The 57671-nt window shown below is 47.9% G+C and carries 49 protein-coding genes, 4 tRNA genes and 1 pseudogene (2 of these 54 running past the window's edge); 15 read left to right on the forward strand and 39 right to left on the reverse strand.

What is annotated here, in order from left to right; translation table 11 throughout:
* The 14 genes and pseudogenes from thrS to ACO5JD_RS02380 form a co-directional block, all read right to left on the reverse strand.
* Positions 1-1628, reverse strand: partial view of a threonine--tRNA ligase gene (thrS, locus tag ACO5JD_RS02315; protein ID WP_021625418.1) — the 5' portion only. Its footprint begins 133 nt before the window's first position; 1628 of the gene's 1761 nt are visible here — the first part of the coding sequence; it begins with the start codon at positions 1626-1628; its stop codon lies off the left edge, out of view.
* Positions 1629-1965: 337 nt separating this feature from the next.
* Positions 1966-2397: a double zinc ribbon domain-containing protein gene (locus ACO5JD_RS02320; RefSeq protein ID WP_021625419.1), complete on the reverse strand. Its 432-nt coding sequence runs from the start codon at positions 2395-2397 to the stop codon at positions 1966-1968.
* Between the two features lie 115 nt (positions 2398-2512).
* The gene (locus tag ACO5JD_RS02325) at positions 2513-3949 is read right to left on the reverse strand and encodes a bifunctional folylpolyglutamate synthase/dihydrofolate synthase (protein ID WP_484987284.1); all 1437 of its coding nucleotides are present in this window, start codon (positions 3947-3949) and stop codon (positions 2513-2515) included.
* A gap of 9 nt (positions 3950-3958) precedes the next feature.
* On the reverse strand, positions 3959-4576 hold the full coding sequence (gene folE, locus ACO5JD_RS02330) for a GTP cyclohydrolase I FolE (protein WP_021625421.1): 618 nt from the start codon (positions 4574-4576) through the stop codon (positions 3959-3961).
* Positions 4577-5431 carry a bifunctional 5,10-methylenetetrahydrofolate dehydrogenase/5,10-methenyltetrahydrofolate cyclohydrolase gene (locus tag ACO5JD_RS02335; RefSeq protein ID WP_021625422.1) on the reverse strand — a complete coding sequence of 285 codons (855 nt, stop codon included), beginning with the start codon at positions 5429-5431 and terminating at the stop codon, positions 4577-4579.
* Positions 5432-5433: 2 nt separating this feature from the next.
* Positions 5434-6060: a cyclodeaminase/cyclohydrolase family protein gene (locus tag ACO5JD_RS02340; protein WP_484987286.1), complete on the reverse strand. Its 627-nt coding sequence runs from the start codon at positions 6058-6060 to the stop codon at positions 5434-5436.
* Between the two features lie 63 nt (positions 6061-6123).
* On the reverse strand, positions 6124-7788 hold the full coding sequence (locus ACO5JD_RS02345) for a formate--tetrahydrofolate ligase (RefSeq protein ID WP_484987288.1): 1665 nt from the start codon (positions 7786-7788) through the stop codon (positions 6124-6126).
* Between the two features lie 190 nt (positions 7789-7978).
* Positions 7979-8332, reverse strand: coding sequence for a hypothetical protein (locus ACO5JD_RS02350; protein WP_484987290.1), 354 nt, complete (start codon positions 8330-8332; stop codon positions 7979-7981).
* A 703-nt stretch (positions 8333-9035) separates the two neighbouring features.
* Positions 9036-9176 carry a hypothetical protein gene (locus ACO5JD_RS02355; RefSeq protein WP_021625427.1) on the reverse strand — a complete coding sequence of 47 codons (141 nt, stop codon included), beginning with the start codon at positions 9174-9176 and terminating at the stop codon, positions 9036-9038.
* 226 nt (positions 9177-9402) lie between these two features.
* Positions 9403-10020 carry a 5-formyltetrahydrofolate cyclo-ligase gene (locus ACO5JD_RS02360; protein ID WP_021625428.1) on the reverse strand — a complete coding sequence of 206 codons (618 nt, stop codon included), beginning with the start codon at positions 10018-10020 and terminating at the stop codon, positions 9403-9405.
* A gap of 15 nt (positions 10021-10035) precedes the next feature.
* Positions 10036-10725 (reverse strand): 4'-phosphopantetheinyl transferase family protein, encoded by a 690-nt coding sequence (locus ACO5JD_RS02365; RefSeq protein WP_021625429.1) that lies wholly within the window; start codon positions 10723-10725, stop codon positions 10036-10038.
* Between the two features lies 1 nt (position 10726).
* Positions 10727-12439 (reverse strand): gluzincin family metallopeptidase, encoded by a 1713-nt coding sequence (locus ACO5JD_RS02370; protein WP_484987292.1) that lies wholly within the window; start codon positions 12437-12439, stop codon positions 10727-10729.
* Positions 12440-12441: 2 nt separating this feature from the next.
* Positions 12442-12747 (reverse strand): annotated as a pseudogene (locus ACO5JD_RS02375) (peptide chain release factor-like protein); the annotation flags it as partial.
* A gap of 111 nt (positions 12748-12858) precedes the next feature.
* Positions 12859-14067 (reverse strand): MalY/PatB family protein, encoded by a 1209-nt coding sequence (locus ACO5JD_RS02380; protein ID WP_035438079.1) that lies wholly within the window; start codon positions 14065-14067, stop codon positions 12859-12861.
* 137 nt (positions 14068-14204) lie between these two features.
* Between ACO5JD_RS02380 and ACO5JD_RS02385 the strand changes: the two genes are divergently transcribed.
* Entirely contained in the window at positions 14205-15116 is a 912-nt protein-coding gene (locus ACO5JD_RS02385) for an aldose 1-epimerase family protein (RefSeq protein ID WP_021625433.1), read from the forward strand.
* Between the two features lie 58 nt (positions 15117-15174).
* Here the strand turns inward: ACO5JD_RS02385 and ACO5JD_RS02390 are convergent, their stop codons facing one another.
* The 9 genes from ACO5JD_RS02390 to ACO5JD_RS02430 all read right to left on the reverse strand — a co-directional run bounded on the left by ACO5JD_RS02390 (position 15175) and on the right by ACO5JD_RS02430 (position 24415).
* The gene (locus tag ACO5JD_RS02390; protein WP_021625434.1) at positions 15175-17886 is read right to left on the reverse strand and encodes a valine--tRNA ligase; all 2712 of its coding nucleotides are present in this window, start codon (positions 17884-17886) and stop codon (positions 15175-15177) included.
* Positions 17887-17961: 75 nt separating this feature from the next.
* The gene (gene clpX, locus ACO5JD_RS02395) at positions 17962-19338 is read right to left on the reverse strand and encodes an ATP-dependent Clp protease ATP-binding subunit ClpX (protein ID WP_084170281.1); all 1377 of its coding nucleotides are present in this window, start codon (positions 19336-19338) and stop codon (positions 17962-17964) included.
* Between the two features lie 20 nt (positions 19339-19358).
* Positions 19359-19967, reverse strand: coding sequence for an ATP-dependent Clp protease proteolytic subunit (locus tag ACO5JD_RS02400; RefSeq protein ID WP_035438083.1), 609 nt, complete (start codon positions 19965-19967; stop codon positions 19359-19361).
* Positions 19968-20105: 138 nt separating this feature from the next.
* Complete coding sequence (tig, locus tag ACO5JD_RS02405; RefSeq protein WP_021625437.1) at positions 20106-21449, reverse strand: trigger factor; 1344 nt, start codon at positions 21447-21449, stop codon at positions 20106-20108.
* A gap of 65 nt (positions 21450-21514) precedes the next feature.
* Positions 21515-21599 (reverse strand) — tRNA-Leu (locus ACO5JD_RS02410).
* A 129-nt stretch (positions 21600-21728) separates the two neighbouring features.
* On the reverse strand, positions 21729-21950 hold the full coding sequence (locus ACO5JD_RS02415; RefSeq protein WP_484987294.1) for a hypothetical protein: 222 nt from the start codon (positions 21948-21950) through the stop codon (positions 21729-21731).
* 36 nt (positions 21951-21986) lie between these two features.
* The gene (locus ACO5JD_RS02420) at positions 21987-22466 is read right to left on the reverse strand and encodes a hypothetical protein (RefSeq protein ID WP_484987296.1); all 480 of its coding nucleotides are present in this window, start codon (positions 22464-22466) and stop codon (positions 21987-21989) included.
* Between the two features lie 138 nt (positions 22467-22604).
* Complete coding sequence (gene gdhA, locus ACO5JD_RS02425; protein WP_484987298.1) at positions 22605-23966, reverse strand: NADP-specific glutamate dehydrogenase; 1362 nt, start codon at positions 23964-23966, stop codon at positions 22605-22607.
* A gap of 372 nt (positions 23967-24338) precedes the next feature.
* A tRNA-Pro gene (locus ACO5JD_RS02430) sits at positions 24339-24415 on the reverse strand.
* 202 nt (positions 24416-24617) lie between these two features.
* Between ACO5JD_RS02430 and ACO5JD_RS02435 the strand changes: the two genes are divergently transcribed.
* Both ACO5JD_RS02435 and ACO5JD_RS02440 read left to right on the forward strand, forming a co-directional pair.
* Positions 24618-24693, forward strand: a tRNA-Gly gene (locus ACO5JD_RS02435).
* Between the two features lie 397 nt (positions 24694-25090).
* Positions 25091-26062, forward strand: a complete 972-nt coding sequence (locus ACO5JD_RS02440) for a diacylglycerol/lipid kinase family protein (RefSeq protein WP_021625441.1) — start codon at positions 25091-25093, stop codon at positions 26060-26062.
* 231 nt (positions 26063-26293) lie between these two features.
* Here the strand turns inward: ACO5JD_RS02440 and ACO5JD_RS02445 are convergent, their stop codons facing one another.
* Positions 26294-26947, reverse strand: a complete 654-nt coding sequence (locus ACO5JD_RS02445; RefSeq protein ID WP_021625442.1) for a GntR family transcriptional regulator — start codon at positions 26945-26947, stop codon at positions 26294-26296.
* A gap of 215 nt (positions 26948-27162) precedes the next feature.
* Here ACO5JD_RS02445 and ACO5JD_RS02450 point away from each other — a divergent pair, with 215 nt between their 5' ends.
* Together ACO5JD_RS02450 and ACO5JD_RS02455 are read left to right on the forward strand one after the other, a co-directional pair.
* Complete coding sequence (locus ACO5JD_RS02450) at positions 27163-27939, forward strand: dimethylarginine dimethylaminohydrolase family protein (RefSeq protein WP_035438091.1); 777 nt, start codon at positions 27163-27165, stop codon at positions 27937-27939.
* A gap of 83 nt (positions 27940-28022) precedes the next feature.
* The gene (locus tag ACO5JD_RS02455; RefSeq protein WP_051317753.1) at positions 28023-29525 is read left to right on the forward strand and encodes a basic amino acid/polyamine antiporter; all 1503 of its coding nucleotides are present in this window, start codon (positions 28023-28025) and stop codon (positions 29523-29525) included.
* A gap of 294 nt (positions 29526-29819) precedes the next feature.
* On the opposite strand, the gene ptsP is transcribed toward ACO5JD_RS02455, so the two are convergent.
* Complete coding sequence (gene ptsP / locus ACO5JD_RS02460; protein WP_035438092.1) at positions 29820-31526, reverse strand: phosphoenolpyruvate--protein phosphotransferase; 1707 nt, start codon at positions 31524-31526, stop codon at positions 29820-29822.
* A gap of 104 nt (positions 31527-31630) precedes the next feature.
* Positions 31631-32566 (reverse strand): 1-phosphofructokinase, encoded by a 936-nt coding sequence (gene pfkB, locus ACO5JD_RS02465; protein WP_484987300.1) that lies wholly within the window; start codon positions 32564-32566, stop codon positions 31631-31633.
* Positions 32567-32891: 325 nt separating this feature from the next.
* Between pfkB and ACO5JD_RS02470 the strand changes: the two genes are divergently transcribed.
* Positions 32892-34829, forward strand: coding sequence for a DUF4012 domain-containing protein (locus ACO5JD_RS02470; protein ID WP_021625448.1), 1938 nt, complete (start codon positions 32892-32894; stop codon positions 34827-34829).
* Between the two features lie 25 nt (positions 34830-34854).
* Here the strand turns inward: ACO5JD_RS02470 and ACO5JD_RS02475 are convergent.
* Together ACO5JD_RS02475 and ACO5JD_RS02480 are read right to left on the reverse strand one after the other, a co-directional pair.
* Positions 34855-34930, reverse strand: a tRNA-Arg gene (locus ACO5JD_RS02475).
* Positions 34931-35047: 117 nt separating this feature from the next.
* Positions 35048-36388: an ADP-ribosylglycohydrolase family protein gene (locus ACO5JD_RS02480; protein WP_484987302.1), complete on the reverse strand. Its 1341-nt coding sequence runs from the start codon at positions 36386-36388 to the stop codon at positions 35048-35050.
* Positions 36389-36499: 111 nt separating this feature from the next.
* Here ACO5JD_RS02480 and ACO5JD_RS02485 point away from each other — a divergent pair, with 111 nt between their 5' ends.
* From ACO5JD_RS02485 to ACO5JD_RS02505, 5 genes are all read left to right on the forward strand, one after another.
* On the forward strand, positions 36500-37792 hold the full coding sequence (locus tag ACO5JD_RS02485; RefSeq protein WP_021625450.1) for an O-acetylhomoserine aminocarboxypropyltransferase/cysteine synthase family protein: 1293 nt from the start codon (positions 36500-36502) through the stop codon (positions 37790-37792).
* Between the two features lie 76 nt (positions 37793-37868).
* Complete coding sequence (locus tag ACO5JD_RS02490; protein ID WP_021625451.1) at positions 37869-39059, forward strand: NAD(P)-dependent malic enzyme; 1191 nt, start codon at positions 37869-37871, stop codon at positions 39057-39059.
* A gap of 78 nt (positions 39060-39137) precedes the next feature.
* Positions 39138-40259, forward strand: coding sequence for an Ldh family oxidoreductase (locus tag ACO5JD_RS02495; RefSeq protein WP_021625452.1), 1122 nt, complete (start codon positions 39138-39140; stop codon positions 40257-40259).
* Positions 40260-40622 carry a DUF488 domain-containing protein gene (locus ACO5JD_RS02500; RefSeq protein ID WP_021625453.1) on the forward strand — a complete coding sequence of 121 codons (363 nt, stop codon included), beginning with the start codon at positions 40260-40262 and terminating at the stop codon, positions 40620-40622.
* A gap of 34 nt (positions 40623-40656) precedes the next feature.
* A complete protein-coding gene (locus tag ACO5JD_RS02505; protein ID WP_021625454.1) occupies positions 40657-41934 on the forward strand; it encodes a glutamate-5-semialdehyde dehydrogenase in 1278 nt (425 codons plus the stop codon).
* A gap of 46 nt (positions 41935-41980) precedes the next feature.
* Here ACO5JD_RS02505 and ACO5JD_RS02510 read toward each other — a convergent pair whose 3' ends face one another.
* Together ACO5JD_RS02510 and ACO5JD_RS02515 are read right to left on the reverse strand one after the other, a co-directional pair.
* Complete coding sequence (locus tag ACO5JD_RS02510; protein ID WP_021625455.1) at positions 41981-42982, reverse strand: asparaginase; 1002 nt, start codon at positions 42980-42982, stop codon at positions 41981-41983.
* A complete protein-coding gene (locus tag ACO5JD_RS02515; RefSeq protein ID WP_051317754.1) occupies positions 42979-43503 on the reverse strand; it encodes a DUF1836 domain-containing protein in 525 nt (174 codons plus the stop codon). Before ACO5JD_RS02515 ends, ACO5JD_RS02510 begins: the two co-directional genes overlap by 4 nt.
* Positions 43504-43673: 170 nt before the next feature.
* Between ACO5JD_RS02515 and trhA the strand changes: the two genes are divergently transcribed.
* On the forward strand, positions 43674-44330 hold the full coding sequence (gene trhA, locus ACO5JD_RS02520) for a PAQR family membrane homeostasis protein TrhA (RefSeq protein WP_021625457.1): 657 nt from the start codon (positions 43674-43676) through the stop codon (positions 44328-44330).
* 113 nt (positions 44331-44443) lie between these two features.
* Positions 44444-45130, forward strand: a complete 687-nt coding sequence (locus ACO5JD_RS02525) for a YoaK family protein (RefSeq protein WP_035438096.1) — start codon at positions 44444-44446, stop codon at positions 45128-45130.
* A 51-nt stretch (positions 45131-45181) separates the two neighbouring features.
* Here the strand turns inward: ACO5JD_RS02525 and ACO5JD_RS02530 are convergent, their stop codons facing one another.
* From ACO5JD_RS02530 to ACO5JD_RS02550, 5 genes are all read right to left on the reverse strand, one after another.
* Positions 45182-45475 carry a barstar family protein gene (locus ACO5JD_RS02530; protein WP_484987304.1) on the reverse strand — a complete coding sequence of 98 codons (294 nt, stop codon included), beginning with the start codon at positions 45473-45475 and terminating at the stop codon, positions 45182-45184.
* On the reverse strand, positions 45468-45986 hold the full coding sequence (locus ACO5JD_RS02535; RefSeq protein ID WP_484987306.1) for a ribonuclease domain-containing protein: 519 nt from the start codon (positions 45984-45986) through the stop codon (positions 45468-45470). Before ACO5JD_RS02535 ends, ACO5JD_RS02530 begins: the two co-directional genes overlap by 8 nt.
* Before the next feature lie 31 nt (positions 45987-46017).
* Complete coding sequence (locus ACO5JD_RS02540; RefSeq protein ID WP_484987308.1) at positions 46018-46821, reverse strand: hypothetical protein; 804 nt, start codon at positions 46819-46821, stop codon at positions 46018-46020.
* Positions 46814-48262 (reverse strand): hypothetical protein, encoded by a 1449-nt coding sequence (locus ACO5JD_RS02545; protein ID WP_484987310.1) that lies wholly within the window; start codon positions 48260-48262, stop codon positions 46814-46816. The genes ACO5JD_RS02540 and ACO5JD_RS02545 overlap by 8 nt, the downstream gene beginning before the upstream one ends.
* Positions 48263-48337: 75 nt before the next feature.
* A complete protein-coding gene (locus tag ACO5JD_RS02550; protein WP_484987312.1) occupies positions 48338-49543 on the reverse strand; it encodes an NADP-dependent isocitrate dehydrogenase in 1206 nt (401 codons plus the stop codon).
* A 136-nt stretch (positions 49544-49679) separates the two neighbouring features.
* Here ACO5JD_RS02550 and ACO5JD_RS02555 point away from each other — a divergent pair, with 136 nt between their 5' ends.
* Both ACO5JD_RS02555 and ACO5JD_RS02560 read left to right on the forward strand, forming a co-directional pair.
* Positions 49680-50645 carry a DMT family transporter gene (locus ACO5JD_RS02555; RefSeq protein WP_484987314.1) on the forward strand — a complete coding sequence of 322 codons (966 nt, stop codon included), beginning with the start codon at positions 49680-49682 and terminating at the stop codon, positions 50643-50645.
* Complete coding sequence (locus ACO5JD_RS02560) at positions 50646-52763, forward strand: HelD family protein (RefSeq protein ID WP_484987316.1); 2118 nt, start codon at positions 50646-50648, stop codon at positions 52761-52763.
* 994 nt (positions 52764-53757) lie between these two features.
* On the opposite strand, the gene ACO5JD_RS02565 is transcribed toward ACO5JD_RS02560, so the two are convergent.
* The 4 genes from ACO5JD_RS02565 to ACO5JD_RS02580 all read right to left on the reverse strand — a co-directional run.
* Positions 53758-54261: a flavin reductase family protein gene (locus tag ACO5JD_RS02565; RefSeq protein ID WP_021626737.1), complete on the reverse strand. Its 504-nt coding sequence runs from the start codon at positions 54259-54261 to the stop codon at positions 53758-53760.
* A 242-nt stretch (positions 54262-54503) separates the two neighbouring features.
* The gene (locus tag ACO5JD_RS02570) at positions 54504-55193 is read right to left on the reverse strand and encodes a queuosine precursor transporter (RefSeq protein ID WP_484987318.1); all 690 of its coding nucleotides are present in this window, start codon (positions 55191-55193) and stop codon (positions 54504-54506) included.
* 146 nt (positions 55194-55339) lie between these two features.
* Positions 55340-57334: a DUF2207 family protein gene (locus tag ACO5JD_RS02575; protein ID WP_484987320.1), complete on the reverse strand. Its 1995-nt coding sequence runs from the start codon at positions 57332-57334 to the stop codon at positions 55340-55342.
* Between the two features lie 2 nt (positions 57335-57336).
* Positions 57337-57671, reverse strand: partial view of a LemA family protein gene (locus tag ACO5JD_RS02580; RefSeq protein WP_021626740.1) — the 3' portion only. It continues 217 nt past the right edge of the window; the window shows 335 of its 552 coding nt (coding positions 218-552); its start codon lies off the right edge, out of view — the gene reads right to left on this strand; it ends in the stop codon at positions 57337-57339.

Here is a 57671-nt window from a genome sequence, read left to right on the forward strand (position 1 = left end):
TAAGGCACGCGATCGATACCACGCGCTTCACGAATCTTGTAACCGATCTTCTCATCGCGGTCATCAACCTTGACGCGGATACGGGCATCGCGAAGTACGTCGGCAACCTTGTGAGCATAATCACGGGTTTTTTCAGAGACGGGCAAAATCTTGACTTGGCAAGGAGAGAGCCACGTGGGGAACTTGCCAGCATACTGCTCGGTTAACATGCCAATAAAACGCTCAAAACTACCAAAACCTGCACGATGAATCATGATGGGACGCTGCTTGCTGCCATCGGCATCGGTGTATTCCAACTCAAAGTTCTGCGGAAGTTGGAAGTCAAGCTGGATGGTACCGCACTGCCACTCACGGCCCAAACAATCCTCCAAATGGAAATCAATCTTAGGTCCATAGAAAGCACCATCACCGGGGTTGAGCTTGTAGTCAACACCAAGCTTCTCAAGGGCATCCTTAAGACCCGCCTCAGCACGCTCCCAATCTTCATCAGAACCCATTGAGTCGGCAGGACGGGTAGAAAGTTCAACACGATACGGGAAGCCAAACTGCTCGTAATAAGCAGTAATCAGATGTGCCGTATCGGTAACCTGCTCGGTAATTTGATCAGGACGAATGAAGAGATGAGCATCATCCTGCGTAAAGGAGCGGACACGGAAAAGACCATGGAGTGCGCCACGGAGCTCATGACGGTGGTCAAGTCCTGCTTCTGCAAGTTTGAGAGGCAAATCACGATAGCTGCGAGGTTTGCTCTTGTAAATTAGGCAGGCACCAGGGCAGTTCATTGGCTTGACGGCAAAATCCTCATCATCAATTTTGGTGGTATACATATTGTCTTTGTAATGATCCCAGTGACCTGAGGTCTCCCACAGCTTACGGGACAAAATAATCGGTGTTTGAACCTCGTCATAACCGTGACTCATCTGCATCTCATGCCAATAATCCATGAGGGAATTCTTAAGTAGCATGCCGTTGGGAAGCCAGAAAGGAAAACCTGGACCCTCGTCTGCCATCATAAAGAGTTCCATCTCGGCGCCAATCTTACGATGGTCGCGCTTCTTGGCCTCTTCAATGCGACGCTCATGCTCTGCAAGCTCTTCTTTATTACGAAAAGCAGTACCGCTAATACGAGTAAGCATCTTGTTGTTGGCATCAGCTTTCCAATATGCACCAGAAACAGCGGTAAGCTTAAACGCCTTGAGTCCTTTGGTATACATGAGATGAGGACCAACACACATATCAATATAGTCGCCCTGCTGATAGAAGGTGATATGTGCATCCTCAGGCAAATCACCAATATGCTCGACCTTGTACTTCTCACCACGTTCCTGCATCAGCTCAATGGCCTCGGCACGAGGTAGTTCAAAGGTCGAAATCTTTTCATTTGCCTTGGTAATTGCACGCATCTGCGCCTCAATGGCAGGCAAATCATCTTCGGAAATTTTGGCATCACCAAGGTCAATATCGTAATAAAAACCATTCTCATTGGCAGGACCATAGCCAAAGTGAGCTTGGGGATAGAGCGACTTTACAGCTTCTGCCAGGATATGTGCTGCCGTATGGCGGATAACGTGGAGCTCCTCCTCAGCGGGAATCTCATCCACATGACCATCGTTAAAAAGAACCTTCATGGAAAACCTCTCCCTGCAAATAAAAGTCAGCAATACCAAGGCGCATGCCCGCGACCACGAGGCCGTATCAAGAGGCAGGCGCCTAGATAGTTGGCGTGCGCATGGTTTTTTCAAGAGGCTTCATCGAGTTGTTTTTCATCGTGAGGCTATACCCCCAAAGATGCCACATGCTTCTTGCCTCCCGGCTAAACGGCATACACAGACTGTCTTACTTTACAACACTCTTTGTTAATGGGATAGATTTCACTCCACTCTCCCGCAGATAAGACGCTTTTCGGTAAAGATACACACAAAAACACCCGCCGAAGCGGGTGTCAGATTTGCGAGATATGTGCTGCTATTGGATATGCGTACGGCAGTAAGGACACACCTTCCAGTCAGCATTCAAAGGACGGTGGCAAGTCGGGCAGACATTGCGCACCTGTGTGTTGCAGATAGGGCAGACAACAAAGTCACGGTCAATAGGTGCGCCGCACTTAGGGCAAATACCATAGTGGGACAGCTGATGCTCACGCAAAGCAATATCCAAGTCCTGCTCTTCGCGATCTACCAGATAGCTGGATGGACGAAGGATGACGTAGGCCAAAAGACCTACCACAGGAATGACCGAAATAATGGCCCACAACCACCAAGGCTCGGCTCCACGACGTTGCGCATCACGGATGACATAAACAATCGAAAGGATGTAAAGCATCACGATGCAAGCAACAAGTAGGTACAAAACCATGCGAACTTCGGGCGTGATAATTTGATTCATAAGCTCAGACATAACTACAGCAGCCTTTCAACGGCGTTAGTTGCTCGAATCATGATAGCAAAAGGTGTCCATTTAGACAGGCACAACAACAATTGCTGGCCTAGTTGTACAAGATAGGCATATGAAATTAATGCTTAGGCGGCACAGGATGACCAAGTAGAGCCGCAATCTCCCCTGCCAGTGTGATAGTGCCACAGCAAACGCAGTCTCGATGAGCATCAGCAAGCGCCTTGAGCGCTTCTGCTGTTGTGGGATAGATAGCGCTCACTTTTTTTCCTGCCCGCTCAAAGCTTGCAGCAAGTTCAGTTGCTGGCAGTGCACGCGGAGAATCTGTCTGCGTACAATAAATCTCAGGGAATTCAGGGACGAGTAGGCGCATAACTTCTTGGTAATTCTTATCAGCAAAAATCGCACAAAGCAGAGCAGGACGTTTGGAGACATCCGGTTCGATAGTTTGTATTGCTGAAATAAACGCAGCGATGGACTGAGGATTATGACTTGCATCTACCAGTACCAGCGGCTCTGTTCGGTAGACATCAAAGCGCCCTGGCGTTGGGCAGGTTACAACCGAATCAAAAAGTTTATCTTCATCCAGAGCACGGTCAAGGTAGTCTTCGGCAAGCTGCACCGCACAGCAGATATTTGCCGCTTGATAGTCAGGTTTGAGTGCAGAAATATCCTGATAACTCGCCCGCGTACTCGTAATATCCATCACCATTGAGCCACCCACACGCTCAGCATGCCGAGAAATGCGATAGCTTGCATGAGGCAGCATCTTATGTGCTGCAGGAGTGCCAGGATGCAAAAGGCCCATCGCATCTGAGAGCAAATCGGGGCGCACTAAGCTGGGTATAACGTTTTGTGCCTGACACTGCGAAAGAAAAACATCTTCAACGCTAGCGGGAGTCGCTGTCCCCACACCGAGCACACAGCTACGACCGTTCTTAATAATGGCAGCTTTTTCTGCAGCAATCTTTTCGAGGGTATCACCCAGCACTGCCATATGATCCAGACCGATACCCGTAATTGCACAGTTAGTGATGTTGCCATAGGCAGAGGTAGCATCCCATCTACCACCCATGCCGCATTCCAGTACCACCACATCAACATCCGCTTCGGCAAAAACAACCGCTGCGGCTACCGTAATGAGGTCAAACTCCGTAATGTCATATGGACGCTCCCCCGCCCGTATACGACGCTCATTAACACGCATACCTGCCTGAGTTGCCGCCGAAAGACCATGTGCGAAGCTCTCCTTTGGCACTGCATGCCCGCCAATTTCCATACGGTCGGTATAGCTCGTAAGACCTGGTGAGGTATACAAAGCGCAGGTAAGACCTTCGCCCGTAAGAATTGTTGCGGTATAGCGTGCGGTGCTGGTTTTGCCATTAGTGCCAGCAATTTGCAAAGCATCAAAGCATAAATCAGGATTTCCCAGCTCAGCAAGCATATCGATAACGGTTTCGAGCATGGGTTGAATACCAAAATGTAGCGCCTGATGCAGTTGATCAAGCGCTTGCCCATAATCCCAGTTCAAAACCTTAAAAGGAAGAGAATAGGCCATGACCACCCCTTAATGGCTAACACCCAAAAGGCGCAGCGCTTCGATACGAGTTTTTTCGTTTTGCTTAAAACAACCACGGACCGAGGAGGTTACTGTCACGGCACCCGCGGCACGAATACCCCTCATGGTCATACAGGTATGCTCTGCTTCGATAACTACCATCACGCCTAAGGGATTGAGCTCGGCTACCATTGCATCAGCCACTTCTGCCGTCAAGCGTTCTTGTACCTGAGGACGTGCGGCAAAACCTGCCACACAGCGAGCAATCTTGGAAAGGCCTGTAATGCGACCTGCGCGCGGAATATAAGCAACATGTGCCTTACCAATAAAAGGCAATAAATGATGCTCACACATGGAATGAAAAGGGATATCCCGCACGATAACCATTTCTTCGTTATGGTCTTCTTGGAACTGCTTGCGCAGGTAGCGGGCAGGATCATCAGATAGGCCACCAAAAAGCTCTTCGCAGGCACGCGCCACACGATCAGGAGTGCCCTGCAAGCCCTCACGATTAGGATCTTCACCTATCGCACAGAGCAGTTCGCGGATGGCAGCTTCAGCACGAGGACGATCAATCTTGCCTGTAGTCTGCCCTGCCATCTGCGTATAGGTTTGTTCGTCAGCCATCTAGGCTACCGTCCTCTCAGCTGCTTCAACCACATGCTGCGCCAACACTGCTGTCGTCACAGAACCAACCCCACCTGGTACAGGAGTAATTGCCGCAACAAGAGATTCAACAGCTTCAAAGTCTACGTCACCAACAAGTTGTGCTGCATCAGCATCCCAATTGATACCAACATCGACAACAATCTGATCCTCGTGCACAAAAGCAGCTCCGATGGTTTTTGCATGACCTGCGGCAACCACCAAAATATCTGCGGCACGGCAATGCTCAGCTAGATTGCGTGTCTTTGTATGACACATCGTCACTGTTGCATTTTTCGCCTGGAGCATCACAGATACTGGTTTACCAATCACAAGAGAACGCCCAACAACGCAAACATCCGCTCCACAAAGCTCATAGCCGTAATACTCAAGCAAGCGCACAACTGCTTCTGCTGTACAAGGTGGAAAACCTTTAGGACGCGCGGCAAAGGTGCCAGCAAGTGAGCCCATGGTAATGCAATCAATATCTTTGGCTGAATCAAGAGACTCACAAACGCTAGTCTCATCCAAATGGGCAGGCAACGGACGAAACATCAAGCAGCCATGGAGATCGTTGCGCTTATTTACCTCATGGATTACGTCAAGCAGCGCTTCTTGGCTGCAGTCATCAGGCAGTACGAACTTGCGAACACCCAGCCCTATCTTCTCAGCACGTTTAAGAATTCCACGCTCATAGGAGAGATCATCCGCGCGCTCACCTACACGCACGATTGCTAAAGTAGGCGTAATGCCCTGCTCTTTGAGCATCATGGTGCGCGCCTGGAGCTTCTCTGTCAGTGCAGCAGCAACAGGCGCACCTTTTAATAGCTTTGCCATTTTTACCTCTTTAGTTGGTCAAATATCTTTCGAGCAACTAAGTTACCGCGCTCGGGGTAAACATCCAATAGTGCTTTTGCATCGGCCTCAGCAGCAATTGCCCAACCACTTGAACGAAATGGCTTGGTATTCACAAAGACATTAATAGCCGCACTCTGCATGGCAGCGACAGCTAAATAAGCGCCGCATGCGACATCAGAAAGCAACATGCGTGAGCCCTTCTTCCCCATCTCGTCTAAAAGGTCAATGATCTGGGCACATACCTGCATCATCTCAAGGGGGGCTTTACAAGCATTTTGAGTAGCTGTCTCGAGGATTGTTGTACGCTGAGGATCTTCTTTGGGAATTGCGTAGGCACATGAGAGCGGCTCAAAAGCAATAGCGTCAGCATCAACGAGGTCAAGCAATTTTTCGCGAAGCTCGTCGGCGTCCACAAGCATACGTTGGATGTCTGTCTCTACCTCGGCATAGCGCTTTTTGCCTGTGGTGAAATTGCCCACCATCGAGCAGAGTGCAGCCGCAAGTGCACCTACCAGAGCTGCTGCTCCCCCGCCTCCAGGCACCGCCTGTTTTGAAGCTAATGCCATCGCAAAATCACGACAGCTAAGCTTGCTCAGTTGTTCTGTCATGAAGCCCACCCCAAATTGAGAGAAAAAGAGTGCAGATTGGAAACTTCTGCACTCTTCATACGTTTAGAACAAACCAACGATGTTGCCATTTTCATCAACATCGATATTTTCTGCTGCAGGATGTTTGGGCAAACCTGGCATGGTCATAATGTCACCTGTAAGTGCCACAATAAAGCCTGCACCTGCAGATACTTTGACATTACGCACGGTAATGCGGAAATTCTTGGGCGCACCAAGTTTGGTCTGATCGTCACTAAAGGAATATTGGGTCTTTGCCATACACACGGGCATATTGCTAAAGCCCTGGTCCTCAAGCTGCTTGATCTGCTTTTCTGCGGCTGTTGTAAAGTCCACACCATCGGCATGATAGACGCGACGGGCAATAGCATCGATAGAATCTTGGATACTGCCCAGCTCATAGCTAAAGTGGAAATCCGAAGGCTCGTTGCAGAGACGCACAACCTCACGCGCAAGAGCCTCGCCGCCTTTGCCACCCTGCGCCCAGACTTCAGAGAGCGCAACGTTAACACCCAATTCCTTGCACTTTGCTTCGACGAGATCAAGCTCGGCCTTGGTGTCCGTCGGGAAGGCATTGATAGCAACGACTACGGGCAGCCCGTAAACGTTTTTCATGTTGTCAACGTGTTGCAGAAGATTAGGAAGACCCGCCTCAAGGGCCTCGAGATTCTCACTGTTGAGATCGGCTTTTGCGACCCCACCGTGATGCTTGAGCGCACGAACTGTAGCGACAACCACACAGGCATCAGGTGAAAGATCCGCCAAGCGACACTTGATATCACAGAACTTCTCAGCACCAAGATCAGCACCAAAGCCAGCTTCGGTGACAACATAGTCGCCCAGCTGCATTGCCGTAGTTGTAGCGGATACCGAATTGCAGCCATGTGCAATATTGGCAAAGGGACCACCATGGACAAACGCAGGATTGTGCTCAAGTGTTTGCACAAGATTCGGACTGATAGCATCCTTGAGCAATGCAGTCATCGCGCCTTCTGCCTTAAGCTGATGTGCGCATACCGGCTTGCGGTCATAGGTGTAGGCAACCACGATGCGACCGAGGCGCTCTTTTAGATCCGACAGACTTGTTGCCAAGCAGAACACAGCCATTACCTCTGAGGCAACCGTAATATCAAATCCATCTTGGCGCGGCATACCATTGGCAACACCGCCCATGCCATCAACAATCTGACGGAGCTGTCGGTCATTCATATCCATCGCGCGTTTCCATACGATACGGCGAGGATCGATGTTCAACTCGTTGCCTTGCTTGATGTGATTATCCAGCATGGCCGCCAAAAGATTGTTAGCGTTTTCGATAGCGTGGAAGTCACCAGTAAAATGCAAATTGATGTTTTCCATGGGGATGACCTGGGCATAGCCACCACCAGCAGCGCCACCCTTAACGCCAAAAACAGGGCCTAACGAAGGCTCACGCAAGGCAAGGACTGTGTTGTAACCTAGGCGATTCATCGCATCAGCAAGACCAACCGAAGTTGTCGTTTTGCCCTCACCAGCAGGCGTGGGATTAATAGCGGTCACTAGGATGAGCTTGGCCTTCTTAGGCTTGTCTGCCAACTTGGTAACATCAACTTTGGCCATAAAGTGACCGTAGGGAATGAGCTCATCATCGGTCAAACCCAACTTTGCAGCAATCTCTTTGATAGGTTTGATTTCTGCTTCTTGGGCAATCTCAATATCGGACTTGGCCATAGTTGCAAACTCCCCTTCTTGTGATGTCTGCAGAGCAATCAGAGCACATATCGGAAAACAAAAGCAGAACTATTGCAGAAGATAAACTACTTCATTGCAAAAGTTCTGCTTGTATTCTATATGGTAAGCGCGAGACATTTTGGGCTTGCAGATAATCTTGGTCTGCTTTAGCAGCATAAACTACCCAAAACTAACCATTAACTACATACATTTGACCATCCAAAACAGGTGTCTTTAGCTGAGACCTGCTTGCCAATTTCATTAAAGTCGGATCGAGAATAACTGCAAGCTGAGATCCGTGTTCTGCCGCGTGATCTACAAGTCGTCTAAAGTGCTCGGTATCGGCATTTTCAGCGCCCATCTCTATCACTGCTTCGAGCCATGCTTTTTCTTCATCGCTGGGAGTAAGAACTGCAATGTGCGCCAATGCAAGCGGACCCTTTATCTGTTTGGTACGCATCACCTCAGGTGAACCAAGGATAAGAACTGACTTAAGTTTGCGGCTGAGCAGGTTATCGCGTAATGCCTGTACATCTATGGGCATGGGAGTTCTCCTATACTTATACTTGTCAATCAAAATATATCGTGAAAGCTGCCAGTGAAAACGCAGCTCATCTGGATACTACCCCGCTTCTCGACAAAATTACTAATGCCAATGTTAAAGCAAACCGTCCGTAAACGATTCAATAGCGTCCGCATTGCTTACCTTTCTACCCCAGCTCATGGCTTGCATGCGGGTGCTTTATGAACCCGTTGCATCTCCTTTTATGCAGACGGTTCAAAACCGTACCTTATACGCCCCAACCGCTGGTAAAAATTTCCGCAAGGGCGCATATTGAACCCGATGTGGGTAAAAGGGAGCTTTATGAACCGCCTGCGAGCAAAAAGGGTGCTTCTTGAACCCATTGTGGCCACTTTTCCGCAGACGGTTCAAAAGCGTACCAAACCGTCGAAGAATGCCCAGGTAAAAAATGGCGCGAGGGCGCATATTGAACCCGATGCGGACAAAAGGATGCATATTGAACCCGATGCGGGCTGAAAGGTGCTTATTGAACCCGATGCGGGCTGAAAGGTGCTTATTGAACCCGATGCGGGTAAAAGAGTGCTTCCTGAACCACCTGCAAGGAACAACTGAAACAGCATCTAGGTAGCACAGCGTATGGGGGCATAAAAACGAGACGACACCATGGGTGTGCCGTCTCGCAAATGGGGTCCCAATGAGATTTAAATTGTGTTACTACTAAAACTTATGCCTTCCAGACATCTCCTGCATAAGGAACATAGTGATAGTCTGGCTGATCTGCGTTTTCAGATGCCGTGCTACAAGGAACTGCAGAAAGAACGAGTCCACCAATAACCAAAGCAAAAATAAAAGCGATGACTGCCATATGAACCACCCTTCTCCGTCGCCGCTGTAACATTCTCGTAACTTATATACCCACTATAACACGCTGTTTTACCTGCTATTACACTTTTTCTACTGTTTCTTTTAGTAATTCACACAAATATGTTTTGTTATCTTAGTAATTATTTGGAATCACGAAATACAGCGCTCGCCCTTTTTGCAAAGAAGCAGTACGGCTTGAACTTGCACCTAAGTTAATGGGACAGCTACTAAGCGTTTACCCTTATGGTTCGCTGCTCACTTACAACAAGTTCTACGGGTTGATCATGAATATCAATAACGCCTAAATCCGCCAAACTATCTCGCATCTGAATTTCACGACAAAGACCAACAGAATAACCCGCAAAACTTGCTAGCAAGCTGTCATAAAAGCCACCGCCATAACCCATGCGATAGCCTGCAAGATCAAAGCTCAATCCAGGCACAACTGCCAAAGACGGAATACCAAATACATCTTCATCAGACAGACGAATTAAATTCTTTGGATCCGCCAAAGGCTCTAGCACGCCAAACTTGCTTTTTTCTAACTGATTGAAATCTTGAATACGATACCAGTCCATCAGACGGGTATGAGGGATAACGCGAGGAACCGCGACTGTCTTTCCTGCCTGCCACGCAAGTTCGATAAGTTCGCGAGTATCGACCTCTTCATTGACCGAAAGGTAGGTCAAAATCAAAACAGAATTGCACCATTCAGGTGTCGCTACCACATTTTTGGCGATAACCATATCAATACGGGCACGCTCATCAGTAGACAAGCCTTTGCGTAGCTGGATGAACTGCTTTCTCAGCTCTTTTTTTTGCGCCATAATCTCGTTGCTGTCCATACGTACCCCTTAAAGCTATGCCTTGAACTTGCACACCCACGCGTCTGCATCAAATTCATGCAAGCGTAGCTGTGCGCACTTTGCTGTCGCCACACAAATTACCGATGCTGAATAGTTGAGATAGGCAAGCTGCCATTCATTCATCCACGGTAAATAAATAGACGAATCCACGCCGAAACCCGTACCCTGCGCTTTGAGCACTGCTTCGATACGAGCCCATTGGCGTGCAAAATTTACAGGATCTGATGCCAATTTACGTAGCTGCGCGCTCGGCTCATCGCCCTTTTTATGAGGTATACCAAGTGTCCGCCCCAAGGCAAGTAAAGCCCGGTCAGAGATGTTTTTCATGACTGGCGTAACATCTACTCCAAGCTCTTCTTCGCATACTCCCAACACCACTAAATTGTCAGCATCTGAAAGGTTAAAGTGGGGACCTCCACCCGCAAGATAAGGCTTGCCATACGCCCCATAGCGAAGTTGTTCCGCATCGCTAATTCCAAGCACAGCACTCAAAAGTAAAGCAGAGCCAAAAACACCTAACCCTGCAGCTGATGCGCGTGGGGTTTGCAAACTAAAGAGATGCTCTGCCTTCGCACAAGCAGCGGGTAGAAGCTGTGCGGGTCGTCTTTGCCACAGCCTCTCTAAACCTTCTGTATGTAATACATACAGGTCTACCTTTAGCCCATTTGAAGCCACGAGCGCCACACTAAAGCCTCTCGATATAGCTCAACACATCGTTGCATGTCTTGCTCACTTTATTAGTGTCCGTGAGATCAACGAGTTTGACTTTTGCCATGAGTTCACGATAGCCATAGTTATAGCAACCCGCATCGATAATTTTGCGCCAAGTCTTGCAAGCACCCTTAAAGTCAGTCTGGCTGTTATCCCAAAGTTGCAGTGCTGCAATGCCACTGGTTGCATAACTCACATAGTAAAGCGGCGAATCAAAGGTATGGCTAACATACTGCCACCAATAAGCACTTTCATCATCGGTTTCATCGCCATATTCACTCGCAATGCGCGCATAGGTCTTGTTAATTTCATCCAAAGTCATATCAGGATGCGCATAAACCTCACGCTGAAATTCGTCATAGATACAGCCATCAATCACATTGGTTAATTGATCCATAAGGTTGGCACTTGCTGCCTTTTTGCCAAGTTCAACACCATATATTTCATCATAAAAATTGGTATAAAGAGATTGAAGACCATTCGCTTGAATCTCAGAGATATCAAGATTGCCGCCACCATATACCAGATTATTGGGCGATGCATTAAGGCGGTAATCAGTAAAATGACCAATCTCATGTGAAAGTGTTTGTAGATCGGTCACACCATTCGCCTTCATATAGATAAACGGTACCTGATTTTCAACAAAAACCGTTGCAAAGGCACCATCCATGCGATTGTCATCGCTACCGATATTAAAAAGATGATGTTTTTTAAGCAGTTCAACCGAATCGCTCACAATCGGATCAATCTTGCTGCCAGCCGACTGGAGTTTATTAAGCGTAGTTGCAAGATCCTGTTCGGGCGCCTCTTCGGTAAAAGCAAAAGAAGCATCACTTTCATAATAAAGTTCAAAGAAGCGTGGTCCGATCTTTTTGACAGCCGCATAAAGCTTTTCAAGATCTTCGGGTTCGTAATCACGCAAATACATATCATCCGCAAGGTCGGCATAGTTATCATAACCATTAAGTTTTGCCAGCTCAGTGCGGATTTTAACCAGCTTAACAAAGATAGGCCCAACCTTCTCATTAAGCTCGGTGGGTGTCAATTCGTCTAGATCGGCTTCATTGATTGCCGAGAAATAGTCTTCCTTAAGTTTGGCTTCCTGCTCGTCAAGTTCAAGCTCGCGTTGGCTGGGTTCTTCAGACTGTGCGTAATAATCAAAGGCCACCTGGCCTACATGCTTTTTGAAAGCATCTGCAGTAGGACCTGTACAGGCAGCAGCAAATGCAACATTTGCTGCATTATGACAACTATCCGAATCCAGTTGAGCCTCGGTAAATTGTTCAGAGATATTTTCATCATTTATATTTGAGCAATACGCAAGATAGGCGGCATTGGTATTGTCATCGAGTTTTGCTAGCTTGCTATACAGCAAATCGTACTGCTGGATAACTGCAGCCTCATCTCCATCTTTTGCAAGCTTAGTAAGTTTGTCACAATCCTTTTGAAAGCTAGCTGTATCAAATTTTTTGTAGTGTGGAACCACCATAGGACGCGTTGCCGAAAGCTGGCTTGACTGAGTCGCCGAACCATCATGACTCACGCCCAAAACACTGCAACTTGTTCCCAAGCCGAGCGTAAGCAGAGCAACTAAACCCGCAAAAGCGAAACGTCGCACAAAGCTTGGTGCTTTATGTTTGTGCAATATACATAACAGACGAGACTGTGTACGAGATGCCTGAAACATAGTTAATCCTCCTCAACGCGTCGACGCATAGTTTTGACACGTGACCGTCTCTTTTTACTGTCAAGGCGACGCTGTATAGAAGCTTTAGTGGGACGCGTTGCATGACGTTGCTTGGGCGGAATCGAACGACGTCTTAACTCAGCTCTGATTTTTTCAATACAGTGTGCTCGATTTTGAAACTGACTACGCGAATCCCGACTTGTTACAGCAATACCTGTTGGCAGATGACACATACGTACCGCTGTGTCCGAGGTATTAACCCCCTGCCCACCAGGACCGCTCGCATGAAAACACTCGATACGACAGTCAGCAGCAATATGCTCCGCATCTTGGCGAACATACCGTGCGTATTCCCGATAACTTAGCAGTGCCTTCATTCATCCTCCCATATGGCCTCATGCGAGGCTTAAAAGGACAGATTACACGAAGACATAATTTTTTATTCGCAAAAGTGCTTCTTCAATAAGTGAACGGGGTGATGCAAGGTTTATACGGATATGACAAGGTCCACCAAAGTGACGACCATCCTGCCAACCTACTCCTACATCCCACCCCGCCTGCAGTACATCATCAATTGTGCAAGCATGTAGCTCGCAATACTGCGTACAGTCCAAGAAAAGCATGTAGGTACCCTGAGGCATCGCACAGCTCACTCCATCGAAGTGTGTTGCGATATAGTCAACAAAAAGACTCGCGTTGTCTTCGATGACATCCATAAGCTGATTTTTCCACTCATGACCTTGCGGAGAATAGCCGCCGATAAGGGCATGCATAGAAAGTACGTTCATCTCGTTATAGTGGGTTTTCTCGCCAAATTCACTAATCTGATGTCGCAACTTTTCGTTATAAATCACATGATAGCTACCAATAAGGCCCGCGAGATTAAAAGTTTTGCTTGGCGCATATGCCGCAACAACATGTTCGCGCGCCCAAGGAGATACCATTTGTGTAGGTATATGCGTATGACCCGCAAACACCAAGTCAGCCCAAATTTCATCGCTGATAACTGTTACGTTCGCGGCCTCAAAAACAGCCATTGCAGCCTTGAGTTCTTCATGCTCCCAAACGCGACCGCAAGGATTATGAGGTGAGCAGAAAATTGCAACCCTAATGTTATTTTCTGCAATCTTACGAGCCATATCTTCATAATCCATACGCCAGATGCCCTGCTTATCGCGATAAAGCGAACTATAGACACTATGACGACCCGTACCTTCTACATCAGAGCGAAAACCCACATAGACAGGGCTATGCAGCAAAATTTTGTCCCCTGGTTGGGTAAGCGTTTGGATTGCTGAAGTAATAAAACCATGCACACCATTCTCATAACCAATAAGTTCAGGCGTGATATCGGGATGTCCAGAACGACGCCAGTCACAAATTGCCTGGTAATAGGCATCGCTAGGCTGGAAGTATCCAAAAAGCGGATGTGCTAAACGTTTTGCAATAGCATCCGTTACCGCTGGACAAGTTGCAAAATTCATATCGGCTACCCACATGGGGATAAAGTCAAAGCCTTGCTTGGGAGCAGCTGGCTCAAAGCCCCAGACTTCTTTTCCTGCAGCATCATAAGCGGTTGCGTCGTGACCACGGCGCTCATAAACCGTGGTGAAATCATATGTCGTCATCTGTCCGATTCCCTCTCTGCAGATGTAAATCTTTGAATTGTATAGTGTCGCTTTCTTCGTGCTCATTCTAGAATGACTACAAAGCGTGTGTTGGAGCAATAAGAAAATCCTGTCACTCACACAAAGAAGGGATTCGCATGTCCAAAGTTGTTGCGATTGCTTCGGGCAATCTTTCCGCGCAAATAAAACTACACGGAGCTGAGCTTTCGAGCCTACAACGAGGAGACGATGAATTTTTGTGGCAAGCCGACGAACGCTGGTGGGGCCGTCACGCTCCGGTACTCTTTCCCATCGTAGGCAGTATTCGCAACGATAAAGCTCAGACTGCGGCGGGTACATGCCATATGGGTCGCCACGGTATTGCACGTCTCAAGGACTTCACTGTGGCCGAGCAAAGCGCAGATACAGTAACACTAGAGCTTTGCTCTGATGCAGATACCACGGCTGCTTTTCCCTACTCCTTTGTACTACACATGAGCTATAGTCTCGAAGCAAGTGCAGTTGGTGGAGCTGTGGATACTCTGCGCCAGAGCTTCTCTGTCACTAATACAGGCACCGATCCACTCCCTTTTTCAGTCGGTGGGCATCCCGCCTTTAATGTTCCTGCACCGCAACATACGGGTGCTTGGGAAGACTATGCATTGCGTTTCACGCAGCCCTGGTCTTATGTTTCGCCTGGTGTAAATGCTGAGGGCCTTTGGGACTATCAAATCAAGACGCCTATTGTTGATAAGGCAGATAAACTTCCTTTAGACCGTCAGCTTTTTTGCTATGACACCATCGAGTTGGAGGGCACACCAGATTCTCGCGTAACCTTGGTGGATGGCGCTGATAAGCCAGTGCTGCATCTGGATTTTGAAGGATTTCCCTATCTGGGTATCTGGTCTCCTGGCTGCGAGTCAGGCGATGCACCGTTTGTCGCTATCGAGCCATGGACAGGTACTGCAACGCGTACCGACGAAGATGACATACTTGAACACAAGCAAGGCAGCCTCACAGCACAGCCTGGCGAAACCGTTGAGCGAGCTTTTACCATAACTTTGCTTTAAACATAGCTATAGCGCGGCAACTTGCAAAAATTTGCTTGTTGCCGCGCTATTTTTCTACTTAGCTAAAGTCAGCAATCTGATTTTCAAGTTGCGAGATAGTTGCACTCAACTCATCAGCACGCGCGCGCTTCTTCTCAATAACAGCTGCGGCTGCCTTAGCAACAAAACTCTCGTTGGCAAGCGTACGCTCGGTACCGGCAAGCTCCTTACGAGCTGCCTCAAGCTGCTTGCTCAGACGCTTCTTTTCTGCTTCAAAATCAATGAGGCCACCAAGTGCCACAAATACTTCCATATCACCTAAAGCTACAGAAATAGCGCCCTGAGGTTTGTCGATGCGCGCACCAACTACCATCTGGTCAATGTGGCCCACACTACAGATAAAGCTGCGCTGAGCCTCGATAACCTCGGCATCATTGCCCATAGTACGTACCGCCACATCAAGCTCAGTACGTGGTGACAGGCGATAGCGCGCACGTGTGGAACGCACAGCACCCACCAGCGCCTTTGCCAACTCAAAGTCATGCTCCGCGCGCTCATTTACATAGGAGGCAAAGTCTGCTTCCTCAGGCCAAGCGGCCATCATAAGGAAACGACCATCGTGACTGACATAACTGCCATTTTCATCACGATCAAGTTCGCTTGCAGGCAACGCATCCCAAATCTTTTCGGTTACAAAGGGCATTACGGGGTGCAGTAGACGCAAACTAGCATCAAGCACATAGATCAAATTACGCTGTACTTGCAGCTTTTCTTCGGGGGTACCATCCAGCAGGCGACCTTTGCAAAGCTCGATATACCAGTCGCAAACCTCATTCCAGAAGAAGGATTGCAAATCGCGAGCATAGTCACCAAACTCATATGCCTCTAGCTGGCGAGTAGCCGTAGCAACCGCACGGGCAAGACGAGAAAGCATCCACGCGTCCTCGGGCGTCTCGGCAACAGGAGATCCAGGCTGATAGCCTTCAAGGTTCATCTGTACAAAACGACTGGCATTCCAAATCTTGGTAACAAAGGAACGTGCCGCATCAGTACGATCTGATTTAATGAGTTCGCGTGTTTTCTTGTCGATATCAGCGTCAAACTTAACATCTTGATTGTTGGTAATCAGAGTAAGCAGATTGTGACGCATGGCATCTGCGCCGTACTTTTCCATCAAATCCATTGGGTCAACACCATTGCCCTTGGACTTGGACATACGACTACCATCTTTAGCCAAGATAGTCGCGTAAATATACACATCGTGGAACGGTACTTCGTCGGTAAAGTACAAAGAACTCATGATCATACGCGCAACCCACAAGGCGATAATGTCACGAGCAGTCACGAGCACCTTTGTGGGATGATGACCTTCCATGCACTCGGGGTGGTCGGGCCAACCTTGCGTAGCAAAAGTCCACAGCTGGCTAGAAAACCATGTGTCAAGTACATCCTCATCTTGATGGATATGATGACTTCCACAATGTGGACAGACATCAGTATCTTCAAGCAGAGCATCTTCCCAACCGCAATCCTCACAGTAGAACACCGGAATACGATGACCCCACCAAAGCTGACGGCTAATACACCAGTCCTTGAGGTTTTCCATCCAAGTGAGATACGTCTGGGTCCAGCGCGCGGGATGGAACGTAACCTCACCATCCTTTACAACCTGAGTCGCGCGCTCCTTGAGTTTGTCAACAGCAACAAACCACTGCTCGGACAGCCACGGCTCCAGCGCAGTATCACAGCGATAGCAGTGCATAACTGAATGCTCAATATCTTCGATATGATCAAGCAGACCATGTGCATCAAACCAAGCAACAATAGCCTCTCGAGCTTCATCGCGATCCATGCCCGAGTAGGCGCCATAACCCTCAACCACGTGCGCAGTTTCGTCAAAAATATTAATTTGTTCGAGATTGTGAGTCTGACCCATGGCATAGTCATTAGGGTCATGAGCAGGGGTTACCTTGACAAAACCCGTACCAAAACCAGGCTGTACATGCCAATCAGAAAAAATTTCAATCTCACGATTGACGATGGGAAGCAAAACCTTTTTGCCCACAAAGTCAGCTTTTTCTGGATCTTGAGGACTTACCGCAACGCCCGTATCGCCAAGCATGGTCTCGGGACGCGTGGTTGCTACAGTGATATAGGTCTTATCACCTACAGGCTCTACCAGTGGGTAACGCAAATACCAGAGATGGCCTTTTTCATCGTGATATTCGGCCTCGTCGTCAGAAATAGCGGTACGGCAATGGGGACACCAATTAACAATGCGCTTACCTCGATAAATGAGGCCGTCATGGTACCAGTCTACAAAGACCTTGCGAACCGCACGTGAAAACTCAGGACTCATCGTAAATTGCTCGTCATCAAAATCAATGGAGCAACCCATACGCTTAATCTGATTGACAATTGTGCCGCCATACTCATGAGTCCAGTCCCAGCAAGCATCTAAGAACTTCTCACGACCCATTTCAAGACGAGACTCACCTTCTGCCTTGAGCTTTTTGTCGACCTTGGTCTGGGTAGCAATACCTGCATGGTCTGTGCCCAAAATCCAGCGAGTAGAACGACCACGCATACGGTTATAGCGCACAAAGGTATCTTGGATACTGTCATCCATCGCATGACCCATATGCAAAATACCTGTGACATTGGGAGGTGGGATCGTAACCGTGCAGTCCCCTACACCACGAGAACGCTGATAGCAGCCCGCCTGAACCCATCGCTCAATCTGCTCGGGTTCGTTGGTAGCAGGGTCGTAGGTCTTGGGCATTTCTTCCATGAAAATCCTCCCTCTCCTGCCGCGACGTGGTGGGCACTCATGTCTAGAGCGCGCTTCGTCTTGGCGGAATAAAACTTACAAGTTCGAACGGTTGGCGCCTTCACTAGAACGCACAATCTGGGGAGACTGCGCGCCACCTACAGATTCAGGCGTCACAATAACCTCGGTAATATCAAGGTCACTTGGTAAATCAAACATCGTGTTCTGCAGCGTTGCTTCACAGATGGATCGCAAACCACGAGCGCCCGTACCGCGGGCAATAGCCTGGTCAGCAATCTCGCGCAAAGAATCCTCAGTAAAGTTCAGATCCACGCCTTCAAGGTCAAACATACGCTTGTACTGCTTGACAATAGCATTGCGCGGCTTGGTTAAAATCTCCACCAAATCATCTGCTGTCAGTTCACGCGTTGAGCAAATCACCGGGATACGCCCGATGAACTCAGGGATCATGCCAAATTTATGCAGGTCTTGAGGCATGACATTGCTCATCAGCTCGTCTTGGTCTTCCTCGACTTTACGCGAAAGTTCAGCATTAAAGCCGATGCCCTTCTTGCCAATACGATCGGCAACAATCTTGTCCAAGCCCACAAAAGCACCACCGCAGATGAACAAAATATTGGTGGTATCGATGCGAATAAGCTCTTGTTGAGGATGCTTGCGACCACCTGTAGGAGGTACTGCAGCTTCGGTTCCCTCAAGAATCTTGAGCAATGCCTGCTGGACGCCCTCACCCGACACATCGCGCGTAATCGAGAGATTCTCAGCTTTGCGAGCAATTTTGTCGATCTCATCGATGTAAACGATGCCCATCTGAGCACGTTCAACATCGCCATCCGCAGCCGTTAAGAGCTTGAGCAGGATATTTTCGACATCCTCACCCACATATCCCGCCTCGGTCAATGTAGTTGCATCAGCAATGGCAAAGGGCACCTCAAGGAAGCGTGCCAGCGTCTGGGCGAGCAACGTTTTACCCGTACCCGTAGGACCAAGTAGCAAGATGTTGGACTTTGCAATCTCAACGTCTTCACTATCTTCGGCAACCTCATCAGCACCCGCAGCAATGCGGCGATAATGATTGTAGACGGCCACGCTCATTGCGCGCTTTGCTTCTTCTTGACCCATGACATAGTTTGAAAGTTCGTCATAAATCTCATGCGGCGTTGGAAGATGCTTGAGGGGCATCTCATTGCTGGGCTCAAATTCTTCCTCAGGCGCAAGCTCAAAGCCAGCAGCTGCATCATTGCTGATATGTGTTAGTTCCTGAGCTCGTGCACGAGCATCTTCGGCATCCGAACCTGAAATAATATCCTGACAAGCAGCAACACATTCATCACAGATGAATACACCATCAGGCCCTTGAATTAACTTACGCACCTGAGTACGAGTCTTGCCACAAAACGAGCAACGCAGCTCGTCAAACATCCCTGTTCTGTTGTTACCAAACGAAGGCATGTGCCCTCCTACTCAAAATCTTACTGCTCGGTGCGTGACGTAATTACACGGTCTACTAGGCCATACTCCATCGCTTGTTGGGCACGCAAATAATTGTCGCGCTCGGTGTCAGCATTAATTTTTTCGACTGGCTGGCCAGTGTAGCTTGCGAGCAATTCATTGAGGTGCTCACGAATCCACTTGGTTTCATCAGCCACAATCTGAATGTCGGTCTGCTGTCCTTGGGCACCAGAGCTGGGCTGATGAATTAACACCATCGAGTTAGGAAGCGCCATACGCTTACCCTTGGTACCAGCAGCAAGTAGGACAGACGCCATCGAGGCTGCCATACCAACACAGATGGTCGAAATGTCAGGCTTAATAAAATTCATCGTATCGAGAATGCCCAGACCAGCATAGACCTCGCCACCAGGAGAGTCGATATACAAGCTGATATCCTTGTCGGGGTCTTGACTTTCTAGGTGCAAAAGCTGCGCGATAACAAGATTTGCAGATTCGCGTGTAATCTCTTCACCAAGAAAGACAATGCGGTCGTTGAGTAGCCTTGAATAGATGTCGTAGCTACGCTCGCCACGAGGGGTCTGCTCAACCACATAGGGAATCAAAGGAATATTTGTTGGGTTGTGCATAAGTGCATCCTTTCGCCTACGAAATGCTTTACCTAACGATGGTACCCCACTCGTGACACTCTGAGACATTTATGGATAAAAGTGCCCCGGCAGTTTTTCTGCCAGGGCACTTGACCATCAAAAACTTGCGACCAAAAACTACTCAGCGTCCTCGCTGGCCTCGTCCTTGTTGCTCTCATCCTTGGCGCGAGCCTCGGCAACCTCGTCAACCTCGGTAACCTGTGCATTCTCAACAAGCCAGTTAACAGCCTTGGTGCGACGGATGGACTGACGCACAGCAGGCATACGACCATCAGAGAGGAACTCTTTGATGGAGGAATCAACATCTTTGACGTTGGCCTTCTCAAACTCACTACGGATATCCTCATCGCTGCATTCAAGCTTGAGCTCGCACGCCAAAGCGTCAAGAGCCAGAGACTGACGCGCGCGCTCTTCGGCCTGATCGTGCAGGTCAGTCAAGAACTCATCGCTCTTGATACCCTGCATACTGAGATACATATCAAGATTCATGCCACGACGAGAAAGCTGACCCAAGAACTCCTGAGCGAGCTCATTGAACACCTGATTTTGGTAGGCCTCGGGAACCTCCTCAAGGTCGAGCTGCTCGCCAATAGCGGCTACAACGCGATCCTCCTTGAGACCAGGCAGACCTTCCTTCTTGTCTGCTGCAACTTCTTCCTTAACGGCGTCACGGAGTTCAGCGACGGTATCAAAACCAAAGCCAGTCTTGGCAAACTCATCGGTAAGCTCAGGAGTAACTGCCTTCTGGATGGTATTGACAGTAACCTCAACCTCAAACTCATGGGTATGGTCACCATGGCTATGAGTCCAAGAGATGGTCTTGGTCTCACCAACCTTCATGCCAACAATTTCAGAGACGAGCTCATCGGCAAGATTGGGATTGCCAAGGGCTAAGGTACGATCCTCACCAGCAATACCAGACTCGCCCTTCTTGTCAACGGCAGTGACCGTAATCATGTCCTTGTCCTTGACTTTCTTGGCACGCTTATTGGGTTCAAAGGTGGTGCGATAAGTGAGCAACTGCTCAATTTGGTTGTCAATCTCCGCCTCGGTTACCTCTGCGGGAGGCATATTGATAGCGGGGGCATCATAGCTCTTAAGACCAGCAACGGGAGGCACGACAACAGTGCAGTCGATAACAAAATCCTCGTGCTCAACGACAGGATCAGACTCGCCCCAGTCGGGACGCTCAACGGGAACAAGGTCGAGTTCCTCAATCATCTGAGGTTGAACCTCCTGGAGCAGCTCGTCAGTAGCCTGTGCGAGAACTGCATCCCTACCCAAAATGCCGTCAATAACAGGACGTGGTGCACGACCACGACGGAAGCCCTGGAAGTTATAGCGCTGAGCAATGTCACGATAGGTCTTCTTGACCGTAGCATCGACCTCAGCAGCAGGGACAGTAACCTTGGCCGCGACCTTGCCGTCGTCGGTCCTCTCAGAAGTGACGGAAATCTTCAACGTTCCTCCAGTGTCTCATGCCAAATCATATGCAAACGTTAATCTGGCTTTACCTCTAGTGTGAATGGTGCGGGCGAAAGGACTTGAACCTTCACGGGTTGCCCCACTGGAACCTAAATCCAGCGCGTCTGCCAATTCCGCCACGCCCGCATATAAACACACAGGAGAAGATATTAGCAAAACTACCCTCCGCTGGGTAGGAAAACTCAAACTGACCACGTAGCAACTACATGACTACCGTTGACGGAAGAAATGTAAGCGGATTACCTATGTAAAGCTTTACTTGCCAAATACTTCTGTCGCAGCCGCTTCTGCTTGTTTGCGTGTAAATCCATCAAAGATGAGCTGACGCTCCATGTCTTTTTTATCTTTGATGATGTCATAATCGTAGTAGCTCCAAGCACAACGTAGTGCCTGCTCGTTCCAATCAATTTTGATATTTTCTACAGCATAGGTGGCCTGCTCGTCAGTAAAACCTAAATACGCTAATTCTTTTTGCAAACCCGACTGTGAGCTGGCAGCACTTCCTATCAACTGCTATGCATATGCCAAAGCTTCCGCATTCCAGTCAATACCGCTATGGTCTATAGCCCATACAGCATCAGCCTCCGAAAACTGATCATTTGGCTTAAGCATATTAAGAAGACTATCGCGCGAATATGGACTATGAGCAATGTAACCAACCATTTGATTGTAAGCCGCACGTTGACCTTTGGTTGAAGGTTGCATAGTGGGGGTAGGAACGGCAGGCAACTCTACCTCGGGTTTTTCAAAAAGATGCTCATGTTGAAGAGTATGCCTAACATACGAAGTTGAAGTATTGCTCGTAGGCGTATCTAAAGGTTCTATAGGAGACGGAGACACCACTCCTGAAGCGGAACCCAATGCAACGGACAGTGCCACGATATTGGCACCGACCAGCAGGCTGCGCCGAATCGTACGTTTGCGGATTTGCTTTTTTCTATTATCCGCCGACATTTTTGCTAGATTCATGGAGTCAGTCGTAAAAAAGCTCATGGGTGCCTACTATCAGCGTTTAGTTTACAAACAATACGTTATACCTAGGTCTATCCTAGACGAAAAACAGCGCCTGCCGGGCATAAGACCGGCAGGCGCTGCAAAACCATCACGCTAGGATTATCTAGTAAATACGCCTTAGCAAACACCCTGAGCCATCATGGCCTCTGCCACTTTGAGGAAGCCAGCAATGTTGGCACCAAAGACCAAATCGCCCTCATGACCGTACTGCTTTGCAGCGTTACTCGCAACGGTATAGATAGACTCCATGATGCCTTTAAGTTTTTCGTCAACCTCATCAAAGGTCCAAGAGAGATGTTCTGCATTTTGGCTCATCTCAAGACCAGAGGTCGCAACGCCACCAGCATTTGCAGCCTTGCCAGGCGCAAAGAAGACGTCATTTTGCAGCAAATACTGAGTTGCTTCAAGCGTGGTTGGCATGTTAGCGCCTTCGACCACATACTTAACGCCGTGAGCAACAAGCTCCTTGGCATTGCCGAGATTGAGCTCGTTTTGCGTAGCACAAGGCATAGCAACATCACAGGCCTCGCCCCAAGGACGCTCACCCGCATGATAGACAGAATTAGGACGAGCGGTAGCGTACTCGGTCAGACGAGCACGATGTACTTCTTTTACTGTCTGCAAAGTGGCTACATCAATGCCATCGGGATCATAGACATAGCCTGATGAATCAGACACGGTAACAACTTTTGCGCCGAGCTGCTCTGCTTTTTGAACTGCATAGATTGCAACATTACCCGAGCCAGAAACGCAGATGGTCTTATTTGCAAGAGGAGCTGCTGCAACGGTGGGAGTGCCCTCTTTTTCGGCCACCATATGAGACAGGAAGTAAACTGCGCCATAGCCCGTTGCTTGCGTACGTGCAAGAGAGCCACCATAGCTCAGACCCTTACCGGTAAGTACGCCAGACCATTCATTGCGCAAGCGCTTATACTGGCCAAACATATATCCAATCTCGCGAGCGCCCGTGCCAATATCACCTGCGGGAACATCGGTATTAGGACCAATGTGACGGAAAAGCTCGGTCATAAAGGACTGACAAAATGCCATAACCTCACGGTCAGACTTACCCTTGGGATCAAAGTCACAGCCGCCCTTGGCACCGCCCATGGGAAGCGTTGTGAGACTATTCTTGAATATCTGCTCAAAACCTAGGAATTTTAGGATGGAAAGATTCACGCTAGGATGCAGACGCAGACCACCCTTGTAAGGACCAATAGCTGAATTGAATTGGATACGATATCCGCGATTAACCTGAACCTTACCCTCATCATCAACCCAAGGCACACGGAACATAACAATGCGCTCTGGCTCTACAAGACGCTCAAGCAAAGCGGCTTGCTCGTACTCGGGATGAGCATCAAGGGCAGGTTGAAGGGTTGTTAAGACCTCAGTTGCAGCCTGAATAAATTCAGGCTGGTCAGCGTAACGCTCGGAAAGCTCAGCGATAACGCGCTCGGAATAGTTTTGCTCGGACATGATTCCCCTCTCATGGTAGTGCGGGCACGACGCCTGTCGCCCCGGTGCGAACGCCATCCCAAGATGACGTCCCTCTGGCGTACTCATTCACGCCAAGTCTAGAGTAGGTGGGTTTTTCTTTGCCTACTAAATCAAGTATTAAATTTATCTGTTACGAAACAGTTCGCCAACCGTTCGCTCATGTACCAGCCTAAACACTCGTATATTTTTTATCAGTCGAGATATCTGCATCTTTGTCTGTCTGAACACGTGCATACTTGTCCGCTCGTCTGTCCGCCTAGACGCTTACCTATCCACTGCTTAGACGCTATTCCTTGACATATAAGACGTTCTGCTTGATAAAAAACCGCAACAAAGGCGACAAATAAAGTATGGTCGGGGCGGCGGGATTCGAACCCACGACATCCTGCTCCCAAAGCAGGCGCGCTACCAGGCTGCGCTACGCCCCGTTGACGGAGGGCAATTATAGATGAGCTGTGCCTTTATCGCAACGGATAGAACAACTTACCAATAATTTTTTACTTTGCTTGCTATTTGCTCACAAACCCCTGCCATGAAAATATTCTTATTCTTGTGAGAATTACTCAGCAAAGGCAAGATTTATGTAGCGTGATGTGAAGACTTGGGCTATTCTGTCTTAGCACGTCATGTGCGGCGGTAGTTCAATTGGTAGAGCGTCAGCCTTCCAAGCTGATTGTTGCGGGTTCGAGTCCCGTCCGCCGCTCCATACAAATGCAGAGGTCAGCGTCACTGAGGCGCTGGCTTTTTTTCATACGTAAAGCTATGGTGTGACACCAACTTTCGGGATATAGAAAAAATGAGATTCCTTTTTTATCATCCCATCCAAAAAGGGTTCGTTTTTCACTTTTGGCTCCACAAAAGGGGTCTGGTAAATTTTGGGTCAATGATGAATTAGGAATCCGATTCCGATGAAATTGATGAATTGTGAACCGTTTTCGCATGTTGCAGCTTCGCGCTGTAATGTATGCTGCGTTTTATATGCCACATTCCAACACACGTTTTTCCTATATGCCCAAATTTTCATGTCCAACGCTGCTTTTGTAGGCTGGCCTATACTTTGTACAAGCAAAATTTGAAGAAACTGAGTTTGAAAGGTTTTACACATGAGCCGACAACTGGGACGCACTATCGCCATTGCCAACCCTGCTGCTCGCAGTGGTAAAGGGGCTCATGCAGCTGAGTTTGTCCGCCGATACTTTGAAGCGCATAGCTCCGCAACAGATAAGTTCCATATGCAGCTTACCAACGCAAGTGGCCATGCTCAAGATATGGCTGCTCAAGCGGCTGAGGCAGATACCGTCATTGCGCTAGGTGGAGACGGACTTATCAACGAAGTTGTGAATGGTCTTATGCAAATACCTGCAGCCCAGCGCCCCATTCTTGCTGTTATAGCCATGGGTTCAGGAAACGATTTTGCGCGTACGCTTGGATCTGCCATTAACGACCCTGAAGCTGCACTTACTGAAGTTATGATGGGTACGACAAAGCAGCTTGATCTAGGTGTTTTAGATAAGGACACTCCACAAGAAAAGTACTACATAGAAACTCTCTCATTTGGGCTTGATGCAGCTATTGCTCTTGATACCACCAATCGTCGCGCTGCAGATACTCATCAACAAGGAGCTACACTTTTTGCTACTTCTGGTCTCAAAATTATGAGCAAAGCTCATCATGGCTGGGCTTTTAGCGCAAGCTACTGCGATGCTGCTGGCAACAAAAAAGAAATTGCAGGTCACGAAATTATTTTTGCTGTGCAACAGGGCGTAACCTATGGTGGCGGCTTCCAAATTACACCTAAGGCAGATGCATCTGATGGTCTGCTTGACCTTTGTTATAACTGCAGTTTGCCGATGGTGCCTAACACTCTGCGGCTCTTTGGCTTGACTCGTCTAGGAAAGCACACACGATCTCGGCATTTAGCTTTTGATCAATTAACTCATTTGGACATACACTTCCCCGAGGAAATTCCTCCTGGACAAATCGATGGAGAAAAAATACCCAAACAGGAACATCACAGCATTGATGTTGTCCCCGCTGCTTTGAAAGTTATCATTTCGAACAATACTACCGACTAATTGAAACAGCCCGCTGCGTAACAGCAGCTCCAAAAAAATAAAATATATTTTTTGCTCTTAAAAATATCTACACTATTCCATCGTTCATTTATATATGTTCAGAAGAATAGATGGTTAATATTTTTAGCCCCGAGGAGGCTTTTTTGGTAGGAATGCGAACAAAAAAGCCTCCTCGGGGCTGTTTCACCCGATATAGCTGGATACAGACTACGTGGTTAGCACGGCTCTTTCCTACCACGACAGATATTTAGCGTTATCCAATGACCAGTGCACATCCCGTATATAAGATTGCAAACTAATACCATCCCGCTTCTTGAAAAGTGCCAAAATATGTGCGTGTTCCTTATTGGCTTTGCGCGCATTGGCTTCCAGCACATCAGGCTTTTCTTGCAAATAGGCGCGTTTCATAAAAAAGCGATTAAGATCATCAATATAGTCTACAAGTCGACTGTTGCCACACTTTTGCACGTAAGTCTGATGAAACTCGCGTTGCAAATCATCATAGCGATCAAATAACCCGCTATTGATCGCCAGCTGCATACTGTTACACAAAAATCCTAGTTGCGCAACATCATTGTCGCTCATACGCCCTGCTGCCAAAAGAGCCGCTCTCCCATCAAGCGGCCCCAAAATCTCAAACACTTCGCGTGCTGCCGACTCATCAAAGCCACGCACAATAAAGCCTTTTCGCGGCAAACGCTCCAAATAGCCCTCGTCTGCAAGCTGCATCAGCGCTTCTCTCACAGGGGTACGGCTAACTGACAATGCATCAGCAATACTTTGCTCGCTAATATGTTCAAACTCCCCCAGCATGCCTTCATTGATGAGATTGGCAATATGCATATACACATGATCTTTGAGAGAAAAGTATCTTTCTTTACTCATACTGTCACACACCTATAACTTATTGTATTTACAATACTATTGTATACAATCGTCATTCTTGCCAATATAAACAAAAAAATAAAGATAAACAGCGTATAAATTACCGCTTACTGAAAAAATAATACCTTTGAGTATGAATTGTACACGGTATGCAAATCTTAAAGATATTTTGGACTTACGAAGCGCAAAGTTAGTTTTTTGAAAGGAGTTTTACCATGGCTAGATTTACTCATTGCATCGTCCGTCGTCCAAGTCACTCTTTGCTTAACGGCATTACCTCTGCCCCTGAGCTTGGAAAGCCCGACTATAATCGCGCTATTGAAGAGCACAATGACTACATTGATGCCCTTACGCGTTGCGGCGTAGATGTCACCGTACTTCCTGCATCCGAAGAGTACCCTGACAGCTGCTTTGTTGAGGATACCTGCGTAATTACACGTTGTGGTGTTATCGTAGACAACCCAGGAGCTGACACTCGTCGTGGTGAGGCAGCACTGCTTGAACCTGTACTGCATCGCTTTTTTGATTATGACAAAATTCGTCACATTACCTCACCAGGCACCCTTGAGGGCGGTGATGTCATGATGGTAGGTAACACATTCTATGTTGGCAGGTCAAAACGTACCAATGCAGAAGGCATCCGTCAGTTTGCCGCCATCCTACAAGAGTGGGGTCTGAAGTGTGTTGAAGTCCCTCTGGAGAAAGTGTTGCATCTAAAGACAGGCGTCAACTATATCGAGAACAACAATATGCTCGTCTCTGGCGAATTTATCGAAAAAACTGATTTTGCAAGCTACAACAAGATCATTGTTCCTGAAGAAGAGGCCTATGGCGCCAACTGTATTTGGATAAATGACACAGTCATCGTCGCCGAGGGCTATCCCGTTGTGCTCAAGGCTGTACAAGATGCTGGTTACAAAACTATCGTGGTAGATACGTCTGAATATCGCAAACTCGACGGCGGTCTATCCTGCCTAGGCTTGCGCTTCTAGAACTTTTTTCTTCATCCCCAAAAGGTTGCGCGGGTCGGCAAAACGATCCACGCAACCTTTTACTACGGAGAGAGGGTGCTACGATGCAAACATCTAATGTAATGACAAGTAGTCCCGCAAAATTACTCATAGACGAGCAAGGTAACAAAATCATCGATCCCAATGGCATGGGTCTGCTACGCCTGTCAATGATGGTTATCACAGCGAGTATTTGCGGTGGTATTTTCTCACTGGCAGGTGATCTTGCAGCAGGTGGTGCCAATACAGGAGCTGTACTGATCAGCTGGGGCATCTGCTTTGTAGGCGTACTATCACTTGCTATGTGCTTTTTTGGTTTATCACGTGCACGGCCTGACCTAACTGGCGGCATTTACGCCTATGCTGCAGCAGGATTTGGTGATTTTGTTGGCTTCATTTCAGCATATGGTTACTGGATTTCAGGATGCCTATCTAACGTCTCGTTTGCTCTTCTACTCTTCTCAGCACTTGGATATTTCTTTAAGCCTTTTGAAGGCGGCAACAATCTTCTCTCATGTATTTTTGCCTCCGCATATCTGTGGTTTTTGGTCTGGTTGGCAGCAAAAGGTGTCAAAGAAGCAGCTAAGCTCAACGTTTTTGTAACCATTGCAAAGATTATTCCTCTTGGGCTATTTATCGTCTCAATTTTGCTGTTGGGTAAATTTAATCCTTCTATTTTTATGACTAACTTTACAGGTGAACCAGGCGGCCCAGGCTTTTTTGAGCAGGTTGTATCCACTATGGTTGCACTTGTTTGGGTCTTTACTGGCATCGAAGCGTCCGTGGTAATTTCAGGACGTGCTCGTCTCGCAAAAGATGTGGGGCGCTCGACCATTATTGGATTTGTTTCCATTTTTGTACTGTATATGTTGATATCGGTCCTCAGCATGGGTGTAGTACCTCGCGAGCAAATGGCTCAACTCGCGACACCTTCGATGGCTGGTGTACTCGAAGCTGCTATCGGACCTATTGGTGCTGCTATAGTCAATCTCGGCGTAGTGTTGTCGCTGTTAGGCGCTATGTTAGGTTATGTCATCATCAATGCCGAAACTCCGTATGAAGCAGCAAAGATGGGTACTTTCCCCAAGATTTTTGCGCAATCAAATGAAGCAGGATCTCCCATCGTGACACTCATTGTGTCATCTGCAATTACACAGCTATTTTTGATTTTGGCAGTATTTGCAACAACCACCTATCAATTTATGTACAACTGTGCCGTATGCACAATTTTAGTGCCCTATGTCGCCTCGGTATTATACTTTGCCAAAATCGCCTGGCAGAACAAGTTCATGGGTGTCGATGGTGCAGGTAATATCAACAAGGCACGCTTTTTTGGTTCGTTGGGCGTGGCATATACTATCTTTCTAGTGTGGTCCTGTGGACTAACTGGCATTATGATTACGACCATATTGTTTACCCCAGGTATTGCTCTTTATGCTTGGGGCGAAGTAACCCAAGGCAAGAAGATTTTGCCAACTATGGTGGATAAAGTTATTGCGGCGATTATTGTCATCACGATGGCAGTATCGATATACCTCATTGCAATGGGTACAATTTCAGTACTGTAAGGAAACTGCTGGCAGGTAGCGTTGGTATGAAGCTGTCTGCTGGCAGACTGATAGGCAGTCACACTGCTCGTTGAACTCCTCCATCAATTCAAAAAGTGTGTATGAGTAAAAATAAAAAAACTTTGTTAGTTTATATCTGGTACTCATAGCGTAGCGACAATAAACTCCATACTAAACTAATACAAACCCCAAAACCTGAAACAAATCAGATTTTGGGGTTATATTTTGGGGTTATGTCAATACTCTTAAAGTGTATAAATAACTATTTCTTTAGCTATCTACCATTTAGCATAATTACTTCTTGACAGCAGCCTGCAAAGCAGCTTTGACCTCAGCAGCAGTATCGAGCTTCATAATCTTTTCAGTCAAAGCGTCTGCTTCCTCCTTGGTCCACTGCGAAATAATGTGACGTGTACGCAGAATGGACGGCGAAGATACGGAGAACTCACCTAGACCAAAGGAAATCAACACGGGAATAATCAAAGGATCGGCTGCTGCTTCGCCGCACATACCAACCATGATGCCAGCCTTGTTGCCTTCTTCAATAATACGCTTAAGCGAACGCAGTACAGACGGCTGATAGACCTCATAGATATACCCAATGCGATCGTTACCACGGTCAGCACACATCGTATAACCAATAAGGTCGTTAGTACCAATAGAGAAGAAGTCACATTCAGCAGCGAGCAAATCTGCAATCAAAGACGCGGAAGGTGTCTCAATCATGGTACCAACCTCAATATTGGGGTTGTAAGCAACATCACGCTCATCGAGTTCCTTCTTGCATTCCTCAACAAGAGTCTTAACCTTGCGGATCTCAACAAGGTCAGTTACCAGAGGCACCATAATCTTGATGTCACCAAAGGCGGAGGCGCGCAGCAGAGCGCGAAGTTGTACCTTGTACTGCTCAGGATTGGCAAGGCAGTAGCGAACGGCACGGAATCCCATAAAGGGGTTTTCCTCCTTGACAAGGTCAAGATACGGAATCTCTTTGTCGCCACCCACATCAAGCGTACGAATGATGACAGGCTTGTCCTTCATACGCAAAGCAACTTTTTGGTAAGCAGAGAATTGCTCATCTTCGGTAGGCAGTTCAGAAGCATCCATAAAGAGGAACTCAGAGCGGAAAAGACCAACGCCCTCAGCGTCATGCTCAATAGCAGCAGTTGCATCATCGGGGTTGCCAATATTAGCAACAAGCAGCTTGTTAATACCATCGGCTGTATTGGTTGGCTTACCGCGATATGCCTCGAGTCTCTTCTTGTCAGCGGCAAGCAGTTCGGCCTTAAACTTGTAGCTATCGAGCTCCTCATTGCTAGGATTAAGGAAAACCTCACCCTGAGTGCCGTCAACAATCAGCAAGTCCCCATTGTTGATAGCGGTCGTGCAGCCCTCAACAGACAGGACGGCAGGAATTTCCATAGCGCGGGCAATAATAGCGGAGTGAGAAGTACGTCCACCCGTCTCGGTAATGATGCCAACGATGTTGTTCTTGTCAATGTCAGCAGTCATCGAAGGTGTTAGCTCATGCACAATAACAACAGAGTGCTCGGGCAGGTTGGACAGGTCAACTAACTCTTTGCCCAAAAGATTGGCAAGCAAACCAGTCTTTACGTCGGCAACGTCAGCAGCGCGTGCCTTGAAGAGCTCGTCTTCCATATTGATAAACATGTTGTAATACATGTCATAGGCTTCAGAGACAGCTTGCTCGGCGCACATACCCTCATCAATGCTGTCATTAACACTCTCGAGGATGCCATCGTCTTCGGCAAACTCGATATGAGCACCCATAATGCCTGCCTCATTTTCGAGACCGCCTGCCTTCATACGCTCAATTTGTTCATTAGTACGAGCAATAAACTTGTCGCGGGCAGCCGAAAAACGAAGTTTTTCAGCCTCTAGATCTTTGGGGGCAGTCGGGGTGAAGGAGAGATCAGGCACCACCGCGACACGCGCAACACCGATGCCAATGCCATCCGATGCATTAACGCCTTTAAACATATGAGCTCCTCTTTTGCGTTCCCATAAGACACGCGCCTGATGGCGCGGCAAATCCATTGACGCCATCTCCGTATAAAGCGAGAAGACAATGTCTAAGACCGAGCCTATTTCTGCTTTGCCTGTTTGTTGATGAGCTCAATGAGGCGACCGTACACGCGATCGATAGTTGCGCGCTTGGCAATACCCTTACTTGCTGCCGTAGCCGTACCGCAAGCAGAAGCAAAACGTAGAGCGTTCTCATAATCAGCACCAGCAGAAACCATGGCGACAAAACCAGCAACCATAGAGTCGCCTGCACCTGTAGCGTTAACAAGGCGAATCTTTGCTGTAGGCACGGTGTGCATCACACCATTCTCATCAAGCAGCAATGAACCATGCCCACCACAGGAAACGATAACGTTTTGTGCGCCGCGCTTCTGTAGCTCACGGGCATAAGGCTCACACTCTTCAGGAGTTTCGGGGTGAGAATTAAAAATACGACCAACCTCATGGTTGTTAGGCTTAATCAAGAAGGGCTCTGCATCCAGTGACTGCAACAGCAACGTACCGGGAGCATCAACAACAAAGCGGATACCACGGCCCTTGAGACGACGCATGATAATCTCATACATATTTTCAGGCAGAGACTTGGGGATGGAGCCTGTCAAAATAAGGGTATCGCCCTCGCCAATAGCATCGATGCGCTCAAGCAGCTCATCGACTTTCTTCTCAGAAATCTTGGGGCCCATACCGTTAACCATTGTCATTGCAATGCCGATAAGCTTGACATTAATACGGGTGAAGCCCTTGTCCAAGCGGACAAAATTACAGGTGAGACCTGCATCCTGCAGCATTTGCAGCATGTAGTCACCCGTAAAGCCAGCAAGCAGGCCCAAAGCTACATTGGGAACCTGTAGCTCATTGAGAAGCGTCGAGACATTGATACCGTTGCCACCGCAATAAATTTCTTCAGTCGAAGAGCGGTTAGTGAAACCCATATCCAACGTCAAAGGATGCATGACGTAGTCAATGGCGGGGTTTAGGGTCATCGTGTAAATCAACGCGAGCTCCTTTCCAAATGCCAACTCGATTCATATTCTCACATACTTAGACTTTACGGAACGAAAAGAGAGAATAATTTGGAAGACGGTCGTTTAAGCCTGCCGTACGTATGGTAAAAGGTGGTATCGGTTTCATGTTTGAATGCCCTCATCACCTCCAAAGCTGCCATCAGCCGCAAAAATCAGCCTACACATGCATAACGGACAAGCAATACAGCACCGAAACATCTCCTTTATCAGTATCATAGTGTGGTGGAAAATAATCAAATACAGGAAGTGTTCAACTTCGCCTTTGAGCACTGGTTGAAGAAAGCAGATTTTGCCCATGGGTAATGACAAGAAATCCCGCGAAGAACGCCTCCGTAATGCTCGTGCACGTTCTGTCGGTCGCGCAACCATCCAACATCCCATGAGCGAGCGCGAAGAGCAGACTGCTCATGTTGCCGAATATTCAGAAAACCGCATGCAGATCACTCACAATCGCGGTTCCCATCATCTGCCCATGCTGCGAATTGCACTGGGCACCGCACTCGCAGTCTTAGTTATCGCCGGCGCCATTGCAACCAATGCCATCTCCAGCGAGGTACGCGAAGCAGGAAGCAAAGCCAAACAAGTCATGGCAAGTTATGCCAGCTTTGAAGACGCTGTAGATGCGGGAGATGTCGCCGCAGCAAATAAAGCTTCTGCCGCAATGATTACCGATGCAGATAGCCTGAAGTCACTTACCCAAGGTTCGCTTTGGCCTTTTGTGTCAATTTTGCCTGTAGCGGGAAGTGATGCTCATACAGCTCAAGAACTTTCCTCCGCTGCCCAGCTACTCTCACATGACATTGTCGAACCATTTATGAAAGTCGCCCAAAAGGAAAACAGCGTTCAAATCCTTTCAAGTGGCAAGGTTAATCTTGCGCTCCTATCAGGCACACTCGATACTCTCAAAGACAATCAAGCAAAAATAACCGAGGCAAAAAAACAGTTATCAGCTCTTGCCTCTACGGGAGATTCCGACTTTGCAAAAGCAACTCAGCATGCTCAAAAAGCCTTCGATGAGCTGGACAAGCGCAGCCAACTTGCTCACAAACTTGCACCGCATGCCGCAACTATTCTTGGTTCTAAAGAAACACGTAATTATCTGGTGGTTATCCAAGATAACGATCAACTGCGTTCCTTGGGCGGTGCCCCCCTTAGCAAGAGCATCCTGACGGCATCCAATGGTTCGTTGGTTTTGCAGCCCTTCTCACATGACGATTCTAGTAGTACCACCTTGAGTGGTAACAAGCTCCTCAAGACATCTGCTGCAGAAGATGAGCTTGTAGGAGACACGCTGAGCTCGCAGCCATCACAAATTACCTCCATCCCCAAGGCATCACGTGCCGCCGAGCTACTCGCACAGGCTTATGAAAATCAGTCTGGCAATCACATTGATGGTGTGATTTTGCTTGACCCTTATGTGGTGCAGAATCTGCTTGCCATAACAGGTAATGTCACCCTTGATGATGAAACTACTCTTGATAGCAAAAATTTTGCTGAATATGTCCTTAAAGAACTCGCGCAAAATACCGGTTCTTGGGAACAGGGCAAAAAGATTGATGATGTTTGCAATGCCAGCGTGGGTCCTTTGTTTGAAAAGCTTGGCAGCATTGATAATGCCAAACTCATCAAGACTCTACATACCAGTGTCAAGCAGGGCAGGTTATCCCTTTGGCTTGCTGATACTGAGGAAGAAAAACTCGTTTCCGAGCTTGGCTTTGCTGGTATAGATAACAATGACAAAAAATCTCCTGTCTTGGGCGTTTATATCAACGAAAAAACCAACGGACGCATTAACTGGTATCTAAATGCAAAAACAGAGATTGGCAAGGCTTCCAAGGAATCTGATGGCAGTGTTAGTTATCAAGTCACTACAACACTCACCAATACAATCGATATGTCTAAGCTTTCTGAACTTTGGAGCAGCACAGGTAGCTTTGTCGTATTGGGCAACGCAAGTGCAGGTAGACGTAGTGATGCCGATATGATGTTGCAGCTCTACTTACTTGCATCCGAAGGCGTTTCGATAAGCGACGTTGATGCCAAAAGTGAATCGCAAACAGGTAATGGTCTAAGCTTCACCCATGAGCCTATGGAATGGGATGGACACAAACTTGAAAACTGCGCTGTACAGCTTGACTTTAGTGAGACAGTTACCATCACATACAAGCTAACCTGCCCTGCCGATGCTGACAAACCAACCCTCAGGCAGACTCCCACAGCCCAAGCTGATTAAGACTGAAGAATTGCACTCGAAAAAATGGTGCGCCCTGGCGGACTCGAACCGCCAACCTACAGTTTAGAAGACTGGTGCTCTATCCATTGAGCTAAGGGCGCCCGTTACTGCAACTAGTGCAGGGATATCCTACCACGACCTACACCATCTCGTGCCATAAGTATCTTAGATATTGTTGGGAGTGAAAACGCTTTAGAGCAAAGATTGGACAAAAAATATTAAAACAAGCAGGACTCGATCAAATCTTTTGCTCGCAAAGCAGATATCCACTCGACGGGAATAGCATCATAACCATAGAGCACGCCCGCCAATGCACCAGCAATAGCGGCAGTGGTATCAGTGTCCAAACCCAGATTAACTGCAGCAAGTACACAATCTCGATAGCTCGAAGTATTTGCCAAACACCAAAGTGCCGCATCATAGGCATGCTGTACAAAACCACTGGATGCGGGCGCAGGCTTATCCTTCCACTCCCCTGCCACTTCCGCCGCAGTCGCACCAGCTGCCAGACGCTTTAGAATATGAACAAAGCTCACACATAGATTACAACTCAAGGCATGCGCATGAGTAATAGCTGAAACTGCACGGATATCCTTATCGCTTGCAGCGGTAAAGGCAAGAGGAGCTATGCGCATAAGCGAACCATTGCCGTTATCCCACTCGCCGTCACAGCCATACCCCTGTCTCAGTGCCACTGCGGTTGTATTGCCTACATCAAAAGTAATGCCATCAGGCGTATATGCACCCTCATACAACCAGCGGCAAAAACGCTCGCGCATATCAGTAATGTTAATCAAGCCACACGCACGAATGCTGTCACAGGTTGCCAAAGTCATGCTGGTATCGTCTGAAAATGTTCCTGTCTCTTGATCATGTGTTCCGTGACCCACCATGCCTGTACAACAAAAACTTCCACGCTCACAAAACTCATAAGGCACGCCCAAGGCATCCCCTATAGCAAGTCCATAGATTGCTGATTTTAGTTGGGCACGACGTCGTAATGCCTGGGAAGCCATGCTAGCAGCAATGATAGTTTTGGAATCACAAATAAGTCCTGCTTTTACAGCATCCAGAACCTCTGGGATATCAAGCCAAACTACATCGACAAACTCACCTTTATCGGGGGTCGCATCACTTTGATGCACGCCATGCGCTAGGTAAATCATCGTATGTTCATCAGTAAAACCAATCGAACCATATGATGTTGCCAACAACTCAAGTGAAGTCGCAACAAGACCTGTTTCTTCTTTGAGTTCGCGAGCAGCACAAACAGCAGAATCTTCTCCTACCTCGAGTTTTCCTGCTGGAATTTCAAGTGTCAGGTGCCCCACAGATACACGCCACTGGCGCACCAAACACAGCTTGCCATCACGTATGACTGCCACTGCAGCACCCCCATGGTGACGTGCCAGTTCTCTATAAGCAATACTCCCATCAGGACAGCTCACCTTGGAGGTCTCAACCGAAAAAATCTTGCCTGTCCACGCAGTTTGGGTTTGTAGTGGACACTCCTGCAGATTTTCATCGGTTACACAAAGCTTTTGTATGCGGTCAAGCATGCTTGCATCCTCACTTTTTGCCGCTCAAACTGTTAACAAAAATGATACCGACATAGGTGCCCTCTAAGCGCTACGCTTGACAAGTCTGCTACCCAAAGGAAGGGACTTGCTATGAGCATCGATACTACATGCATCCATGCAGGATATCAGGCAGGAAACGGCGAACCGCGCTGCTTGCCAATCTACCTCAGCACCACCTATCACTATGACACAACCGACGCAGTGGCAAATCTTTTTGACCATCCCGAACAAGGTCATATGTATTCCCGCATTACCAACCCCACCTGCGCTGCAGTAGAAGAAAAAATTGCAGCTCTTGAGGGCGGTGCTGCAGCTATGCTAACAAGCTCTGGTCAGATGGCAAGCTTCCTTACCGTTGCCAATCTCTGCAAAGCTGGCGATCACTGCGTAGTTTCCTCCGCGATTTACGGTGGTACGGTAAACCTCTTTACTACCACCCTACCTAAGTTTGACATTACTACCACTTTCGTCTCTCCTCGTGCAACAAAAGAGGAAATCGCCGCAGCCATTCGCCCCGAAACTAAGCTTGTTTTTGGTGAAGTTGTTGCTAACCCTGCCCTCGCCGTACTTGACCTTGAGGCTTTTGCTTCTGCAGCTCACGAAGCGGGGCTGCCCTTAGTTGTGGATAATACCTTCCCCACGCCCGTACTCTGCCGTCCTATCGAATGGGGTGCCGACATCGTTGTGCACTCCACTACCAAGTACATGGACGGTCATGCCATGATTGTCGGCGGCGTCATTATTGACTCAGGCAAATTTGATTGGGCTGCTTCTGGTCACTTCCCCGACTTTACCGAACCTGACGAGTCATACCATGGCACCATCTATACGCGTGATTATGGCAAGATTGCTTTCATCATGAAGGCCCGTATGCAGCTCATGCGTGATTTTGGCGTATATCCCCCCGCAACCAATGCCTTTATTCTCAACGAGACACTCGAGACTCTTGCGCTGCGCATTAGGCGTCATACAAGTACCGCTCAAAAGGTTGCCGAATATCTGGAGGCACGCCCTGAGGTAGATTCGGTCAACTTCCCTGGCCTGAAATCCAATCCCTATCATGAGCTAGCAAATAAGTATCTGCCTGATGGTCCCTGCGGAGTCATTTCCTTTGTGGTAGGAGATGGCAAGGGCAGTAAGGGCGGCAGCCGTGACCGCGCAGCTGCAGTACTTGATCATCTTAAGCTTGTTTCTCAGGAGGTACATGTCTCTGATTCGCAAACCTGTGCCTTACATCCCGCCACTTCGACCCATCGCCAGCTCACCGATGAGCAGCTGCTTGCCGCAGGAATCTACCCTGGTATGATTCGTTTATCCTGTGGTTTGGAAGACTCCGAAGATATTCTTGCTGACCTTGAGCAGGCATTTGCTGCCTTGGCCTAAATCGCAGAATACAAGCGGCATCTTTATGGTGTCGCTTTTTGTTATTGCTCGTTTGAATTAAGTATTTGGAGGACTTATGACATCGAAGGAGCACAAGGATTTTGCCGCATTAGCACTTGAGATGCACCGTCAGCATCACGGCAAAATCGAGGTTATCAGCAAGGTTGCGCTCAATAGTCGTGATGATCTCTCTGTTGCCTATACTCCTGGTGTTGCCGAACCCTGTCGCCAAATTGCCGCCAACCCTGATGCAGTATGGGAGTACACCGCAAAACGCAATCTTGTTGCAGTTGTCTCGGATGGTACTGCCGTACTGGGCTTAGGCGATATTGGACCATTGGCAGCTATGCCTGTCATGGAGGGTAAGTCTATCTTATTCAAACAGTTTGGCGATATCGATGCCTTTCCCATCTGTCTAGACACAAAAGACCCTGATGAGATTGTCGAAACAGTCAAGCGATTGGCGCCCAGTTTTGGTGGTATCAACCTTGAGGATATTTCTGCTCCGCGCTGCTTTGAAATAGAAACACGTCTGCGCCAAGAGCTTGATATTCCTGTCTTTCACGACGATCAACACGGTACAGCGATTGTCTGCTCAGCAGGCCTTCTGAACGCATTGCGTCTTGTTGGGAAAAAGCTCGAGAACACGCGTATTGTTATTAATGGCGCAGGATCTGCTGGTATTTCTATTGCCAAACTGTTGGGTGCGCTCGGTGCTACAAATATTGTTTTATTGGCTCGAAGAGGAGCACTTGCTCCCGGCGAAGACTGGATGAATCCCGCACAAGCAGCCATGGCCGAGTGCACTAACCCCGAGCACATTCACGGCCATCTAGCAGAGGTGCTTCCTAGCCGCGATATCTTTATCGGCGTTTCTGCTCCTCGAGTGCTCGACGCTGAACTCGTCTCAACCATGGCAGATGATGCTATTGTCTTTGCAATGGCAAACCCCACGCCCGAAATCATGCCTGACGAGGCAAAGGCTGGTGGCGCTCGCGTGGTTGCAACGGGGCGTTCAGATTATCCCAATCAGATTAACAATGTGCTTGTCTTCCCAGGAATTTTCCGCGGGGCTCTTGATGCGCGCGCAACCGACATCACTGAGGGCATGAAACTTGCGGCAGCACATGCAATTGCAGACATCGTAAGCGCAGACGAATTAAGCGAAGACTACATCATCCCTAGTGCATTTGATGAGCGCGTTGCCAAAGCCGTAGCAACCGCTGTCGCCAACCAAGCGCACGTTGAAGGTATTGCTCGTACCTAGAACGCAGCATTTGTCGCTTTGCTTGCTACACTGAACTTTATAAGACAAAAATAGGCTCACGACAACGAAAGGCAGACCATGAGTACAGAGACTCGTCCTTATGTTCCTTGGAAGCAAATCGGCGATTTTATGGTTGACGCCTTTGAAGCCTATGGCGTACCGAGGGCCGATGCTGAGATTTGCGCCGATGTCTTAATGGAATCCGACCGTCGTGGTATCGAGAGTCACGGCTGCAACCGCTTTAAGCCTATCTACCTCGACCGTATCAAGCGCGGGACATTGCTACCAGTTACTCATATCGAGATTGTGCGTGAAACCCCAACAACCGTTGTCATGGATGCACACGATGGCATGGGTATGGTTGCCAGCCATAAAATGATGCAAATGCTTATTGAAAAGGCAAATACCCAGGGTATGGCGGGTGGAGCAATCAAAAACTCTACTCACTATGGCATCGCTGGTTATTGGGCCACAATGGCAAGCAATGAGGGTTTAATTGGTCTTACTGGTACCAATGCTCGCCCCTCTATCGCACCAACATTTGGTGTAGACAATATGATGGGTACTAACCCTTTGACCTTTGCTCTACCAACAGATGAGGATTTTCCCTTCTGTATAGACTGCGCCACTTCCATTGTTCAACGTGGTCGTATCGAATATTACGCACGCGAGGGCAAAGAAACCCCTGCAGGTTGTGTTGTTACGGCTGATGGCGGCACCGAAACCGACAGTCAGCAGATACTCAAAGATCTTGTGGAAGGCACAGCAGCCCTCGCTCCTCTGGGTGGCGTAGGTGACGCCACTGCAGGATACAAGGGGTATGGCTATGCTGCAGTTGTCGAAATCCTCTCGGCGGCACTTGCTGGCGGCAAGTTTATGAAGGCGCTCATGGGTGTATCTGCTGATGGAAAGCCGCAGATGTATGGCTTGGGCCACTTCTTCTTTGTGGTTGATCCTGAGGCTTTCTGTGGTCGTAAGACCTTTGAAAAAATTGCTGGCGATATCTGTCGTGCGCTGCGTGCTTCCAAAAAAGCTCCTGGTCAAGAGCGTATTTACACCGCTGGTGAGAAAGAATGGTTGGCGTGGCAAGAGCGTAAGGACAAAGGTGTGCCAGTGGGTTCTGGTGTCCAAGCAGATCTTATTGCCGTTCGAGACGAGCTAGGGCTTCCCTATCATTTTGATTTTGAGGATCTGGGCTAAATGCCGAGCTTTTATATCAAGCGAATTTATGACGAACCAAGCAAAGATGACGGCTTGCGCGTACTGGTAGACCGTCTTTGGCCACGTGGAATGAAAAAAGAGCGGGCAGCACTTGACAGGTGGGAAAAATCCTTGGCACCCAGTCCTGAACTGCGCAAATGGTGGAGTCATGACCCAGAACGTATGGATGAATTTGCCACTGCCTATCAAGCAGAACTCGATGCAAGCGGTGCGGCGGAGGTCTTTGTTGAAGGACTTGCACCAGATGCAAAAGTGACTCTCCTTTTTGCAGCCAAGGATCTCACAATTAACCATGCCGCCATCCTTAAAGACTATCTAACTCAACTCGCAGCGCATAAATAGCGTCGTTGCAATATTGCTGAGAAGGAGAAACACGATGAGTATTCGTGATGATGCTCGCCAGATGAAACTGAGTGCACCTGCGCTTGCTGCCAGCGATATTACTCTTCGCAATCATGCGCTTGGGCTGATAAAGCAAGCCCTGCTTGAGGCTAAAGACACGATTTTTGCAGCAAATGCTGCAGATATACAAGCCGCCAAGGAAGCAGGAATTGCAAGCCAACTCATTAAACGCCTATGCTTTGATGAACACAAATTAAACGATGTGTGTGCAGGTATCGACCAGCTCATTGGTCTTCCCGATCCGCTTGGAGTCATCACACTTAACCGCGAACTTGACGAGGGTCTAGAACTCCGTCGTATAAGCTGTCCCATAGGTGTTATTGGCGTCATCTTTGAAGCACGCCCCGATGCGCTCGTGCAGATTTCAACCCTATGTATCAAGTCGGGCAATTGTGCAATTCTTAAGGGAGGACGTGAAACCGCCAAAACAAATCGTTGTCTTTTTGTTCTCATCCACAACGCTATTCTTAAGGCAGGACTTCCCCAAGCTTGCCTCGTGCAAGCAGAATCCCATGCTGACATTGATGAACTACTGGGTTGTGATGGTGATGTTGACCTGCTAATTCCGCGCGGTTCAAATGCCTTTGTCCGTCACATTATGGACAATACCAAAATCCCCGTAATGGGCCATGCCGATGGAATTTGCCACAGTTTTGTTGAACAGAGCGCGGACTTCGACCAAGCCTTGCGCGTACTTATTGATGCTAAAACACAGTATGTAGTTGCCTGCAATACGACAGAGACTGTCTTAGTACAGCGCAGTATCGTAACGGAATTTCTACCCCGCTTGGCTGCAGCCTGTGAGGCAGTTGGTGTTAGTCTGCACGGCGATGACGAGGTTGCCCACTACATTAAGGTGAAGCCGCTAGGCAAAGACGGCTATACTCACGAATATCTCGCACTTGAACTCAGTGTCAAGCTTGTCGAGAATACCGAAGAGGCAATCGAACATATCAATCGCTACGGCTCTCATCATACCGATGCGATTCTTACCCGCAGTGACACCGAGACTCACAAATTCCAGCAGATGGTTGATTCAGCAGGTGTCTATGTCAATGCCTCAACACGCTTTGCCGATGGCTACCGTTACGGCTTTGGCGCTGAGGTTGGCATTTCCACGGGCAAGATTCATGCGCGCGGTCCTGTAGGACTGGAGGGGCTCGTAAGTTATAAGTATTTGTTGCGTGGACAGAACCATGTTGTAAGTGACTATGCCTCAGGCAAGCGTCAGTTTACCCATCGCGACCTATAAGAGCCAAGTAACACGCAAGTTCAGCTGCAACCTCGATTGGTTTGGACTAGCTACGATCATGGTTGACTGGACGATAAAACAACTCACTGATTTTTGCCGTATCGTGCGTTTGTCCAAGAACCCACATAGTCTTGGCTACAAGCGATTCACTCGTCATGTCGCCACCCTGCAAAATGCCAGGCTTATTGGCGTAAGCACGCCCAACTTCATAGACGCCTAAATCGAGGCCTTCCTCAGGTACCTGTGTTGTCATAACCAAACTGCGACCTGAGGCTATCCATTCATCTATCGCACGCTCATACGATGCATCGGGATACTCTGGAACACCACCAATACCAAAGGTCTCAAGTATGATGGCATCATAGTCCGCCTGAAGCAGAGCAAAAATTGAAGGTTGAAGCTCGGGCGTAAGCTTGATAACAATCACACACTCATCCAACTTGTCATAAAAACAAGGTATTCGAGGTTGTTCAGTGAGTTTATGAGCAGAACTAACACGCACAATTTGGTCATTACGTATGAGCGCAAGGGCTGGATAGTTAACACTTGAGAATGCATTAAAACTCATCGTGCGCTGTTTGCGAGCGCGCGTTCCCGCAATCGCTTCGCCCCCAAAAACCACACTCACATCACTACTCTCATCGTCAAGAGCATAAAGCAGACTTTGGTACACATTAAGTTTGGCATCGGTAAAGGGATTGCCCATAGGCTGCTGTGACCCCGTTAGCACGATTGGCTTGTCGTTGTTTTGGATAAGATACGATAGCGCCGCCGCAGTATATGCCATCGTATCGGTACCGTGTAATACAACAAAACCATCGTACCTGTCGTAATTATCACGAATTTCTCGAGCAATACGTAGCCAGTCGCGAGGGCGCATATTAGTTGAATCGATGTTCATCGGCTGAACAACATCTAGTTTGCACAAACCCTCGATGAGCGGCACCTGCAAGGCTAATTCTTTTCCTGTCATTGCGGGTGAAAGCCCTGCTTCGCCAGCGACCGAGGCAATAGTACCGCCTGTAGCTATAAGCAATATGCGCTTCATGCAGATTCTCCTTGGCTTTGCTTGTCAAGAATATAGCGAACCTGTTTTTCTAAACGAATCTGATTGGCACAGCAGCTCACCAGCTCACATAACAGCTGCTTGAGCTCACTATCCTCATCTGTAGAGATACTCTCTGTACCCTTAATCGCAGTGGAAAAAAGCTCAATAAAACTCTGATAGGCCACTTCACGCGTGTATTGCGCACGCTGAAGCTCTAGCAAACTACGAATATCATCCAGTTGTAGAACCGTCTTAGTGATTGCTACAAAAATAAGATCGCACACATGATTGCGATAATAGAGCTTTTTTATAGGGCAATCGATAATGCCCTGTTTAACATAGTTGGAAATCATTGAAGGCGTCAGATGCACACTACCCAACGGGTCTAGATAACCATTAATCAGTCTGCATGTTTGTTCAAGCAACAGGCCCACATCGGGAATATCTCGCAGCGCAGGCAAATAAAAGTCCGTCAGCACTGCTTGACTAGAAGCTCGCATTTCTTTTCCTGTTTTGCTCACTTTATTTGCTCCTTAGCAACTATGCACGTACGCACATCTTTACAAATTTTATTGTTTAGGTTCTGCTTCGTCAAAGATGGGTTTGTTAATTTGTGTGTACGGTTTTTAATAACCCTATAATCTCATCTTTATATTGATACAATCATGTAAAAGGAACAAAGGAGGTTACTATGCTCGATCGCATTCCTCTACCAAAATATAGCCCCAGCGAAGAAGCTTTTAATGCTATTTCGCATCTTGTAGGCGTCGGACTCGGTCTTTTTGCATTGGGATGGATGTTGCGCTCTGCCCTTGAGGCACCCACTATCCCAATGATTGTCGGCATTGTTATCTATGCACTCTCCCTGATGTTGTTATATGGCGTTAGCACTGCTTACCATGCACTGCCGGTAGGACGGGCAAAGAAAGTGCTACGCATCCTTGATCACTGCTCTATATATTTGTTAATTGCTGGTTGTTATACGCCCATTGCACTCATTGTATTTTGGAATACAGCTGCTGGTAAATTACTGCTTGCAGTGGAATGGGGTATTGCAGCGCTGGGAATTGCCGCTAACGCCTATGATATGACGGCAAAGCCTATCAAGGTACTCAGTCAAATTAGCTACCTTTTGATGGGTTGGGCAATCATGCTTATCCCCTTGCCCACCCTGCTTGAGGTGGGGCAAGGTTGGCTTGGTTGGATCTTTGCTGGTGGGGTAGCCTATACGATAGGCATCATCTTTTATTTGGCGGGAAGCAAACACCCACATATGCACTGTGTCTGGCATATCTTTGTACTGCTTGGGTCAGTCATTCAGATGATTGGTTTTATACGCATGATTTAGGATTGCGAAAACCTTTAAGGTTTGATTCTTGTCAAAACTTTGGCTTGAGTCTTGTACCCAGCAGGGATTGTGCCATTGTTGATAGGGCAAGGTTTACTGCGAAAGGTTTATTTGTGCGATCCAAGGCAATCCAAACATCCGAATCACTTGAACTTGCGCTGGTATTGGCACTATCTGGTGGTCTGATGGATGCCTATTCCTATCTTGCACGAGGCAAGGTATTTGCAAATGCTCAAACAGGCAACCTTCTACTTTTGGGCGTCAATCTTTCTACCAGCAACTGGGATGTAATTGGCCGCTACCTCTCCCCCATCATCGCATTTGCGCTGGGCTGTGCCATCTCCGAGGTAATTCGCCGCTATCACAAAAACGAGACTCCAAAGGAGCCAGGCATCCATTGGCGTCAGCATGTCGTACTTGGAGAAATCGTTTTGCTTGCCATAGTCGCTTGCTTAGGATCCGACTTTAACCTTGTTGCCAACAGTCTGACTTCCCTCGCTTGCGGCATGCAAGTACAAGCTTTCCGCAAACTGCATGGGCATGCTTTTGCAACCACCATGTGTATCGGCAACCTACGTAGTGGTACACAGGAACTCGTCGATTATTTTGATGGAAAGAAAATCTCTCATTTGCGGACAGCAGGACTTTATTATGGTGTGGTCATTACTTTTGTCATCGGTGCTGTTTTAGGTAATGCTCTGCTTGTACACTTAGGACTGCATACCATTACAATCAGCTGCGTTTTGCTAGGCATCAGCTGGCTTCTCATGCACCGCGACAGCCATCGCAAAGCGGCCTAAGCTAATAACCCGCATTTCTTCATCGCTTACAGCCCCGCGATAGGCTGCAGGTTAGCGGACAATGACAAGATCAAGGTCGTCGCGCTGCATAGCAATATCAAAAAGCATGCCGCGAAGCTGCAAACCCCACTCAGCTAGGGGGCCCTTTCCATCAAGCAGCTCAACATGTCTTAGTTCGATAACACAACTAGGAAGTTCCCCCATCAAATCAGCAATCGCATCAAGATTGCGACCACCATCACGTGGTAACAGCAGGGTTTCGTAAATATAATCGAGCGCTTTTTCTCTGTCGTTCATCTTTTTTGCACTAAGAATATAGTGTGGACGCGCTGCGATGTCAGTCATTAACAATCACCTTGCCATTTTGAATCTGCACTTCAGCAAAGCTGTCGTAGTGGTCTTCGGTGTAATAGTACGGACCTGCCCCATTACTACTATCACCATCATCCACATAAATCAGGCGGCGCTCGCCACGAGATTTGCTTTCATCAGTATCAATATCGCATTCACGATAACTCTCCCCTTTTGGCAGCTTGGGCAAGGCACCCTCATAGTTGCCAAAATAGTCGCCTCCAATTGCAGCGCCTGGTATTACATTGCTGGGATTGCCACCAGACCATCCTTGCTTACGTGCTTCTTTTTTACTGACATAGTTGGGTGGTAGCTCGTCGTAGCTTTCCAAATAAAGCACAACACTTTCGAGATCGTAATAGTTTTCACCTTTGGCGATGGTGACTTCACTTTGGCTATCGCCTGCAACGCCACCCTGAGCATTGTTATACGCATGTACTGGTGAAGTCGTCTCACAACCGGTGAGCAAAATAAATACCAGCAGCAGACTGGCAATAATGCCCACTATCTTTACGTTGCAAAATTCACTTTTTCTTTTAGACCAAAAAGTAAAAAGCAAAGCCTAGAACCTCCTCAATAACCCAAGCAAAAAATACTGTCCGAGCAAAATCCCCTGTCCTCAAAAAATACCAGCCACAAAGCACCCGAGACGGTCCATATGCCAATGCGCAGTACACAAACGTACCTGTAAGCGGCGTAAACTCTACCAAACTACCTGCAATAAGTAGCCAAAGCCCCACACAGGGCCAACGCCACATACCAGCTTTGTCTAGCAAACTAGACTGCACAGCAAGTGATAAGGGCGCAAGTACAATGAGCAGATGAAGCGCCATGAAAAAGAGTTGTTGCAAACCCACCGCAACACCTAACTCAGGAGTATCAAACTGAAAATCTGCAAGTACCAAAGGCGTCTCTGGTATCAATGCGGGAGGCAAAAATACAGCAAGCAACTCACCTGCCACACGCACCAACACAAAAAGTAGGATAAATGCAATCAATGTTTGTGGGGTCTCAAGCTGCGGTTTTTTGAATAGATGGTCAAGTAGAGGATCGCTAAAAAGAGCTTTCTTTGCACGAACAGAGCCAACTCCCACTACCAACAATGCCAGCGCCAAGATAAAAGTAAGTAACGGTCCACCGATACATACAAGATAATCTAAGGGTTTGGCCTCCAGCACAAAACCCCAAGGGGACAGATTGAGGATTTGAGAGATAGGATTATTGGTTCCCAGCAACAAAAAAAGGAGAAGCCAGCCACCAAAACAAAGGACAAGTCTTGTAAGCGGGAAGCCTATAGCACGAGATAATCTATCTTTGCCATCTTGCTGGGAGCTACTCATCATTTGTCACCCCCGCTTGCTCAAGAATGACTTCTAAGGGGTAGGCGACTACACGATCAACTCCCACGCCATATTTTTCTCGATAAATTGCCGCACCAGATTCGTAAACAGCGTAAAGTAGACCATCCTTAACGGAAATATCTTCCATCATCGGCGGTAAGCGCAGACACGCAATATAATTTGAATGATATTGAGCTGCCTTTTTACTCGCTTTACGAGCTTTGCTGGCGATGCTTTTTATGGATTCAGTAGCGCTATTTACAAACTTTGCATTAAGGCTGCGCACAGATGGCTTAGTAGCACTTGCAGAACCTGCACCAGCTGAACCCGTCTGAGTACTAGGAGCCTTTGCTGTAGGAGTCGTATCAACACTATCTGTCTGTTTCTTGGCAAAATTTAGGAGTATATCTGCGCTTTTATCAGCTGCCTTTGCGCGCACGCCAGCAAGTTCTGCCACATCTCCTGCCACCGCATGGGCTTCACGTACAAAGGGATCTGCATGCGGGGTACGAGTGTTCTGACGCTCATATACATACAGTCTTGATGATTCAACACCATAGGACTGTGAGACAAATACGTAGTCTTTTGTCAGTGCAACTCCCTGAGCACGCGTAGGGATTTCCCAAGTTTCAGTAGGAGAGTTTGCTACCTCGTCCAGCAGCTCTCCTCCCCAAGTCAGACGATAACGACAAAGAATACCCGGGCTTGCAACATCAAAATATCCCACATACAAACTACCTTCAAAATACTCAACAAAAGATGCACGCTTAGGGCCCGCAATACTTATCTGAGTATCATACTCAAGCAGTTTGTTATCCTCAGCTTTATATGCCTCAAGCTGTTCTAGACTCACTGAGGCAAGTTGTGCTGCTTTGCCCTTGCGCGTTGCAATCCAAAGACGGTCAACTGTATCGTCATACGCTAAACCGCCCACATGAGGTTGCCCCTCCAACACGAGGGTTTTGGCAAGTTTGCCTGTTGCCTTATCAATCATGTAGAGCACAGAATTTGTCTGATATGCACCATCATATGCTGAGACAAAAATCCACTTGTCAGATACGGCAACACCCTGGGGCACCATATGCCTACTCATTGCGGGCAAACCTTCCCAGGCATCAAAACTCCTCGTATGCGCCAGACCTGGCATCAGCGATAATTCATCCAACACAAGCTTTCGCGATGGAGCAAATTTATTAAATAACTCGCGTTCGTAAAGTTCCTGAAAGATGGGAATTTGTGTTGTCTCATTTGCATCAGCATCGGTACCTGCTTCTAAAGATACCGTCACTGGCCCACCGTTCAAAAAGAGATTGAGACGCGCACTTGGCAAATCCTGCCAATCAGGAAATCTCCAATGCCAATGAAATACCATGAGCACAGCTATCACGGCAAATAAAGCCCCAAGAACAAGCGCAAGGATACGGTCAGAATTTGCAAACATAGCCGTACCTCCTCGCGGTTCTGATGACTCGCGCATTGGGTTTGTACCCACAGGACCTGTCATTTAAGCGCTCCGCTACACCTTGAGTCTCTTTGCAATTGCAGCAATAAAACCATGTGTATCTAGCGTCGTGGGATTTGCAATACTTGTGATACGCACAAGGTCTCCCGTCATCTGGCCTGACTCAATCGTATCAATGGTTGCCTGTTCAAGTTTGTCAGCAAAAGCCATAAGCTCGGGCAATCCATCAAGCTCGCCACGTTTGCGCAGGGCGCCTGACCAAGCAAAAATCGTTGCCACAGAGTTGGTGCTAGTAGGCTCACCCTTGAGATGTTTGTAGTAGTGGCGTTGCACGGTGCCATGCGCAGCTTCATACTCGTAGTAGCCATGAGGCGAAACAAGTACCGAAGTCATCATTGCAAGGCTACCAAAAGCGCTCGAAAGCATATCGCTCATCACATCGCCATCATAGTTCTTGCATGCCCAAATAAAACCACCCTCGGACTTCATCACGCGCGCTACCACATCATCAATAAGTGTATAAAAATACTCAATACCCGCCGCCTCAAAGCGCTCGCGATACTCCGCGTCAAAAATCTCAGCAAAGATATCCTTGAAACGATGGTCATAGGTTTTGCTAATGGTGTCTTTGGTGGCAAACCACAAATCCTGCTTGGTAGAAAGCGCAAACTCAAAGCAACTACGTGCAAAACTTTCAATCGAGGCATCAAGATTGTGCATACCCTGAATTATGCCAGGAGCAGTGAACTCTTGAATAAGCTCACGGGTTTCGCTGCCATCTGGTGCAGTAAAGACAAGTTCTGCTTTGCCAGCGCCAGGCACGCGAATCTCAGCATTTTTGTACACGTCGCCATAGGCGTGACGAGCAATGGTAATAGGCTTTTTCCAGCTGCGAACCACCGGATCAATACCGCGTACTACGATAGGCGCACGAAAAACCGTACCATCGAGCATGGCGCGAATAGTGCCATTGGGACTCTTCCACATCTGATGAAGCTTGTACTCTTCCACGCGTTGTGCGTTGGGAGTAATAGTTGCACACTTAACGGCAACACCCAAACGCTTGGTAGCCTCGGCTGAGTCAATAGTTACCTGGTCACCAGTCTTATCGCGATTTTCCAAGCCAAGGTCGTAATACTCACTTTTGAAGTCAATAAACGGCAAAATCAGTTCGTCTTTGATCATCTGCCAGATGATGCGGGTCATTTCATCGCCATCCATCTCGACAAGCGGCGTTTTCATCTGGATTTTGTCAGCCATAAGTCTCCCTTGAGATGCTGGTAGTCAGGTACTTGCAATCTATATATTGTAGCGCGCAGCACGGATTGACTGGGATAGCTGTAACACTCTGCAACAATGCTTACGCAAAATTGTATTTGCCGCTATACTTGCCCTCATGAAAAGAACAACTGCCTTCCCTGTATGGGTCTACAAACTTGCTCTGCTTGCCACCACGCTGATCTGGGGCGGTTCCTTTGTTGTGCTCAAAGGCGCCCTTGACACGATTCCAGCAACATGGCTACTTACCATCCGCTTTGCTGCAGCGGGGCTTCTTTGCATACCGATCTTTTGGAAGCGGCTCCGTAGCAATCTAGATTCTTCGCATTTGGTGGCAGGTGCACTCATTGGCATCTCGGGCGGTGCTGCCTACCTAGTACAAAATATCGGTCTGACCTATACAACACCAGCAAAAAATGCCTTTTTTACGGCAACCTACTGCGTGATGGTACCGTTTTTGTATTGGGCAGTAAAGCACAAGCGTCCTCAAGCGCATAATGTTCTAGCTGCGCTTTTATGTATCGTAGGTGTTTGCTTGGTCACACTGAGAAGCAGTACCAAAGGACTTGCAGGAGCCTTTACAATGGGCCTTGGAGACGCTTTGACTCTAGGTTGTGCATTACTTTTTGCTATCAATATTGTGCTGATTTCTATACTGGCACCCGCTCATGATCTGCCCACGCTCATTGTCATTCAATTGCTAGTATTTGCTGCGGTATGTGCAGTTGCAGGTATCGTTGCAAAAGACGCGCTGCCAACAATCACAACCTTTACTCCAGATTTGCTTGGCAAACTCGCCTTCCTGATTTTGCTGGGCACAGTCCTTGCTATCGTGATGCAAAATCTAGGACAAAAGTACGTTGACCCCTCTCAGGCAGCACTTATCATGTCTTTTGAGAGCGTATTTGGCGTTATCTTTTCGGTTTTGATTTATCACGAGACAGTAACGACACTTATGCTTGTAGGTTTTGCTTCAATTTTTGTATCGATCTTGGTCAGTGAGCTAATTGGTGGTCACAAGGAACGCAAAGAAAAGCGCAGCTGTACCCAAACAAGCACTGCCCCCACCTTGTCGGAGTACTAAATGGATACTTCAACTGTCAATAACACTGCTGAATTTGCTGCAGAACAAGCTCATCTCAATGAGATATATACCCAACTCATCACCCTGCGTGACGAACTAAGCGAGGAAATCGAGACCAGCCATCATGGCGCTCGTGAGGACCTTATTGCACTTTCTGAAGAGGTTCGCCTAAACTTTGGCAGTGCTGATGAAACCATGGAGACCCTTGCGGCCATCGAAACACTCAATTCCGTCATTGATACCTATAACAACTATCACGATATCTCGGTCGACAAGCTAGCACGCATTTTACTGTTGCTTGAACAGCCCTATTTTGCCAAAGTCACCTTGCGTATGCGCCCTGGTCGTCCACCTCGTGATGTCTATATCGGCACCACTGGCGTCACCGATCACGAAGCAAACCCCTTGGTTGTTGACTGGCGCAGTCCTGTTGCTGAGACCTACTACAATCAAGAAATGGGCAAAACTTCTTATATGGTTGGCGACCGTGTGCGTACGGTTGAACTGTTGCTGCGCCGCCAATTTGACCTCGTACGGGATAAGCTTCGCTCTTATTTTGATACCAATGTCGCTATCGAGGACGCATTGTTACTTGATGCGCTACGCCGACAGCATTCTGAAAAACTCCGCGCTATTACAGCCACAATTCAGCGTGAGCAAAACACTATCATTCGTCACGAAGACGTACCTGTATTGCTGGTATCAGGTATTGCAGGCTCGGGCAAAACGTCTGTGATGTTGCAGCGCATCGCATTTTTACTGTATCGCCAACGCGACAATCTTAATGCCAGTCAAGTGTGGCTTTTTACGCCTAGTCCGATTTTTGGACGGTATATCGATACAGTCTTGCCACAACTGGGTGAAGCAAATCCCAATACGGGCACTTGGCAGGATTTTCTTGCAAGCCTTGGATTGGACCAGCGTGGTGATGGTGCCGAAGGCAACGCAAGTCAGCTAGATACACTTGAGCAAGCATTGGGAACGCTGGAGTTTGAACCACAAGACTTCCGTGGCATCTCCATTGCAGGTGAGTCCATCCTCAAACCAAGCCAAGTAGGATCTGCTTGGAATTCCTTCGCAAAATTCCCTGCTGGTCCACGTCGTACCGCGCTTTCAACTGACAAAATGCACGAGGCTATCGAGCGTAAGTTTGGCCGTATGTCACGCGAGGAACGCTGGCAAGAGGAACTTATTGGACTGGATATTGACGAACAAGTTGAGATCTTTGGTCACAGTATTGATCCTGATAGCGAAGAAGAAACTATCGCGCTTACTCGTGAGTTTATAGCCACGCGATTTGCCGCAGCACACACCGCTGTCGATGCACTGGAGTGGTTGCGGCTCGACCGTATTGGCACACGAGTTCTCGGTACAGAAAGCCTTAGTGGAGCAGAGCATCTATGGCTACGTCTACTTATTACAGGGCATGGTGCCGAAGACGCGCGCTATGTCGTGATTGACGAGGTACAGGACTACGGCGTGGTGCAACTACACGTACTTGCACGTTATTTCCGCGGAGCTCATTTCTTAATGCTGGGCGATCCGCATCAGGCAACGCGTGAGCATTCTGCAAGCTGGAACGAAATCCGTGAAGTCTTTGGCGGCACCACACAGATTAAGGAAGCAAGGCTGCTCACAAGTTATCGTTCTTCTCCTGAAGTTACAGCACTTTTTGCGGATCTTCTCTCCGAAAAGGAACAGGCACAACTCACCTCGGTACAGGAATCAGGAATTGAACCAATTATTAAAGCTTGCAGCAATGACGACTATTTGGGCATATTGCAAGCCACTGCCAAAAATGCCGCTCAAAAGCCTGGGCTCACGGCAATTATCTGTGCTGATAGACAGCGTGCGCATTGGCTCGCACGTCAGTTGGGCAGTGACGTCAAGTTGCTCAGTCATGATGAAGCTTTGCCTGTAAAAGGAGTCATCGTAATGGATCTCAAGCTCGCTAAAGGCTTGGAATTTGACCGTGTCATCATTCCTGATGCTCAAATGGAAGTGTATCCCGACACTCCGATTGCGCGTCGTCGTCTCTACACTGCCATCTCACGTGCAACTCATGTTGTCGAAATCTACTCCCAAGGCAGCATGAGCACGCTACTTCAGCGCCCGTAATCCATCACAATTCCCTTGTCCGCATTTGTGAGCCGCGAGGTTTATACTTCCTTGCTCACGTTTGTTCTCGCAAGGTTTGAATACGCTTACCTCCTGCGAGGTTTAATCACCAATATAGGGATATAGTGCATATTGCCTGCACTGATGATTATGTGATTGGAGCTCCCATGACCTATTCAGAGATGCTCAAGGAGTTCCCCACAGATGAACAGGTAAAACGTTGGAGATATATCTTGCAGCACAAACGAAAGGAGACGCCCTAGGACCTGCTCGCTGGGGTGAAGGAGTAGTGCGGGCAGAATTTCATCACAGCACTCCCTATCCTTTTTCTATCGACTAATAAGGGCGTATCTGGTGCAACTCTGTCATTCATAAACATTGCAAGCTCTGTTATATATAAGAAATGCAACCATATACACTTTTTTGCCTATATCTCTCAGGTAGATGTCAATCTGTTCCACCCTAAGGTTGGGACAGCATAAAGCAGAGCGTGCAAAAAGAGTGCGCATCTTGCTAGCAACCTACGGTGTGGCATGCCATGTGGCAGACGCCACGCTTCATTTCATGCTGGGAGCCAAACGCCACGTTCCGTTTCATGTTCGTGCGCCCTGCTTGCCAAACGCCACGTTCTACTTCAGTCCAAGTGTCAAACGCCACATTTTACTTCACTTTTTTAGCCAAAAGCCACGTATCTCTTCACGCCCAAAAAAATTTACCTGCGCAAACGTCAGGTCCTTTGAAATAGAACGTGGCTTTTGACATTTTTTCTGAAACAGAACGTGGCGTTTGACACGTAGGGCTGCTCCAACTGAAAGAATCCGTGGCGTTTGGCAAGCGGAAGGATGCTGATTGAAGCAGAACGTGGCGTTTGATAAGCAGGACCACGCCGCTTGAAATGATGTGTGGCTTTTGGCAGGTAGAACCACTCCAGTTGAAACACTGCAAGCGCTGTTCTATATAAGGAATGCAAACAGACACACTTTTTTGCCTAATATCACGCAATATAGGAAGAGGCTTTCTTGGGAGTCTTGCCTTTGAGCGTGCTGTGATAGTAGGCGTAAGTCAAGGGCGGTTCATCATTGAGGTTTTGCGCATCAACAAGCTCACCCACAAAGAGCATATGCGTTCCCACATCAAGCTTCTGAACAACCCTGCAGCAAACAAGACACGCAGCGTGCTCAGGGCAATACGGATCGCCATCAAGCGTCTTAAGACATTCCACCCCATCATACTTGTCAAAATCGGTTGACGTACGGAAGCCAAAACGACCAATAAAGGGCATATCAGCCGTCTCGGTCAGAGCGACCAACGCAAAGTGGCCTGCTTCCTCAATCACGCTCTCAGTGTGGTTTTCTTTGTTCACTACAACCTCTACCTGCAAAGGCAGCGATGTCAGCTGCAGGCCGGTATTAATAATGCAGGCACCATAATCATCTTCAGTAGCTGCCGATACTACATAAAGACCCGAACTAAACTTAAATAAAGCAGTTGCGTCCATACTTCCTCCCCAAGCTCTTTTTGTTGAGCAAGCAAACCAGAGCCGCCCCTCTGCGACTGCTGTGACGGAAATCTCCGCTTTCAGCAACTCATATCAAAAGTTGAGGTTTTGCTTTCTGCTCTAGCGTAGCAAAAGCAGAACGGTAAATTATGCGAATGTCCGCTTTTTCGGCGCACGTAAAAAATCAGCCGAGAGGCAATAAGCTTCTCGGCTGATAAACACATCTTATGCAAGCTTACATCCTAGGCAATAACTGGTTCGCCTTCGCCCATTACACGGCGCGCCAGATACAAAAAGGGCGTATCAATAAAGCTGATAATAGTCTCGATAACTGAGACACTGATAATCATAACAAGCAGGTCGGGCATGCTATACAGACCACCAAAAGCAAGGAACATAAAAGCAAAATTCTCAATTACGTTTGCACTTGTATCGGCAATATTTTCGCGTAGCCACAACAAACGATGTCCAATGCGATCGCGCAGGCGACTATAAATCTGAACAGACAGCCAGTTGGCAGCAACCAAGCAAACTACACTTGCACCCGTTGTACGAATTGACATCGAGAACGTTGTCATCAGTGCAGGCATTGCCATATCAAAAGAAGATGGCTGGTATAGCAGGGTAATCTGCGCACCAATAATATAGGTAAGCAAAGCCGCCACCTGCAGTTTAACTGCTTTTATGGCAGCCTCATGTCCATATACCTCATTCAAAATATCAGTTGCCAAGAAATTTGAAGCAAACCAAACGTTACCTAGAGTCGAGACGACACCGACAAAGTCACACATAACGCAGGCCTGGATCTCTGCCAAAATCGACGCAACTGCCATCCATACATAGAGACCAGGTTTGCCAAAAAACTTTGCAACCATTACCAAAAGTGAAAAACAGACCACCGATTCAGCGGCAAGCATGAATACGTTGTACATCTAGTTCCCCCCAATAGTGTTCCTTCGTACCACACGGGGGCATATTTTCGCATAATTGTGCGGTGCACTACAACACAAACATGACCCTAAAACCCCTACTTGAATAATAAGAGTCAGCACCGTTGTGGTAAAAAGCTCTGTCAAAATTAGCGACTAAATCCGCCACCGCCGCCACCAAAGCCTCCGCCTCCACCACCAGAAAAGCCACCGCCACCGCCAAAGCTGCCGCCTCCGCCACCACTTGCAGCGCTTACCGCGTTACGGGCACTATCAAGTGTGTTGTTAAACGCATGCGAAAAATAATCGCTACCAGAAAGCCTCGATGCGCCAGCAACACTTCCCTGAGGATGGCAGTACCAATAACGACTACCGTCGAAGACAGGGTCAGCCCAAATCTCGGGAGCAATCTCATTGAGCTTGTCAGCAAGCTGTTCAGAAATACCAAAGATATAAGCGTAAACAAAAAGTTCACCCCACACTTTGGCATCTGTCACTGCACGCCCTTCCACATCGGTAAAGTCGCACAACCAACGCTTGAGCGCCTTGGAATGAGCTTGAATTTCGCTGGCTTCACGCGAACGTCGCGGCATCGCAAAGGCAAGCGCAAACATAAAGACGGCACCTGGCAGCATTCCTAACAATGGACTGAAGTTACCCATAAATACCGAAAACATCACCACGGCAAAAAAGAGGAAACTCGAAAGAATGATCATGATATCCCTAAGGTTTTCTCCCTTCTTTTCAAAATAGACAGCACGTATAACGGGAGCATTGATGGCTTCCTGCCACCTTTCTGCTGCCTTGAGGAAGACTTCGGGTTGCTTGTCTGCAAAGTCCTCAATCTCATTAAAACTAATGAACTTTTCGCCCTGTGCACAATCATTGAAAATAAACCTCAGCGTTGCTTTATCGATAGCATCAAGAGACTCGTAGGCGGCTGTACCTTTGCCCTCCACCCATTCCAAACGATACGTTTGCTCATTGCTACAACGGCCAAATTTGCGACGACGCATATAAGCAGCAGGTTCAAGTCGCACAATTCCCCTGTTGCTGAGGTGCATCAGGCTTGCCACAACATCGTTGATATCCTCATTATTCCAACGCCAAATGCGCGCAATAATCGCTGGGTGCAAGTCTTTATCGGGTACATCGCGCCAATATTCTTCCTTAAAATCTGGCGTATATTCTTTGCCATAACGCAGAAAAAGTATCACGCTGGCTACAATCATTCCCAGTGAAACCACCACTGGCACAATAAGCATCAGCGCACTTACAATGCGTTGTTTTGTCGCATCGGACTGCCATTGCCTCTCTTCTTGCTCAATTTTCGGACGAATCTTTGTGCTGTGTGTCCGCGCCTCACTCACATTTGGTACCCAAGTTTGAGGAAAGGCGATGCGCATTTCAGCGAAGCTGCCAGTGCTTACTCGGGGAATGCTATAGCCAATCGTCCCTTGTTTGTTAAAGTTGACGCTGCCACTTAAGTCTCCATGGCCAAAGGCAAGAACATTGCTGCCACCCTTGATCTGCTCACCTGTAGCTATCGGCAGATGTACCGTCGCTGTAATATTGTGCGTATCAACGTCCCAACCAGCGGGAATAAACTGCCAGTAGAGCACTCCTTCATCCGCATAGCGATCAATTACATTGGTATAGCTAAAGTCAAACACAAAGGTCTTGGTACTATCTTTTGTCGTGCTAAAAGCATAGATAGTGTTATCAGCCTCATCGTAGGCAAAATGCCCACTCGCAGGACCGCCACTATAACGCCAAGTTGGCATAAACTCAGTCTGTTGAAGAGCAGTTTTCTTGCCATTTGAATCAATAACCGACACTCCATGGAGCACAACCTCGCTACCTGCGGGTGGATCTAACTTCTTTGCTGTCAGCGTAAATTTACCTGCAAATTCGTACTCACGCGCATCAACCACATGCAGACTGCCATCCGAGCCCACCGTCGCATCAATGGTATCGCTGAGACAACGATGTTCGTGAGAGGAATGCAGCCATATGCCACCACCTGCAAGTGCCTGACGACCCAGCTCTACTATCGCAGGAGATAGTGAGCTAAACAGCATGGCAAAGACAAAAACTGCGAGTATCGTAGGTTTGAAATGAAAGCGTTTGTTTAAGCTAGCCATGGCTAAAACTTAATCTTGGGAACAGCGCTGGCGCTTTCCGCAGCCTCAAAAAGACTACGTTCTTCAAAACCCATGGTACCCGCAAAAAGCACGGCAGGAAAACTCTGAATGGCATTATTAAAGCGCATTACCGTGTCGTTATAACTTTGGCGCATGTAGCTTACCTTGTCCTCGGTGCTCGACAGCTCGCCCTGTAGCGCAAGGAAGTTGGTATTTGACTTGAGCTCAGGATAGCTTTCTACTACAGAAAATAGCTGTCCCAAACCTGCCGTTAGCTGGTTTTCTGCCTCCACACGCTCACTTGCGCTGTTTGCGTTTATGCAATTCGCACGCGCTA

The sequence above is a fragment of the Olegusella sp. genome (genome assembly GCF_057238325.1).

What these genes read in the sequence shown, in the direction of transcription:
- ACO5JD_RS02320 (WP_021625419.1), bottom strand. Translation starts at nt 2,397, where the DNA reads ATGTCTGAGCTTATGAATCAAATTATCACGCCCGAAGTTCGCATGGTT.
- ACO5JD_RS02325 (WP_484987284.1), bottom strand. Translation starts at nt 3,949, where the DNA reads ATGGCCTATTCTCTTCCTTTTAAGGTTTTGAACTGGGATTATGGGCAA.
- folE (WP_021625421.1), bottom strand. Translation starts at nt 4,576, where the DNA reads ATGGCTGACGAACAAACCTATACGCAGATGGCAGGGCAGACTACAGGC.
- ACO5JD_RS02335 (WP_021625422.1), bottom strand. Translation starts at nt 5,431, where the DNA reads ATGGCAAAGCTATTAAAAGGTGCGCCTGTTGCTGCTGCACTGACAGAG.
- ACO5JD_RS02340 (WP_484987286.1), bottom strand. Translation starts at nt 6,060, where the DNA reads ATGACAGAACAACTGAGCAAGCTTAGCTGTCGTGATTTTGCGATGGCA.
- ACO5JD_RS02345 (WP_484987288.1), bottom strand. Translation starts at nt 7,788, where the DNA reads ATGGCCAAGTCCGATATTGAGATTGCCCAAGAAGCAGAAATCAAACCT.
- ACO5JD_RS02350 (WP_484987290.1), bottom strand. Translation starts at nt 8,332, where the DNA reads ATGCCCATAGATGTACAGGCATTACGCGATAACCTGCTCAGCCGCAAA.
- ACO5JD_RS02355 (WP_021625427.1), bottom strand. Translation starts at nt 9,176, where the DNA reads ATGGCAGTCATCGCTTTTATTTTTGCTTTGGTTATTGGTGGACTCGTT.
- ACO5JD_RS02360 (WP_021625428.1), bottom strand. Translation starts at nt 10,020, where the DNA reads ATGGACAGCAACGAGATTATGGCGCAAAAAAAAGAGCTGAGAAAGCAG.
- ACO5JD_RS02370 (WP_484987292.1), bottom strand. Translation starts at nt 12,439, where the DNA reads ATGTTTCAGGCATCTCGTACACAGTCTCGTCTGTTATGTATATTGCAC.
- ACO5JD_RS02380 (WP_035438079.1), bottom strand. Translation starts at nt 14,067, where the DNA reads ATGACGACATATGATTTCACCACGGTTTATGAGCGCCGTGGTCACGAC.
- ACO5JD_RS02385 (WP_021625433.1), top strand. Translation starts at nt 14,205, where the DNA reads ATGTCCAAAGTTGTTGCGATTGCTTCGGGCAATCTTTCCGCGCAAATA.
- ACO5JD_RS02390 (WP_021625434.1), bottom strand. Translation starts at nt 17,886, where the DNA reads ATGGAAGAAATGCCCAAGACCTACGACCCTGCTACCAACGAACCCGAG.
- clpX (WP_084170281.1), bottom strand. Translation starts at nt 19,338, where the DNA reads ATGCCTTCGTTTGGTAACAACAGAACAGGGATGTTTGACGAGCTGCGT.
- ACO5JD_RS02400 (WP_035438083.1), bottom strand. Translation starts at nt 19,967, where the DNA reads ATGCACAACCCAACAAATATTCCTTTGATTCCCTATGTGGTTGAGCAG.
- ACO5JD_RS02420 (WP_484987296.1), bottom strand. Translation starts at nt 22,466, where the DNA reads ATGAGCTTTTTTACGACTGACTCCATGAATCTAGCAAAAATGTCGGCG.
- gdhA (WP_484987298.1), bottom strand. Translation starts at nt 23,966, where the DNA reads ATGTCCGAGCAAAACTATTCCGAGCGCGTTATCGCTGAGCTTTCCGAG.
- ACO5JD_RS02440 (WP_021625441.1), top strand. Translation starts at nt 25,091, where the DNA reads ATGAGCCGACAACTGGGACGCACTATCGCCATTGCCAACCCTGCTGCT.
- ACO5JD_RS02445 (WP_021625442.1), bottom strand. Translation starts at nt 26,947, where the DNA reads ATGAGTAAAGAAAGATACTTTTCTCTCAAAGATCATGTGTATATGCAT.
- ACO5JD_RS02450 (WP_035438091.1), top strand. Translation starts at nt 27,163, where the DNA reads ATGGCTAGATTTACTCATTGCATCGTCCGTCGTCCAAGTCACTCTTTG.
- ACO5JD_RS02455 (WP_051317753.1), top strand. Translation starts at nt 28,023, where the DNA reads ATGCAAACATCTAATGTAATGACAAGTAGTCCCGCAAAATTACTCATA.
- ptsP (WP_035438092.1), bottom strand. Translation starts at nt 31,526, where the DNA reads ATGTTTAAAGGCGTTAATGCATCGGATGGCATTGGCATCGGTGTTGCG.
- ACO5JD_RS02470 (WP_021625448.1), top strand. Translation starts at nt 32,892, where the DNA reads ATGGGTAATGACAAGAAATCCCGCGAAGAACGCCTCCGTAATGCTCGT.
- ACO5JD_RS02480 (WP_484987302.1), bottom strand. Translation starts at nt 36,388, where the DNA reads ATGCTTGACCGCATACAAAAGCTTTGTGTAACCGATGAAAATCTGCAG.
- ACO5JD_RS02485 (WP_021625450.1), top strand. Translation starts at nt 36,500, where the DNA reads ATGAGCATCGATACTACATGCATCCATGCAGGATATCAGGCAGGAAAC.
- ACO5JD_RS02490 (WP_021625451.1), top strand. Translation starts at nt 37,869, where the DNA reads ATGACATCGAAGGAGCACAAGGATTTTGCCGCATTAGCACTTGAGATG.
- ACO5JD_RS02495 (WP_021625452.1), top strand. Translation starts at nt 39,138, where the DNA reads ATGAGTACAGAGACTCGTCCTTATGTTCCTTGGAAGCAAATCGGCGAT.
- ACO5JD_RS02500 (WP_021625453.1), top strand. Translation starts at nt 40,260, where the DNA reads ATGCCGAGCTTTTATATCAAGCGAATTTATGACGAACCAAGCAAAGAT.
- ACO5JD_RS02505 (WP_021625454.1), top strand. Translation starts at nt 40,657, where the DNA reads ATGAGTATTCGTGATGATGCTCGCCAGATGAAACTGAGTGCACCTGCG.
- ACO5JD_RS02510 (WP_021625455.1), bottom strand. Translation starts at nt 42,982, where the DNA reads ATGAAGCGCATATTGCTTATAGCTACAGGCGGTACTATTGCCTCGGTC.
- trhA (WP_021625457.1), top strand. Translation starts at nt 43,674, where the DNA reads ATGCTCGATCGCATTCCTCTACCAAAATATAGCCCCAGCGAAGAAGCT.
- ACO5JD_RS02530 (WP_484987304.1), bottom strand. Translation starts at nt 45,475, where the DNA reads ATGACTGACATCGCAGCGCGTCCACACTATATTCTTAGTGCAAAAAAG.
- ACO5JD_RS02540 (WP_484987308.1), bottom strand. Translation starts at nt 46,821, where the DNA reads ATGAGTAGCTCCCAGCAAGATGGCAAAGATAGATTATCTCGTGCTATA.
- ACO5JD_RS02545 (WP_484987310.1), bottom strand. Translation starts at nt 48,262, where the DNA reads ATGTTTGCAAATTCTGACCGTATCCTTGCGCTTGTTCTTGGGGCTTTA.
- ACO5JD_RS02550 (WP_484987312.1), bottom strand. Translation starts at nt 49,543, where the DNA reads ATGGCTGACAAAATCCAGATGAAAACGCCGCTTGTCGAGATGGATGGC.
- ACO5JD_RS02555 (WP_484987314.1), top strand. Translation starts at nt 49,680, where the DNA reads ATGAAAAGAACAACTGCCTTCCCTGTATGGGTCTACAAACTTGCTCTG.
- ACO5JD_RS02560 (WP_484987316.1), top strand. Translation starts at nt 50,646, where the DNA reads ATGGATACTTCAACTGTCAATAACACTGCTGAATTTGCTGCAGAACAA.
- ACO5JD_RS02565 (WP_021626737.1), bottom strand. Translation starts at nt 54,261, where the DNA reads ATGGACGCAACTGCTTTATTTAAGTTTAGTTCGGGTCTTTATGTAGTA.
- ACO5JD_RS02570 (WP_484987318.1), bottom strand. Translation starts at nt 55,193, where the DNA reads ATGTACAACGTATTCATGCTTGCCGCTGAATCGGTGGTCTGTTTTTCA.
- ACO5JD_RS02575 (WP_484987320.1), bottom strand. Translation starts at nt 57,334, where the DNA reads ATGGCTAGCTTAAACAAACGCTTTCATTTCAAACCTACGATACTCGCA.